The sequence below is a fragment of the Mucilaginibacter robiniae genome, from assembly GCF_012849215.1.
GTDB lineage: Bacteria > Bacteroidota > Bacteroidia > Sphingobacteriales > Sphingobacteriaceae > Mucilaginibacter > Mucilaginibacter robiniae.
Genome location: NZ_CP051682.1, coordinates 4,554,448 through 4,612,118, shown reverse-complemented (window position 1 = coordinate 4,612,118; position 57,671 = coordinate 4,554,448). Strand labels below are relative to the sequence as shown.

Below are 57,671 nucleotides of genomic sequence, written 5' to 3'. Positions count from 1 at the left end.
GGCACTACGTTGTGCATAGTGCGCCCAATAACATACCAGGAATGATAAGTTGCAATGACGTGTATTCACCATTATCAATAAGTATTAAATGAATAGGTATAATCTTGTTTATGCTGTTTTGCAGTATAAACAATGCTTAAAAATACATATTATATGATATGGTATATGTTTTTGTGAGGATGAATATGATGATTGTATCGATAAATACGAAACAACGTATAGGTACTGAGAAAGACTGGAATTATTGTAGCCAGTTCAGGTTAGTTATAAAAAAAAGCCTAAGCTGTAAATTAAACAGCTTAGGCTTACAAACGAAGGTTAATTCTTTACTCCTTGGTTGCAAATATATCGCCTTTATTCCATTCTGGGCGTTGTGGATCATTAGCAACTAAATAGCCAATTAAAAAATTAAGTTGTGCATATTTAGCTCCTGCACGAAAATCAAATATGCCATTAATATCATCCTGTGGTTTATGATAATATTTAGCTCTCCAAACGGCCACCTTTTCATTTAAGTTATTTTTTCCATCAGGTGTTTTGCTGCCATATTTAATGTGCAAAGCAGGTATACCTTGCTTTACAAAGCTATACTGGTCGCTGCGTACAAAACGGTTCTCTTTGGGTTCAGGATCTGGTTCAACGCTTAAATCCAGATACGAGGCAGCTTCATCAACCACTTTAGCTAAAGATGAATGTTCGGCACCTAAGGCGGTTACTGAAAGCAGCGGCGCAATAATGGTTGGCATATCCGTATTTACATCAGCTACCATGTTCTTAACCGGAACGGTAGGATGTGCAGCAAAATAACCAGAACCCAAATCACCTAGCTCTTCGCCGGTTACAGCCACTAACAGGATAGATCGTTTAGGTTTAACTTTCAGGTTAGCATAGATATGTGCTATCTGCAACATACTAGCCACACCTGATGCATTATCATGCGCACCATTGTAAATTGAATCGCCTTGCACAGGCACGCTTATACCTAAATGATCAAGATGGGCACTGTGTACCACATATTCTTGCTTCAATTTGGGATCAGATCCCGGTATTTTGCCGACGATATTAAATCCATCCACATCCTGATAGCTGCTTTCGTAAGTGGCATGCAACTCAGCTCGCAAATCTGCACTTTGTGTATGCCCTGACTTTAATGCTGCCAATATTTCTCTACTAGACTTTCCAGATGCTTGCAACAAACGTTGGGTGTATGAATAGCTGAGAACTGCTAACGCTTTAATCTGGTTGGAATAGTAACTGCGCGAAACGACTACACTGCCTTTATCATCCAACACACTATAAATACCTCTACTCGTATTGGCTAAACGGCCTAAACTATCCGGCGTACCCAAGATTACACCAACAGCCCCATGTGCGGCGGCCGTTTTCTGTATAGTCACCATATCCATAAAGTGCGACACTTCGGATGATGGAAAGCTTTGCGGCGCACCTCTGAACACCATTACCATTTTACCCTTTACATCAATGCCGCTATAATCATCGTAATGCTGCTCAGGGTTGGTGATACCAAAGCCGGCAAATACAATGTCACCGCTAACACTTTCATGCGGAGTTACAGGATCAGGGTATATAACCGCATCACGGCCACTAGCCAGTTGTTCGTTAGCAGAACTATTACCTTTTAGTGTTAAACTCACCTGTGCATTTTTGATAAAAGCTTTGCGTAGCCTAACTTGTTGTGTCCAGCTGCCGTTTTCGCCGGCAGGTTGTACACCATATTTCTTCATTTGCTCAATTACATAGTCGGCTGCTATTTTAAAGCCTTCCGTACCGGGTAGCCGGCCTTTTAGCTTATCATCAGCCAAGTAAGTAATGTCTGCTTTAATCTGGCTGGAATCGGCACTCTGCATAGCCTGCGCCACTTTGCTATCCACCGTAGCCTTTTGCGCGTACGATACTGCAGGACTAGCTAAACCTGCTAAGGCAAGCCAAGATAATGTCAGGTAATTTCTTGTAAGCATAATTGTAATGGTACGAAATCTAAAGTAAACTTTTATAATACCTATTTTTAACCCTTTATGACCCGCTGAATTTCATCCAGCTTCATTAAGGCTTCTACCGGAGTCAGAGTGTTCACATCCAGGTTGTTTAACATGTCGCGTATTTTAACCAATACCGGATCATCAATGGAAAACATCTGTAGTTGCAATGCTTGTTTTTGTACTTTTTTAATGCTTTCCTTGATGTTTTCACCACCCGTACGCTCGGCTTCCAGCTTTTTTAAAATCTCGTTGGCTCTGGATAGTACCTTTGGCGGCATACCCGCCAGTTTAGCTACGTGAATACCAAAGCTATGCTCACTACCACCTGGCACTAGTTTACGCAAAAAGATAATTTGATGCCCAACTTCTTTTACCGTTACATTGTAGTTTTTAATACGCGAGAAAGTATTGCTCAACTCATTTAACTCATGGTAGTGCGTAGCAAACAAAGTTTTCGCTTTAGCTGCTGGGTGATTATGCAAATACTCGGCAATAGCCCAAGCAATGGAAATACCATCGTAAGTAGAAGTACCACGGCCAATCTCATCCAACAAAATCAGACTGCGGTTGCTTAAGTTATTCAAGATGCTGGCCGTTTCATTCATCTCCACCATAAAGGTTGATTCGCCTGATGATAAGTTATCTGACGCTCCTACTCGTGTAAAAATCTTGTCTACCAACCCGATGGTGGCCTGCTTCGCCGGTACAAAACATCCCATTTGCGCCATCAATACAATCAAGCCGGTTTGCCTCAGGATGGCCGATTTACCCGCCATGTTAGGCCCTGTGATGATGATGATCTGCTGCCCTTCCGAATCCAGGTATACATCGTTGGTAATGTACTCCTCGCCCATCGGCAGGTTCTTTTCTATTACTGGGTGACGGCCACCTTTAATATCAATCAGCAAGCCATCATCCATTTGTGGCTTTACGTAATAGTTCTTAATAGATACCGTAGCAAAGTTGAGCAGCACATCCAGCCGGGCTATCAGTTGTGCATTCAGCTGAATAGGTTTAATGTACTCGGTAAGTGCATAAAGCAAATCATTATATAATTGGGTTTCCAGCGCCAGTATCTTTTCTTCAGCCCCCAATATTTGTTCTTCGTATTCTTTAAGCTCTGGCGTAATATAGCGTTCGGCATTTACCAGGGTTTGCTTGCGGATCCAATCGGTAGGTACTTTATCACGATGCGCGTGGGTAACTTCCAGGTAATAACCGAATACGTTATTGAAAGCTACTTTAAGCGATGGGATGCCGGTATGCTCGGCTTCGCGCTTTTGTATTTCCAGCAGGTAGCCTTTGCCGCCAAAAGCAATTTTGCGCAGACGATCTAATTCTTCGTGTATGCCTTCGGCCATCACGCCGCCTTTTACAATTTGTATGGGCGGTTCAGCATTCAGCTCTCGGCCAATCTTTTCACATATATAATCGCAAGGATTGAGCTGATGACTGATAGCCAGCAGGGCTTCCGTACCTGCTTCGGCACACATTTTTTTGACGCTGCTGATAGCTTTTAAGGCCTTACGTAACTGACATACCTCACGCGGGTTGGCTTTTTGCAGACCAATTTTGCTAATCAATCTTTCCAGATCACCTACCTGACGAATACAGGCTTGCAGCTCATTCCGCAAGTCATCATGAGTGATAAGATGCTCTACCACATTCAGGCGATCTTGAATAGGTTTAAGTTCCTTGAGTGGCATCACAATCCAGCGCCGCAGCAGGCGGGCGCCCATAGGCGAACAGGTATGGTCGAGCACATCCACCAGGGTGGCAGCATTTTCGTTAGCCGAGCCTACCAGCTCCAGGTTACGGATGCTGAAACGATCCAGCCACAGGTAGCGGTCCTCTTCAATGCGGCTAATGCCACTGATATGTTGCAGGTTGCGGTGCTCAGTTTCATTCAGGTAATGCAAGGATACACCAGCAGCTACAATGCCGAGGTTTAACTTTTCAATACCGAACCCTTTTAATGATTTTACCCCGAAGTGTTTCAGCAAGGTTTCCTGGGCATAATCGCCACTGTACGGCCATTCATCCAGTGTATAGGTGTAGTAGCGGTCGCCAAACTTTTCGGCAAAATCGTTTTTGCAGCTTTTCGGATAGATGACCTCGCTGGGGCTGAATGACTGTAAAAGCTTGTCGATGTAATCGGCATTACCCTGAGCAGTCAGGAACTCGCCGGTTGAGATATCAATTAAAGCAATGCCTACGCTGTTTTTCTCAAAATATAGCGAAGCCAGGTAGTTATTACTTTTTTGTTGCAGTATGTTATCGTTAACGGCTACGCCGGGGGTTACCAGTTCGGTTACGCCGCGGCGCACAATAGTTTTGGTGGTTTTGGGGTCTTCCAACTGATCGCAAATGGCAACCCGCTGACCGGCACGTACCAGCTTGGGCAGGTAAGTTTCGAGCGAGTGGTGCGGAAAACCTGCCAACTCGATATGCGTAGCTGCGCCGTTGGCACGCTTGGTAAGCACAATGCCCAGTATGCCGGCAGTTTTAACGGCGTCTTCGCCAAAGGTTTCGTAAAAATCACCCACACGGAACAACAGCAAGGCGCCAGGATACTTGGCCTTAATCTGGTTGTACTGCTGCATCAATGGCGTTTCTTTGGTATCGGATTTGCCCAAGCGTTTACGTTTTTAAGTAAGGCGTAAATTTAACGCGTTTGGCGGTATTTAGCACAGCGTGTGGAAAAAAGACCGCTGTTTTGTAAGGAAAGAAAAGATGAAAATTGTCGTCTTCCAAAATTGTCTATCTACCTCGATAGGTCAAATTCAATTGCTCTTTGCATGTAAGAACTTAAAGGAACTAAACTTATTTTCAAAAAATACTTGCTGACAAAATCCTGTCAGTGTTACAAGGTGTTACACCCTGTAACATGTAACACTTGCATACCTTACCTAAATTTTGTTATTTGAACCCGCTTCACTTACATTGGTGATATTGTTTTCTAATCTAACTTTAGGCTCTTTATGTCTCATTACCGACATCTACATAAATACATTGTACTATTTTCCATCATCTGCTTAAGCATAGCATGTCATCGCCGTATGCCGGCACCTCCGCCTCTACCACCTAAGCCGGAGCTTTTGATATCGTTTAAGTCAATTGAAGGAAAAGAATATACCGAGGTGAAGCGGGTATTTAATACCGGGTATGTTTTTGATTCGGGTGGTTATGAGCTGGTGCCCTTATGGAAAATTACTTTTCTACCCGATGATTCGGTACGTATTTACAGCCCGAAGTTGCAAAAATATGTAATCTGTCCAGTTACTATCGATCATGGTTCGGTAGCCAGTATTGCCTGGTCGTGGGTACGGGTACTAAAACAAACGCCCGATAGTCTGCTGTTCCGGGTACTGAACGTATCCAGTCAGCACGTGCACGAAACCAAGCCCTATGTGCTCATGACTTTATACCGCAACGATTATATCAAAAATACGCTGCACACCACGGCCGAAAAGCTGATGCGCCATCGCAGCAAAGACAGTGTGTTTGTACAAAACCTTGTTAAGCAAGCCAATGCCGACTATAAACAAATATTTGGCGCTACCGAGCCGGCGGTGTTTACCAGCATTAGCCCTAACCTGCAGGTAAAGCGCATACATGCTAAGGTTGACCGCCTAAACGGCGTTTTTGAGGAAGACGATTACCTGTCGCCCAATTACGAGATTACCATACATAAGGCTTATGCAGATTTTGACTATTACATGCTGGTGATGGTGGATGAAAAAGGCAAGCTGCACTTCATGAAATCTATCAACAATTTATTCGCCGATGTAGAGTATAAGCTAAAGGCTATGAAAAGCATTACCGAAGATGGCTATCTGTCCTTCTACATGAAAGCTGCCCCCGGCAAAACCTGGGGAATGCCACATGCTAGTCCGGTCATGATTCGGGTAAAGGGTGTTAAGGGGTAATACAAATAAGCCGGGATGCTGAAACAAGTTCAACATGATTTTTCAAAAATTTCCCCGGCTACTCAGCTAGCTTTGCCTTTATTTTCCCAAAAGTCTTTTACTATAGTACCATCAGGTGCCTGCTGAATGGTTCGGCCAAAACGCTCACCTTTAATTTGTCCGCGTTCATCTTTCTTACCCATAAACAACAAATAAGGTCTGCCCTGCTCGTCAGTTTTAAAAGCCAGATCATACCGCTTAAAAGGCATCTCTACTAGGGTGTCTGGCTCGTAAGTTTTCTTTAATACTTTTGATAGTTCGTCACCAATCTTCATACTCATAATAGTTGTAACGGCTGGCAAATAGTTAAAGTTTTTAATTAAAGTTCATTTAATGCAAACAAAAACAGTACGTTGCGGTTAAACACGAAACTTTAATCCTATCGATATGGCTAAGGCTAAAAAAGAAACTGAAACTCCAGGGGAAATCACTGCTTACTCTGTAAAACTGAAAAAGAAAAATGTACCGATGGTAGATCCGGTTATTGATTGCAAATCTGGCCGTTACATTGCTACAGGTAAAGATAGCGACGGCAACAAAATGGCTGCTATTATGAGCAAAGCCACTGCCGAAGAGCATATTAAAAATGGCAACGCTAAAAAAGGTACTGGTTGGGAATAATTAGTACTCCTTTTAGTAATCCATTTTACATGTTTTTCCTTTTAAGTACAATACAACCTTAAAACAAGGTTGTTGTGCTACCAGATTTACTGTGCTTGTTGACATGGGTACAGTAAATCTATTTAACTATAAATTAAACAAGGTTTTATCCGAGGTGTTATATCTGCATACATATAAAACACTATCATGGAAAAACCAATCAGTAGGCCGCAACACGGCTTCACCGACTACTCTTATATTCCGCTTACGGCCTTTGCGCCCGAGCTGGTAGGCTTTGCCGATGAAGAAAACGCAGCTAAGCTAAGCCGTATATTAAGCGGCGCTATATTAACCTCCAGCCTATTTACCCGCGCTGAATGGGGTTTGTTTCGCACGATGTCTTTCAAGAGACATCTGATACTGGATGTAGCTAACGGTGTGTTTGCTTTAAGCGCTCCCTGGCTATTTGGCTTTGCCAAAAACAAGAAAGCATTGGCTGCCTTCACCGTTTTCGGCCTGATCGGCATATTGGCTGGTACGCTGTCTAAACCAGAGGAAATGTAACTCTAACATCAAAACATCATGAAAAAACCAATTTCAAGGCAAGCCCATGGCGCTGCCGATTATAGTTATGCAGCTGTGGTAAGTGTATTACCCGAACTGCTGAAATTTCAGGATAATAAAAAAGCAACTACACTATGCCGCTTACTAGGTGGAGGTGCCCTGGCCTATTCACTGCTCACTCAAGCCGAATGGGGTTTGTGGCGCGTATTGCCCTTTAAAAAACACTTAATGATTGATTTATCAGTAAGCCTATTTGCTTTAGGCGCACCCTGGTTACTCAAGTTTGCTGATGATGTTAAAGCCCGTAATGCGGTTATAGCAACAGGTTTAACCGGCTTTACCGTAGGCGCTTTAACCGAACAGGAAAACATGTAGATACAAATTTCAGCATCTACCAAATTATGAGATTAAGCTGATAGAGCAACTTAAACATTGATAAGCAATGTATTGTTGCCTTTACTCAATAACCACTAAAACTATGGCTAACAACATTTCATTCGAAAAAACATTTATACTGGGTGGCGATTTACCTATTAACCGTCTAGGTTATGGCGCTATGCGCATTACAGGCGAAGGCATTTGGGGCCCGCCAAAAGATCATGAGGAATCTATACGTGTGCTAAAACGTTTGGTTGAACTCGGCGTAACTTTTATTGATACTGCCGATAGTTACGGCCCTAACGTATCAGAAGAACTGATTGCGGAAGCTTTATATCCATATCCTGCCGGTTTGGTAATTGGCACCAAAGGCGGTCTGCTACGTACCGGACCTAACCAATGGCCTGTTGATGCCTCGCCCAAACACTTGGAAGAAGCTTTGGAGGGCAGCTTAAAACGCTTGAAACTGGAGCGGATTGATTTGTACCAGTTGCACCGCATCGACCCGAATGTGCCTGCTGAAGAAACCTTCGCCTTTTTACAGAAAGCCCAATTGGAAGGTAAAATCAAACACATTGGTCTTTCGGAAGTAACGGTAGAGGATATTCAGAAAGCACAGGAATACTTCGAAGTAGTGTCTGTACAAAACATGTACAGTGTAGATAACCGTAAATGGGAATCTGTTCTGCAATACTGCAAAGAGCACAATATTGCTTTTATACCATGGTACCCACTGAGTGGCGGTAACGTAAAAGGTCAGGAAGTATTAAAACGTGTGGCCGATAAACATCAGGCTACTCCACACCAAATTGCTTTAAGCTGGCTGCTACACCATGCGGATAACATTCTGCTTATTCCGGGCACTTCCAGTGTAGCGCACTTGGAAGAAAACCTGAAAGCCGGCAGTATTGAGCTGACCGAACAGGATATAGAAGAACTGAACAATATCCCACAAGCTTAAACAAACAAAATCAGCATACCGTCAGTATGAAAACTAAGCAGTGCCAATAATGGTACTATTAGTTTTCATACTGACGTTTGCATTTATAAACTATCATCATCACTCATGGAACTTTCACATAATACGATACTCATTACTGGCGGTACTTCGGGCATTGGCCTGGCTTTGGCTCAGGAATTTAAAAAGCGCGATAATACCGTGATTATTTGCGGCCGTCGTGCCGACCGGTTAGACGAGATAACCTTGCATCACCCCGGCATTATTACCCGCGTGTGCGATGTGGCCGATACGGCACAGCGTGAAGAACTGGTGCAATGGCTGGTAACTAATTATCCCGGTACTAACGTATTGATTAACAATGCAGGCATCCAGTTACTTACTGATCTGACAAATCCTTGTAACTTGGACCGTGTTCGATCTGAAATTGAAACAAATTTGGTAGCGCCTGTACATTTGGCTTCACTGCTGGTACCACATTTACGCAATCAGGAAGATGCTGCAATTATCAATATTTCATCAGGACTAGCTTTTGCGCCTCTGTCTTTTATGCCAATATATTGCGCTACTAAGGCGGCTGTACATTCGGTAAGCTTATCTTTGAGGCATCAGCTAAAAGATACGCCGATAAAAGTCTATGAAATTGCTCCACCTGCTGTAGATACCGAGCTAGGCCATGATCGCCGCGATGATAAAACACAATCGCACGGTGGTATGCCGGTAGATGAGTTTGTGAAAGAAGCTGTAGAAGCTTTGCAGAACAACGTATATGAAGTCGCTGTTGGTCAGGCTGAAAACCTGCGGGCTAAACGCGAACAAATGTTTACTGTGATGAACCCGTAATCGGTAGTAAGGTTTATAAACAAAAAAGTCATGCAGCCTACCTGCCTGACTTTTTTGTTTATGGCTTTGTATTATACTACAGCCTGTTTAAAAGGTTTCACATCAATGGTTTCCCAAACTTTTTGTAGCACATAAGGGTCGTTATTTTTCCAAGCTTCTAAAGCTTCATCACTTTCAAACTGCACCATCATCACTGAACCGATCATTTTACCATCGGCATTTAGTATGGCGCCGCCAGCTATGAAGTTGCCGTTTTCCTTCAATTCTTTTACTTTATCTAAATGATGCGGACGCACATCTATACGGCGCTGCAAAGCTTCAGTATCGGTGTAGTCGTAAGCTGTAATTACGTATTGGTTCATAAGAAGATAATTTAGTCAATTAATTCTAACAACAAGCAACCATGCAGGCTGTTTTAAAAGGTAGCAAACCTACTAAAACAGCTATGAAGTCTTTCATTATAACCCTGCTTATTTTTATTTTTGTCACTTCAGCAACACAGGCACAAAAAGCTGCCGACAGCACCATGCTTACCATTTTCCTGAAACACCAGGAAGATAAAAACTTGAAAGAAATTAATGCCAAGCTGGATGCTAACCAGTTTCACGAGATGTTCCCGCCCAAGTTCGCGCGGGTAGTATCATGGTACGTAATGATGGGCATTGGTCAGGTAGTTACCCTGAAGTTTCCGGCGGACAAACTGCGCGAACTGAACCTGACGTTGGAGAACGGTGCATGGGGTGCTTTCAATACTTCCTTCTATCCTACTTACGACTATATGCCGGTCTGGAAAGCGCAGCAGCAAACCAAAAAACCTTAGCATTTTATATCTTTGCCGTAATTGATTCCTTATTTCGTGAGGAAAACTTAAAGCTATGCGCAAACTTAAATTAGATGAACTGAACCGAGCATCGGTTGAAGAATTTAAACAGCAGGATAAATTGCCGGTGGCTGTGGTGTTAGATAATGTGCGTAGCATGCACAATGTAGGTTCTATATTTCGTACCAGCGATGGTTTTGCTGTAGAGCAGGTGTGTCTGTGCGGTATTACCGGGCAGCCTCCACATCGGGAAATTGAAAAAACAGCATTGGGTGCAACTCAATCTGTAAATTGGACCTACTATGCTGATACCCTGCAAGCTGTTGAAGATTTGCGCAGTTCCGGTTACCAAATTATAGCTATAGAGCAGGCTGAACAAAGCGTAATGCTTAATAACTTCACCCCTGAAGCTAACCAGAAATATGCGCTGATTTTTGGAAATGAAGTGAACGGTGTAGCCGACGGAGTTATGGCTCAAATTGATACCTGTTTGGAAATACCTCAGTTTGGCACCAAGCACTCTTTTAACATTGTAGTATCTGCCGGCATTGTACTATGGGACTTTTTTGCTAAGCTGAATTTAAGCTAGTTTTAAGTTTCAGCCAACAACAGTTGATGCAATTAGATCAGCATTAGTGAGTACTGCGCTCACCAAAAAATAATATTCGGTTAGCATCTGAACGAACCTTTTACAATCATAAATGTTAATCAGCTATGGCAAAATTTATTGAACTTTTAGACAAAAACAATCGCAACACGCTGATTAATTTAGATCATATTATTTCATTGGTTATTTACATGACTCCCGAAGAGGAAGTACGTGTATATCTTACCGGAGATAATGAATCGTATATTACCGTTACCGAATCCTATGAACAATTACGTAACCGTTTATCACAGGTTAGCGAAATTATTGATATGAAATAGGTTTGGTTATTCAATTATTAGGTGTCAGATTATCAGAAGTACAATTGTTTAAAAATCTGACACCTAATAACTACAATTTAGTAACTAAATGCACTCACCGCATCTTTGCTTTCTAAAGATGAATGCCCCATCAGGAACTCATCCACCTTACGGGCAGTTTCACGGCCTTCGGAGATAGCCCATACTACTAGAGATTGTCCCCGACGTGCATCGCCGCAGGCAAATACTTTGCTTACATTAGTACGATATATACCTTCTTTCGCTTTAATATTTTTGCGTTCATCTAACTCTGCGCCTAATTGCTGCAATAAGCCTTCATGCTGCGGGTGAGAAAAGCCCATAGCCAAAAACACTTGCGTACAAGGTATTTCACGTCCAGAACCTTCAATCTCCTGAAATTTAACCCTACGACCGAAATCATCCAGTTCCCAGCTAATGTCAGTTACTTTCAGAGCACGTAAGTTTCCTTGCTCGTCTCCTAAAAAGGCTTTAGTGCTAATGCCCCATACCCGCTCACAACCTTCTTCGTGCGAGCTAGTATCACGCAAAATAGTCGGATAACTAGGCCAAGGCATGTGCTGTGTACGTTGGCTCGGCGGTTGAAACATTAAGCCAAACTGCTTAACTGATTTAGCTCCTTGACGGTTGGCCGTACCAATACAGTCTGAACCTGTATCGCCACTGCCAATTACAATTACATCATGGCCGGTGGCTAATATATCTTTAACTTCAACTGGGCTGTTACCAAGCCGCTTATTTTGCTGAACCAGATAATCCATAGCATAATAAATACCTTTCAGGCTTCGCCCTTCTATAGGCAAATCGCGCGGTATAGTTGAACCTGTAGCCAACACTACGGCATCGTAGTTACGAACCAATTCTTCGGCGGTAATATCTTTGCCTATTTCGGTATTACAGATGAAAGTTACGTCACTTTCTTCCATCAGTTGAATACGGCGATCAATAACCCATTTTTCCAATTTAAAATCTGGAATACCATAGCGTAATAAACCACCTGGACGATCATCACGTTCATACACGGTTACCAAATGGCCTGCTTTGCTCAATTGCGCGGCAGCAGCCATACCAGCAGGGCCCGAACCTACAACAGCAATCTTTTTACCAGTTTTGACTAGTGGAGCAGCCGGTTTAACCAAGTTACGTTCAAAAGCAATTTCAATAATGTGCTTCTCAATTTCTTCAATGGTTACCGGCGGTTTATTGATACCCAAAACACAGGAAGACTCACACGGAGCCGGGCAGATACGACCAGTAAACTCCGGAAAATTATTGGTAGATGATAATATCTCGTAAGCTTCTTCCCAGTCTTTACGATATACCGCATCATTAAACTCCGGAATGATATTACCCAACGGACAGCCAGCATGGCAAAAAGGCACACCGCAGTTCATGCACCGGGCAGATTGATGATTCAATTCTTCATCACTATATAAACCCACAAACTCATTGTAATTCTTTACCCGGTCTGCAGGTGCTGCCTTATGTGGCAATTCCCTATTATATTCTTTAAATGCAGTTTCTTTTCCCATTTGTTTCAGCTGTTGCAAGCACGCAATATAATGTCGATTAAATAAGGCTTATTAGCCAATAGCCTGTTTTTGTCTTTGTTGTAATACTCTCTTGTACTCTTTCGGAAATACCTTAACAAAATGCACGGATGCTTCTTTCCAGTCATTTAATAAATGCTGCGCCAAGCGGCTGCCAGTTAGCTGTACATGCTTACGCAATAAGGTAATAATCTGCTCCTCATCGGCAAACTCCAGCGGGTCTAAATCAACCATCTCGGTGTTGCAGTTATGAACAAATTCACCATCAGGGTTGTACACCCAAGCTATACCGCCGCTCATGCCAGCTGCAAAGTTTCGCCCGGTTTGACCTAGTATGAGCACCCGGCCACCTGTCATGTACTCGCAACCATGGTCGCCTATACCTTCTGTTACCGCAATTGCGCCAGAGTTACGAACGGCAAAACGCTCACCTGCTTTACCTCCTATATAAGCCTCACCAGATGTAGCACCATATAAGGCCACATTCCCTACAATAATATTTGAGGAAGGCTCGAACGTTGAGGTTAACGAAGGATAAATAGCCAACTGCGCACCTGATAAGCCTTTGCCTACATAATCATTAGCTTCACCTTCCAGCTCAAAAGAGATACCTTTCGTAGTGAAAGCGCCAAAGCTTTGACCTGCCGAACCGGTAAACTTGTAGTTAATGGTATTATCAGGCAACCCTGCTGCACCATATTTTTTGGTAATTTCATTAGATAACAAAGTGCCTGCTGTACGATCAATATTTTTGATAGTATATGAACCATAAACCGGTACCTGTTCAGCTAATGCATGCTGTGCATCTTGAAGTAATTGCCAATCTATAATATTAGCTAAACCATGATCCTGCTCTTCGCTTTTGTACAGGGTAAGCCCTTTTGCATTATTTACTGGGTGTAAAATACCTGATAAATCAATGGTATTAGCTTTCCAGTGTTTAACACCCTCTTTCACTTTCAGGAACTGTACACGACCTATCATTTCATTTACGGTACGGAAACCTAGTTCAGCCATAATTTCACGTAGTTCTTCAGCCAAAAAGTAGAATAGATTTACTATATGCTCCGGTTTGCCGGTAAACAGCTTGCGTAATTCAGGATCTTGAGTGGCTACGCCTACAGGGCAGGTATTTAAATGGCATTTACGCATCATGATACAACCACCAGCTACTAGCGCGGCCGTAGCTACTCCCCATTCTTCAGCACCCATTAAAGCAGCAATAGCCAAATCTCGTCCGGTTTTTAACTGGCCGTCCGTTTGTAATACTACGCGGCTGCGTAGTTTGTTGCGTACTAAGGTTTGGTGCGCTTCTGCTAAGCCTAACTCCCAAGGCAAACCTGCATGCTTAACTGAACTGATAGGCGAAGCGCCTGTTCCCCCATCATAACCTGATACCAAAATAGCATCAGCATGAGCTTTGGCTACACCAGCAGCAATAGTACCTACGCCTGCTTTTGATACCAGTTTTACATTGATACGGGCTTGGCGATTAGCATTTTTCAAATCAAAAATCAGCTGCGCTAAATCTTCAATCGAGTAAATATCATGGTGTGGTGGTGGCGAAATTAAACCTACCCCTGGTGTAGAGTGGCGTGTTTTGGCAATCCATTCATCCACTTTATGGCCAGGCAACTGTCCGCCTTCACCAGGCTTAGCGCCCTGAGCCATTTTAATTTGTAATTCATCAGCATTGGTCAGGTAGCTGGCGGTTACACCAAAACGGGCTGAGGCAATCTGCTTGATAGCAGAGCGCATAGAATCGCCGTTTTCCATTACTTCATATCTCAACTCATCTTCACCTCCTTCGCCGGTATTGCTACGGCCACCTATGCGGTTCATGGCAATTGCCAAAGTACTGTGTGCTTCGTGTGATATAGAGCCGAATGACATAGCACCAGTTGAAAATCTTTTCAAGATTTTTTCAATAGGTTCTACCTCGTCAACACTAATAGCTTCACGGTGGTGTGCAAAGTCCAGCAAACCACGTATAGTAAAATGCTTTTCTGATTGTTCGTTCACCAGAGCTGCATAGCGTTTGTACAAATCGTAATTTTTAGTACGGGTAGCATGTTGCAGTAGGTGTATAGTATCTGGGTTAAACAAATGCACTTCCCCACGGCGTTTCCATTGGTAAATACCGCCGTCTGGCAGTATCCTGCCAGCAGTTTTATTGTTAGTGAAGCCAACCTCGTGTTTACACAAAGCCTCACGGGCAATTTCATCCAGACCTAAGCCGCCAATACGGGTTACTGCACCGGTAAAATACCGGTTAACTACTGAACTATTGATACCTAATATTTCAAACACCTGCGAACCATGATAAGACTGCAGGGTGGAAATACCCATTTTGGAAAAGATTTTGAGCAAACCATCACAAACTGCTTTTACATAGTTTTTTGACAATGCTTTATAATCCAGTTCTGTTTCCAGACTACCATTATTCTTGATGGTTTCAATGGTAGATAGTGCCAAATATGGGTTAACAGCCGTAGCACCAAAGGCTAGCAAGCAGGCAAAATGGTGTACTTCCCAAACGTCGCCAGCTTCCACCACTAAACCTACAGCTCCGCGGCAGCCTTTCTTAATTAGGTGGTGATGTACAGCTGATACTGCCAGCAATGATGGTATAGGTGCGTGTTCTGAATCCAGAGCGCGGTCTGATAAAATCAATACTTCAAACCCATCCTCTACGGCATCTTCTGCATAACGGCATAAACGGGCAATACCTTTTTCCAATGATCCTGGTTGTCCATCCGCTTTAAAGTAAGTTTGCAGCGTTTTGGCATGGAACAAGCCTGTATCAATACTGCGCAATTTTTCTAGCTGATGATTGCGCAATATGGGATGCTTCAGCATAACACAATGGCAATGCATTTTATCTTCATCCAGCAAGTTGCCGTTGTTGCCGATAAAAGTAGCCAAGCTCATTACCAATCGCTCTCTTATAGGATCAATCGGTGGATTAGTTACTTGCGCAAAAAACTGTTTGAAGTAGCTAGATAAATGCTGGGGGTTGTCAGACAAGATAGCCAATGGCACATCAGTACCCATTGAACCTATAGGCTCTTTAGCATCCAATGCCATAGGTCTGATGATAGTGTCTATATCCTCGCGGGTGTAGCCAAACACCTGCTGGTAACGGAACACTGAATCGGGCGACAAGCTGGCAAACGCCAAGCGTGGTTCGGCCAGTTCGCTTAATCTTATTTTATAATTTTCCAGCCAGCGGCCATAAGGCTGCTGTGCGGCTATTTGCTGTTTAATTTCTTCGTCGGTAATAATTTTGCCCTGTACTGTATCAATCAACAGCATTTTGCCTGGTTGCAAACGACCTTTGCGCAAAACGGTAGATTGATCAATTTCCAGCACCCCGGTTTCTGAAGCGGCTATAATGCGGCCATCATTAGTTAGGGTGTAACGCATAGGGCGCAAACCATTACGGTCAAGCAATGCACCAACTACTTTACCATCAGTAAAGGTGATAGCGGCCGGTCCATCCCAAGGCTCCATAAGGGTAGCGTGGTACTCGTAGAAAGCTTTTTTAAGCGGATCCATTTGTTCGTTACCATCCCAGGCCTCCGGTATCAGCATCATCATGACATGAGGTAATGAACGGCCGGAATGCAGCAGAATTTCAACAATGTTATCTAAACAGGCAGAGTCAGACTGGTTGTTATCAATAACCGGTAACAACATTTCCATCTCATCCTGGCTGAAATACGAAGAAGCCAATGATTTCACACCGGAGTAGAACCAATTTAGGTTGCCTGTAAGGGTGTTGATTTCACCGTTGTGCGCTATTAAACGGAATGGCTGCGCCAGCTTCCAGGATGGGAATGTATTCGTTGAGAACCGTGAATGAATCATGGCAAAGCCAGAAGCCATACGCGGATCAGATAAATCCTGATAATATTGCCTTAACTGGAACGTGGTAACTTGTCCTTTATAAACAATAGTTTTGCAGCTAAACGAAGTAAAGTAAAAGAAATCGCCTGCTGCCGGGTAAGTATCATTAACCGTTTTATTGATATAACGACGTAACACATATAGTTTACGCTCGAAATCTTCCGTGTTATTAATGTATGATGGCCTCAGCACAAATACCTGCTCCACATCTGGCTCAACCTGGCGGGCTGTTTCTCCAATAACTTGGCTGTTAACCGGCAGTTTACGAAAGCCTAGGATAGTTAAACCCAGTTTTTCTATAGCCGATTGGATAATATTACGACAGGCTTTCTTTAAAGCGGAATCTTTCGGGAAGAAAATCATACCTACGCCGTATTCGCCGGGTTCGGGCAAGCTCACTTCCATTTCCGAACATTCTTCCATCAAAAACTCATGCGGCAACTGTATCAGAATACCAGCACCATCACCCGATTCCGGGTCACAACCACAAGCGCCCCTATGTTCCATATTTTCTAACATAGTGAGGGCATCATGAATAATTTGATTGGCCTTGTGGCCATTAATGTTCGCTATAAATCCGGTCCCGCAGGAATCATGCTCAAATTCGGATCTGTAAAGACCCTGCTGCTCACATTCAGTTTGATTCATCTCTCTTAGCTTACTAATTCAGTTAGGTGTGTAATTACGAATATAATGCTTTGTAATTATTTGCAGAATATAAATTGCTTTTTTATGAATATGCAAAATTTTGTAGGGTTTAACATTCCGAAATTTACATTTTCACAATTTACAGGAATACTACTGCATTCAGCAGCAACTATAAAGCACAGCTTTAGCTAACAATATGAATAGTTTATCTTTGCTGGCTATATTATTTTTATGGACACAGCTAAGAACAAAGCCGTATTTTTAGATCGTGACGGCGTTTTAAATAAAGAATTAGGCGATTATGTATGCCGACTAGAAGATTTTCAAGTATTAGAGCATAATTTTGAAGCTTTGAAAGAACTGCAAAACCGAGGTTACTTACTAATTGTGGCAACCAACCAAGGTGGTTTAGCCAAAGGCTGGTACACCGAAGAGCAATTAGCAACTATGCACCAGCATTTGAAAAATCTGTATGCTGAACATGGCGTTACCTTTACTGATATTTACTACTGCCCGCATCATCCCAACTTTACCGGTGATTGTGATTGTCGCAAACCTAAGCCAGGTTTGTTATTAAGAGGTATTGAACAGTATAATATAGACCCGGCACAATCTTACTTTATTGGCGACCGTGAACGTGATGTTGAAGCGGGTACTGCAGCTGGTGTAACAGGTATTCTTATTAATAGCGACCAGCCTATTAGCGAAATGTTAGATTTAATTAAGTAACAATATCGTTAAGAATAGGATGGTTATGTGTACGGGAATAAAACATTTGCGGCTTTGTGCTGTAGTTTGCCAAGAATGTTCTTGTACGTTAGAATTCTATGTTCTTGACGGTAAACAAATAACTTCTATATTTGCGGCACTTCATTCATATATTATAACTATATAAAATGATCGGTTTTCAGTTACATCATCTTCATCTGCACCATCGCCCCTTGTGGCGATAATGATGATGTATGTTTCTACGTGAAATAACAAACCCCGATTTATTTATAGTTTAATTTATTCCAATCCCTGTGAAACCATTAAAAATAGCCATCCAAAAGTCAGGAAGGCTCAATGAAAAATCTGTAGAGCTGCTTAAGAACTGCGGCCTGAATTTTGAAAATTATAAAAGTTCGTTGATCTCTCCAGTATCAAACTTCCCGCTCGAAATCTTATTTCTGCGTGATGATGATATTCCGGAATATGTACAAGATGGCATAGCCGACTTAGGTATAGTTGGTGAAAACGTAATTCAGGAAACTGAGGTTGAAGTAACCTATTTGCAAAAACTTGGCTTCGGCAAATGCTCATTGAAAATTGCTGTACAGAACAACAGTTCTATTGAAAGCTTAGCTGAGTTAGATGGCAAATCTATCGCAACCACTTACCCGGTTATTTTAGATAAATTCCTTAAAAGTAATAACATTCAAGCAGATATAAGAACAATATCTGGCTCTGTAGAAATATCACCAGGCTTAGGTTTGAGCGATGCCATCTGCGATTTAGTATCAACCGGCGGCACCTTAAAAAGCAACGGTCTGAAACCTTTTGCTGATGTAATGTCGTCAGAAGCGGTATTGATTGGCCGCAAAGGTTCAGAAAATGAAGACTTAGTTCAGGAGCTTATTCAACGTGTGCAATCAGTTTTACGAGCTAAGGAAACCAAGTATGTCGTACTAAATGTAAGCCGTCATAATCTGGATACCGTTTTGCAATTACTGCCTGGTGTAAAAAGCCCATCAGTAGTGCCTCTGGCTGAAGAAGACTGGGTTGCTGTACATACGGTAATTCCGGAACGCGATTTTTGGGATCGTATCAGCCAGCTGAAACAAGCTGGTGCTCAAGGAATTGTAGTAATGCCAATTGAAAAAATAATTCTCTAACATCTATCCCTTATAAAGGGAGTAATTATGAATGATTGAAATGCTAAAAGTTTATAATTATGCTGATTTAAGCACTGCACAATTACAGGAACTGGTACAACGTAATGTAGATCCGGCAAATGATATCCGTAACATCGTAGAAGACATACTGACGAACGTACAGCAATTTGGTGATCGGGCCTTATTTGATTACGCTCGACGGTTTGATGGCGTTGCATTAGAAAAGCTTTTTCTAGACAAAGCTGAGTTGGCCGAAATTGCAACTGCTTTATTGCCGGAGCAAAAAGAAGCATTAGAACTGGCTTACCGGAACATTTATAAATTTCATGAAAGTCAGCTAAAAGCTGAAGCGCAAATTGAAACTATGCCTGGCGTAACCTGCTGGCGCGAACTACGACCTATTGAAAAGGTAGGCTTGTATATTCCGGGAGGTACGGCAGTTTTACCAAGCACCTTTTTAATGCTGGGTATACCAGCTCGTATAGCGGGTTGCCATGAAATAGTAGTATGCTCACCACCGCAAAAGAATGGTAAAGTAAACGCCTTTATAGCGTATGTGGCTCAACTATTGAACATAGATCGCATTTATCTATCCGGCGGTGCACAGGCCATTGCTGCTATGGCTTACGGAACTGAAAGTATCACTAAAGTTGATAAGATATTTGGTCCTGGAAACCAATTTGTTACTAAAGCAAAAACCATTATTCAATCTACTACTGTTACTGCTATTGACATGCCGGCAGGTCCATCAGAAGTTTTGGTCATTGCTGATGAGACATCAACTCCAACCTACTTAGCAGCTGATTTGTTAGCTCAGGCAGAACATGGCGTTGATAGTCAAAGCGTTTTAGTAGCTACATCTCAAGTAATAGTTGAACAAACTACAGCAGAGCTGGAACGACAATTGGCAATTTTGCCTCGCGCTGAAATTGCCAGTAAAGCTATAGCTAACTCTTATGTAATTGTGGTAAATAGTTTAGATGAGGCCATGCAGTTCAGCAACCAATACGCGCCTGAGCATTTGATATTAGCTACTGAACAATGGTCGAGCATTACAGATAAAATTATTAATGCTGGTTCAGTGTTCTTGGGTAATCAAACCCCAGAAAGTGTTGGCGATTATGCATCAGGTACCAACCATACATTACCTACCAGCGCGTATGCTAAGGCCTATTCTGGCGTTTCGGTAGATTCATTTGTGAAAAAGATTACCTTTCAGCATTTAACATCCGCTGGTATACAGAACATTGGTCCTCATGTGGAAGTTTTGGCTGATTTAGAAGGTTTGCATGCACATAGAAACGCGGTAAGCGTTCGCTTACAACACTAATTGCAGGTGCATTATCAATCAGATTTTTTACAACCATCAACTTTCAAAACCTATGTTCGATATTAATAATATACTTAGAGAAAATATAAAGAACCTTAAACCGTATTCGTCCGCACGTGATGAGTTTCAGGGTGAAGCCAGCGTGTATTTAGACGCTAATGAAAATGCTTTTGGCTCACCATTGGAACAACAATACAACCGTTACCCTGACCCGTTGCAAATGGAAGTTAAAAAACGGTTAAGCGATATAAAAGGTGTACCAACAAGCAATATATTTTTAGGTAATGGCAGCGATGAAGCTATTGATATATTATTCCGCAGCTTCTGTAATCCAGGCATAGACAATGTCATACTCGTACCGCCAACGTATGGCATGTATGAAGTATCAGCCAATATTAACAACATTGCTATCCAGCGCATGCCATTGACAACTGATTACCAGTTGAATGTTGATGGTATCCTTAATGCTATTAATGAACATACTAAGCTTATTTTCGTATGTTCGCCTAATAACCCAACCGGTAATTCCATCAATCGTAATGATATTGAAACACTGCTAACTAGCTTCAACGGCTTAGTTATAGTAGATGAAGCTTACATTAACTTCAGCAGCCAGCAAAGCTTTATAGAGAATTTAACTCAATACCAGAATCTGGTAGTACTGCAAACTTTATCAAAAGCTTGGGGTTTAGCAGGCTTACGTGTAGGTATGGCATTTGCCAGTAACGAGGTAATTGATGTAATGAATAAAGTTAAGCCTCCTTACAATATTAATGAAGCATCGCAGCAACTAGCTTTGCAGGCTCTGCAAAACACAGAGCAGGTAAATAGCTGGATACAAGAAGTTTTACAAGAACGAGATAAATTAATAATACAGCTTCAAAGTTTAGATTTTGTACTTAACATTTATCCATCTGATGCTAACTTTATCTTGGTAAAAACAACCGATGCCCGTGGTATATACAACTTTTTAGTGCAGCATGGGATTATTGTACGCGACCGCTCAAAGGTTGAGCTTTGTGAAGGTGCTTTGCGCATCACTATTGGTAAACCTGAAGAGAACAGCAAACTCATAGAAACCTTAAAAAACTTTAAATGAGTAGTCCGAAAAAAGTATTGTTTATTGACCGGGATGGTACCCTGATTAAAGAACCGGCCGACCAGCAGATTGATTCTTTCCACAAACTGGAGTTTTATCCTGGTGCTATCATTTATTTATCACGCATAGCTAAAGAACTGGATTACGAATTAGTAATGGTGAGTAATCAAGATGGCCTGGGTACCCTTTCGCACCCTGATGAAAACTTTTGGCCCGTACATGAACTGATTGTACGCACTTTTGCTAATGAAGGCGTTGTTTTTTCGGCCACACATATAGATCGCACCTTTGCAGCCGACCATACGCCTACTCGTAAACCAGGTACGGGTATGCTTACCAGCTACTTCAATATCGAGGAGTATGATTTACCCAACTCTTATGTAATTGGCGATCGCATGAATGATGTGCTACTAGCAAAGAACTTAGGTGCTAAAGCTTTATGGCTGAACAACCATTCAGGTTTAGGCGCACAGGAGTTTACTGAAGATGAAGCATCAGCCATTAAAAATACAGTTGCGCTGGAAACTACAGATTGGCAGCAAATATATGAATACCTAAAACTGGGTGAACGTGTTGTAGAACATCGTCGTACCACTAAGGAAACAGACATATATATCAAAATCAATTTGGACGGTACAGGTGAAGCCAATGTTAATACCGGCTTGCACTTTTTTGATCACATGCTAGACCAAATTGCCCGACATGGTAGTATGGATTTGGATATAACGGCTAAAGGTGACTTGCATATTGATGAACACCATACTATTGAAGATACCGGAATTGCGTTAGGCGAGGCTTTTGCTACCGCTTTGGGCAATAAAAAAGGGATTGAGCGTTATGGTTTCTGCCTACCAATGGATGATTGTCTGGCTCAGGCCGCTATTGATTTTGGCGGACGTAACTGGTTGATGTGGGAAGCTGAATTTAAGCGAGAAAAAGTTGGCGATATGCCCACCGAAATGTTCTACCATTTTTTCAAGTCATTTTCAGATGCAGCAAAATGCAACCTGAACATCAAAGCAGAAGGCTATAACGAACATCATAAAATAGAGGCTATATTTAAAGTTTTTGCCAAAGCCATTAAAATGGCTGTAAAACGCGATGCAGAAAAAATGGTACTACCTAGCACTAAAGGAGTTTTGTAAAAACTCTTATGATTAGCAATGAATCCAAGTAACTATGGAAATTGAAGAAAAGAATGATTCAGAAATAACAGCCTCATCTCCTGTAAATGGAGCTGCTAATATCGGAATTGTACGTTACGGTGCCGGAAATATATTTTCGCTTACATGCGCTCTGGACCGGCTAGGCGTAAGCTATGGCATGATTCATACCGAGGCTGATTTTGATAAGTTCGACCGTTACATCATACCTGGCGTGGGCCATGCCGGGGCAGCCATGAGTAAACTGGAGCATACCGGTCTGGTACCTTCTATTAAAACTTTGCAAAAGCCAACGCTGGGTATTTGTGTGGGTATGCAACTCATGACAGCCTACTCTGAAGAAGGCAATGCTGACCTATTGAACATTTTTCCGAACAAAACACTTAGATTTAAAAACAGTGAAGCCTACAAAGTTCCTCATACAGGCTGGAACCAGGTTTACCAGAATAAGCAAAATCCACTATTTGCAGGTATTCCGTCGGGGGCGCATTTCTATTTTGTCCACTCCTACTATATCGAGTATAGTAATGATTATACTTTAGCATCAACTGATTATAGTTTAAAGTACTCGGCATCAATTTGGCATAACAATTTTTACGGCGTGCAATTTCATCCAGAAAAATCGGGTGTGTACGGCGAAACTATACTTTCTAATTTTTCAAAAATATAGACAAACATGTACATTATTCCGGCTATTGATATTCTGAACAAGAAAGTGGTACGTCTTCGCGAAGGCGATTACCAACAGGTTACGCAATATGACGTGAGCCTGGAAGAAATGATTGAGCGCTACCAATCTAATGGTACTAACTTTATCCATATCATTGACCTGAATGGTGCTAAAAACGATTTTAGCAACCAACAATATCTGTTTGATGTGATTAAAAAAACAGATATGAAAATTCAATATGGTGGTGGTATCCGCAGTATTGATAAGGTGAAGGAGTTAACCGATGCTGGTATAGCCCGCGTTATTGTAGGTACCCAAGCTATAACTAATCCGTCTTTTTTAGATGAACTGAGCAAAGCCATGTGCGGCTCTGCTAAATGCGCCGAGAAAATTGTTGTAGCTATTGATGTTCTAGATGAGGTAATCAAATACTCCGGTTGGATGGAAAGTTCCCCTATCAAGCTGATGGATTATATTGACCGATGCCTGCATTTAGGTTTTTACCGATTCTTATGTACCGACATTGATAAGGACGGCAAATTAGGGGGTGCCGGTGTTGAACTATATAAAAAACTATTGAACTACTCACCTATCATCAAGCTAATTGCTTCAGGTGGTGTAAGCTCGATGAAAGATATAGAACAACTAAGCAAAATCAAGGTGGAAAGCTGCGTTGTAGGTAAAGCTATTTACGAACAACGAATTACCATTGAAGATGTAAAAAACTGGAACTTAAAATCACTGATTAGTATCTAACTCTTTGCAGGAAGGCATTGATAAATTAAGATTTTACAAAAGTACCATTTACTATTCGTTTTGAAAGATATTGAACAACATGTAAGCTCCGCCATTGGTGGAAGTGGTGGCTTAGCTAAACGAATTATCCCCTGCCTTGATGTAAAAGATGGGCGTACTGTTAAAGGCGTAAATTTTGTGGACTTGCGCGATGCCGGTGATCCGGTAGAACTGGCTTGGAATTACTCACAGCAAGGTGCCGACGAACTGGTGTTTCTGGATATCACAGCTACGCACGAACGCCGTAAAACGATAGTGGAATTGGTAAAAGCCGTAGCCCGGCAGATTAATATTCCATTCACCATTGGCGGTGGCATAAACGAGATTGCGGATGCCGATGCATTGCTGAATGCCGGAGCCGATAAGATATCCATCAACTCGGCAGCTGTACGTAATCCGGCTTTAATTGATGAACTGGCCAAAGCCTTTGGCGTACAATTTGTAATTGTAGCCGTTGATACCCGACACGTAGCCAATACTAATATTGTACACCTGAACGGCGGGCGCATAGCTACCGATAAAGAAACATTAGGTTGGATAAAGGAAGCAGAAAGTCGTGGTGCGGGTGAAATATTACTAACCTCAATGGATCATGATGGCACCAAAGCAGGCTTTGATAATACCTTTTTAAAGGTGGTAAATGATGCGGTACGCATTCCGGTTATAGCTTCCGGAGGTGCGGGCAATGTACAGCATTTTGTAGATGTATTCGAACAAACCAATGTAGATGCCGCTTTGGCTGCATCGGTATTCCACTATGGTGAAATATTAATACCCGATTTAAAAACTCTTTTACGCGAGCATCACATAGAAGTGAGATAGGTTTAGCCGTAAATTGATAACAACTTTATTCAGAAAGAATAAACATGCAAATAGACTTTTCAAAATCGCCGGATGGGTTAGTGCCGGTGGTTATTCAGGATGCACAAACACTGGAAGTGCTGATGCTGGGGTACATGAACCAGGAAGCTTATGATAAAACGGTACAGGAAAAAGTAGTTACTTTCTACTCCCGTTCCAAAAACCGTTTGTGGACCAAAGGTGAAACCAGCAGCAACTTTTTGCATGTGCAAAGCATGCATATAGATTGTGATAATGACACCATCTTGATTAAAGCTAAAGCTGATGGCCCCACCTGCCACACCGGCGCACGTAGTTGTTTTAAAACATCGTACAACCAAAACTTTATTCTAGAACTGGAAAGTATCATTCGCGGCCGCTACGAGAATCCACAAGAAGGATCGTACGTAGATAAATTGCGTCGTAAAGGCTTGAAGAAAATAGCTCAGAAGGTAGGTGAAGAAGGTGTTGAAACGGTGATTGCTGCACTGGCCGAAACAGAGACAGACTTCATCAACGAAGCTTCTGACTTGGCTTTTCATCTTCTAGTATTGCTGCGAGAGAAAGGCGTAAGCTTAGAAACTATCGCCCAAAACCTGGAAGTAAGGCATACTAATCCTCAACCACCACGTGGGGAAGCATTGAAATTGCAGTAAGAGCATTTTTCTGATTATCAATTCTTTTAAAAACAGGCACAGTATGAAAGCAGAAAAATCATTTGAACTTACCGGGCATAGCAATCCTATCTTTTCACTGGAGCTTTCGCAAAAGCCAAACATTTTGTTTAGCGGCGGTAATGATAAAGGTTTGGTAGAATGGAGCCTGAGCAAACAAACTTTCATTAAAGTGATGTTTCCGGTACAGGCATCTATTTATGCTATACACTGTCCTGCTGGCTTCCCGTTAATGTTTGCCGGGTTACGTAGCGGCGATGTGTTGGTATTTGATTTCTTGCAGCAAAAAATTGTAGCTACACTCAAATGCCATAGCAAACCTATCTTTGACATCCAATCGGTAAGCAGCAAGCAAGAATTGCTGGTAGCTTCTGAAGATGGTCGGGTGAGTGTTTGGAACTTGAATACCTTACAATTACTCCATACCATTCAAGTTTCTGATGATACCGTTCGTAGCATTGGTATTTCACCTAATAATACTCAGGTTGCTTTCGCTTGTCGTGATAGCACGATAAAGGTGTACCATTTGGAGGATTACGCTTTTATCTCTGCATTGCAAGGTCACACTTTGGCTGTGTTCAGCGTGCAGTATACCCCAGATAACCGCTACTTGATTTCAGGCTCCCGTGATGCGCAGATCAAACTGTGGAATGTACAAACGTTAGAATTGGCTCAAAACATTCCGGCACACATGTTTGCCGTTAATCATGTTCTGGCTCACCCTACCCAGCCCTACTTTGCTTCAGCTAGTATGGATAAAAGCATTAAAATATGGGGGCTGAATGATTTTAAACTATACAAAATCATTAGTCGCGAAAAAGGTTATGATAGTCATGCCTTATCTGTAAACAAACTGGCTTGGAATGGTAATCAACTCCTTTCAACCAGTGATGACAAGCGGATTATGGCTTGGGAAATAGAGTTCTAACCCTTATTCTTTATAAGTTAATTTAACAATACCGCTTAATAATTCTTAATTGATGCGTATGGCGTTGCTGATCTTCAGCATAAATGCCTTGCGTATCCATTTTGTCAATGCGCACCCTGCCTGAGGCATGAATAATTTGTTCGTTGTTGAGCATTAAACCAACATGTACTATACGCCCCTCGGCATTGTCGAAAAAGGCTAAATCGCCGGGCTGAGCCTCTTGCAGAAAATCTACCGCACTACCCTGCTCTGCTTGCTGACTCGCATCACGCTTTAAAAATAAACCATATTGTTTAAAAACAGTCTGCACAAACCCTGAGCAATCTATACCGAAATGTGTTCGTCCGCCCCATAAGTAAGGACTATTCAGATAAGTTTTCGCTGAAGCTAATAAATCAATGAGTTTATTAATTGGAGTAGTTAAGTGGTAAACTTCCTTGTTAATTTGACAGGTATTACCTTCATGAAAAGGTAACGTGCATCCGGCTGGCAAAAGCAAGGCACTATTGTCAGACGTTTTAATAACTACGCTAACGTGCTGAATAGTTAATACTGATGGTGCTGATTGTAAGTTTAAATAATCTTCGTAGTTCAGCGTAGTAACTTGATTGCGGCTTATCCATCCTTCGTATTCATCATAAGCCGTTACAATCTTCACCCATTTTTCCTGCCATTCGATAATCTGGTACGTTTCACCAAATAGCAATTGTGAAACCATCTCGCTTCGTTCCGAAGGTTCGGCCCGCATTGGAATAATGGCCAACTGACTAATTCCGTAATCCATAATGCTAAAATAGTTTTTCGTTTCGTACCAACAAAAAAGGGATGCTTAATGCACCCCTTTGTATATTTTCTACCTTAATATTAACCTTCCATGTGCAGCCAATCTTTTTTGGCCAGCAGTTCTTCTTTAGATTCGCGAATGTCTTCATCATCCACGCAACAATCAACCGGGCAAACGGCTGCACATTGTGGCTCATCATGAAAACCAACGCACTCAGTACATTTATCAGGTACAATATAATAGATGTCGTCCGACAAGGCAGCTTGCGCTTGTTCGGCATTCAGGGTATTACCATCGCCAAAATCAATTACCCCTTTTAAATCAGTACCGTCTGAAAATCGCCAAGCAGCGCCCGCATCATAAATGGCATTATTAGGGCATTCCGGCTCACAAGCACCGCAATTAATACATTCATCAGTGATTTTAATCGCCATATCTTAATATCTTATATTCTGGTTAACTTTGCCTGCGTTTGCAGTGCTTGCAAATATAACAAAAATTCATGCAGGGAGTTTAATTTTCCTCATCGTTACTATGTCAAATCCAAGTAAATCAAATTTAATAAATGCAGTAGCCGAATTGGGTAAGCAATTAAGTTCCCCCGATGCAACGCTGAGCCAATTGATACAAACAGAAAGCAATCATAATGCCTGGTTTACCCCCGAAAGTGTACAACAGGCTGTGATAGCTAGCGGCCTGCAGTTAACTATAGAAAACCTTACTAAATGGTTAAACCGCTATACCTTACAAAACCATACACCTCAAAAGGTTGGCCTGATACTGGCTGGCAATATACCACTTGTTGGCTTTCATGATGTTTTGTGTGTATTGTTAACCGGCAACATTGCTTTAATCAAAGCATCCTCGCAAGATGCACGCTTGATTAAGTATGTTTTACAGCTGTTGGTTGATATAGATAACAACTTTGCCGGGCAATATAAATTTGTAGAGCGTTTGGAAGGCTTTGATGCTATTATTGCTACTGGTAGTAATAATACCTCACGCTATTTTGAATACTATTTTAGTAATGTACCACATATTATTCGTAAAAACCGAAATAGTATTGCTTTACTTACCGGTCGGGAAACGGAAGAACAATTACGAAATTTGGGTAATGATATTTTTGCCTATTATGGTTTAGGTTGCCGCAACGTGTCCAAATTACTGGTACCACAAGGGTATGATTTTATTCCGTTTTTTGAGGCTATTGAAAGTTGCAGTAACGTTATTCAGCATCACAAGTACCACAACAACTATGATTACAACAAAGCCATTTACTTGGTGAACAGAGACAAACATCTGGATAATGGCTTTTTATTATTAAAGCAGGATGAACGGTTAGCCTCCCCTTTGGCGGTGTTGTTTTATGAGGAATATGCATATCTGGATGCTGCGCAGACTTTGCTGGCACAACAAAGCGATCAAATTCAATGTGTGGTTACCAGAGCTGAATTAAACATTAATAATCAAGTAGTTGATTTTGGAGAAAGCCAGCAGCCAGCTTTATGGGATTATGCTGACGGAATAGATACGATACAATTTTTGTCTAATCTTTAAAATAAAGCTATTTTTGGACGGCATGTATATCATTAAAGTAAAAGGCGTGGCCAAAATACCTGACTATGTACAATTGCGTGATGAGCAGTTTACCTTACTGGCGTATTTTCGGGTAGATCGTCCCGATAAATCGCTGGATAAAGTGGGGTTGGGTGATAAAGCTGATTACATAATGAATTTAATAAAAGACCTGCCTTTTGGCCAGATTTTAAAACTGGAGTTATAACCGCCATGATTGGAAATTCTATTATAAAGCTGCAAAACGTTGATATATTTCAGCAAAAGCATTTGGTATTATCAGATGTAAACCTGCACATTGATAAAGGCGATTTTATTTGGCTGATTGGCCAAACCGGGTCGGGCAAAAGCAGTTTGTTAAAAGTACTTTATGGCGATTTAACAATAACTACTGGCGAAGGTCATGCTGGCGGGTATGATTTAAGGAAACTGCCCAGCCGTGATATTCCCTACCTGCGTCGTAAGTTGGGTATTGTATTTCAGGATTTTCAACTATTAACCGATCGTAGTATAGAACAAAACCTGCATTTTGTGCTTAGAGCTACGGGCTGGAAAGACAAGAAACTGATTGCCGAACGTATTCGTGATGTGCTGGAAAAAGTAGGTTTACGCTCCAAAATTAAAAAGATGCCGCACGAGCTTTCGGGTGGCGAGCAGCAGCGTGTGGTTATTGCCCGGGCTTTGCTGAACGAACCGGAAATTATTTTGGCGGATGAACCTACAGGTAACTTAGACCCGGATACTTCTGAAGAAATTGTAATGTTGTTAAAGCAAATCAGCCTATCGGGTACTGCCGTGCTGATTGCTACACACGATTATCATATTATTCGTACTTTCCCGTCACGTATTATCAAATGTGAATCGGGTAAAGTACTAGAAGATGTACAGATTGCTTAATTCAAGAAAGCAGCGGCAGAAAAATTAATATTAAATCAGTAGTATTTATTGTTCTGCCACTGCTACGCAATACTGCCACTTCGCCATCTGTCATAACAAGACAAATCTACCATAAAATTTAAAACGCACTGACAGCCTGACTGCTTTGCAGCTATGGCAGGGAACTTGATTTGTACTACCATCATGAACTTTAAAGACATGTTTAATAAAAAAGATAAGCAGGAAACACCATCAACTGATAACATGGAAGACGTGAACAATGCATTTGACAGCACTGAGGAAAACGAAAACCCATTAGCCGACGAGTTGAACGCCAATGAGCCGGTTGAAGCTTCAGCCGAAAGTAAATTAAAAGATGAACTAGCGCAGGCCAATGATAAATATTTGCGCTTATATGCTGAGTTTGATAATTTTAGAAGAAGGACAAACAAGGAACGTGCTGAAGAAAGACAAACTGCAGGTAAAGACACCATAGTGGCTTTGCTGCCTGTGGTAGATGATTTTGACCGCGCCTTGAAAGCCATGGAATCTACTACTGATATAAATGCGGTTAAAGAAGGTGTTAGTTTAGTTTTTAACAAGCTAAAAAACATGCTGGCACAAAAAGGCTTGAAGCCAATGGATGCCAAAGGCACCGAGTTTGACGCTGATTTACATGAGGCCATTACCAACGTACCTGCACCAACTGAAGACTTGAAAGGCAAAGTGGTTGATGAACTGGAAAAAGGTTATTACCTGAATGATAAAGTAGTACGCTTTGCTAAAGTTGTAGTAGGCAGTTAAGTAGTTAGTAAGTTGATTAAGTTATTTAGTTATTAGGCTTATAACCTGATAACATAATAACCACAAAATATTATGTCAAAAAGAGATTATTACGACGTACTGGGAGTATCCCGTAGCGCCAGTGAGGATGAGATTAAGAAGGCTTACCGCAAAATGGCAATTAAGTATCACCCGGACAAAAACCCGGGCGATAAAGCTGCCGAAGAATCATTTAAAGAAGCGGCAGAAGCTTACGAGGTACTAAGCAAACCTGATAAGCGTCAGCGTTACGACCAATTTGGCCATGCAGCCAACGCACAATCGGCCAATGGTGGCTATGGTGGCGGTGGCATGAATATGGATGATATATTCAGCCAATTTGGTGATATTTTTGGTGGCGGAAGTCCGTTTGAAGGCTTCTTTGGTGGTGGCGGTGGCCGTCAGCAAGGCGGAGGCCGTCGTGTAGCCCGTGGCAGCAATTTGCGCATTAAAGTACGCTTAACGCTGGAAGAAATTGCTAACGGTGCCGAAAAGAAAATTAAAGTTAACAAGCAGGTTTTATGTAAAACTTGTGATGGTACAGGTGCAAAAGATAAATCATCATTTCAAACTTGTAAAACTTGTGGTGGCTCGGGTGCTGTACGCCGGGTAACCAACACTATATTAGGTCAGATGCAAACGACCAGCACCTGCCCTACTTGTAACGGTGAAGGTTCAACTATTACTTCTAAATGTAATGTTTGCCATGGCGACGGTGTGGTACGTGGCGAAGAAACCATCAGCATTAATATCCCTGCCGGCGTAAGTGAAGGCATGCAGCTAAGCATGAGCGGCAAAGGTAACGCAGCTCCTCGTGGCGGTGTACCAGGCGATCTGATTATTTTGATTGAGGAAGTTCCGCACGAAACGTTAAAACGTGATGGCAACAATGTAATTTACGATTTGCACATCAACTTTGTGGATGCCGCTTTAGGCACCAGCATTGAAGTACCAACCATTGATGGCAAAGCTAAAATCAAGATTGAGCCAGGCACCCAGGGGGGTAAGATACTTCGTTTGAAAGGCAAAGGTGTGCCAGAGGTAAACTCCTACCATCGTGGCGATCAATTGGTTCATATCAACATCTGGACTCCTAAAGCTTTAAGCCGCGAAGAACGCGATGCTTTAGAGAAATTACAAAATTCACCAAACTTTAAACCTAATCCGGGCAAAAACGAAAAAAGCTTTTTTGAGCGGATGAAGGAATATTTTGAGTAAACCTGTTGAGTATAAATTTGATAAAGCCTGAAGTTGATAAAGCTTCAGGCTTTTTTTGTACCAATTACTTTTTGAATACTGTAACATAATTGATTAGTCTGTATCTAAATACCAATCACAACTTAAAACATTTAAACTACTCCTCTCAATCTCATGCTAAGTATTCGCAACATTGTGAAACAGTATGCCGGCCATACGGCACTGAACAACGTGAGCCTGGAAGTAAACGGTGGCAAAATATTTGGCCTTTTAGGCCCAAATGGCGCTGGTAAAACTTCTCTCATTCGTATTATCAACCAAATTACCGCACCCGATTCCGGCGAGATCTATTTTGGTGGCGAACGCCTTAACCAATCGCACATTGAACGTATTGGCTATATGCCCGAAGAACGTGGCTTGTACAAGAAAATGGAGATTGGCGAACAGATCGTTTACCTGGCCCGCTTAAAAGGTTTAAGCAAGGCAGAAGCAACCAAGCGTATCAAATACTGGTTTGAAAAGCTGGAAATACAAGATTGGTGGCATAAGAAGGTGGAAGAGCTATCGAAGGGAATGCAACAAAAAGCCCAGTTTGTGGCTACCGTGTTGCATGAACCTGATCTGATTATTCTGGATGAGCCTTTCAGCGGTTTTGACCCGGTTAATGCTGAAGTAATTAAGGAAGAAATATTGGAGCTGAACCGAAAAGGAGCTACTATCCTATTTTCTACTCACCGTATGGAATCGGTTGAGGAACTATGTGATTCTATTGCGCTCATCCATAAATCACACAAAATACTGGATGGCCGGATAAAAGATATTCGTAATTCATACCGTAGTAATACCTATTTGGTTGAATATAATGGCACTAAGCTCGACTTAAATGGTAAGCAGCCTTTTACTCTACTTGATGAAGTAGCTTCAGAAGACGGATATACCATCCGGTTAAAACTCAATGATGGCACTACCTCTAACGATGTACTTCAATATTTAATTCCGCAGGTTAGAATTAATCGCTTACAAGAAGTGATACCCAGCGTAAATGAAATTTTTATTCAGAAAGTTAATCAAACCGCCTAAACCATGAACAAAGTTTTACTTATCATACAACGAGAATATTTATCACGCGTACGCAAAAAAGCATTCATTGTTACTGCTTTTTTGGTACCACTACTAGTACTGGCTATGTACGCCATTGTATATCTCATTTACAAAAACAGTAGCGAGTTTACAACCATACGCACGGTTAAAGTGCTTGATGAAAGCGGCAGCTTTGCGGGCAAATTACACAATGGCAGCAACTTACAATTTGTTGCTACCCATCAAAACTTATTTGAAGCTAAAAAAGATTTAAAGAAGCATGAAGATGATTTACTTCTGTACATTCCGAAAATTTTTGATGTACCGAAAGCTGTGCAGGTATTATCAGAAAAGAAGCCGAACATTACTGTAGCTGCAGCTATTGAGCGCCAAATGAATGAGGTAGCTACCAATAACAACATGATTGCCAACGGTATTGATACTTCAAAAATCCGTAACATACGCAGCCACATTGATATTAGCGCCCGCCAGGTTACGGATACAGGTGTTAAGGATTCTAACATATCCGCATTATTTGCTTTGGGTGTAGCAGGTGCCATTATTATTTACATATCGCTTTTCATTTACGGAGCACAAGTAATGCGCGGGGTAATTGAAGAAAAAACCAATCGTATTATTGAAGTCATTGTATCATCCGTAAAGCCTTTTCAGCTTATGCTGGGCAAAATTATTGGTGTGGCACTGGTGAGCTTAACTCAATTTACACTTTGGATTGTATTATCCATTGCAGTAAGTTACCTGGCTAACAAATATTTTAGTACTCCACAGAGCCAAAGCCCACTGCTCACCGTATTAGCGGCTACCAAAAACATTCCGTTTGGTTATATACTTAGCTGCTTTTTATTTTATTTTTTGAGTGGCTTCTTGTTATACAGTGCATTGTTTGCCGCTGTAGGTTCCGCAGTTGATAGTGAAACAGAAACCCAACAGTTTATGTTCCCGATAACCATGCCGTTATTTTTCACTTACCTATTATCAGTAAGCTTTTTGGCACAAGCCCCTGATAGCAGCTTGGCCTTCTGGTTATCCATCATTCCATTTACAGCCCCGGTTGCCATGATGGTACGTTTGCCTTTTGATGTGCCGGCATGGCAATTAGGCTTATCTATGGGGCTCATGATTGCAGGTTTTATTTTTACTACCTGGATAGCCGCACGCATTTACCGGGTAGGAATATTAATGTACGGTAAAAAAGCCAGCTACGGCGAAATAGCCAAATGGTTTTTTTATAAAGAATAATAGCTAACCTAATCTTTATCACTATCCCTGCAAAAAAATAAAACTTTTGCAGGGATTTTTTATTTTAGAGGAATGACTAACCGTGTTGCCGTTATAGATCTCGGTACTAACACCTTTCATTTACTCATAGCAGAACCTGGCCAGTCTTATTTCTTTACAGAACTACTGCATAAGTCTGAAGCTGTAAAACTGGGTGAAGGTGGAATCAACGATGGTGTTATCCGGCCTGATGCCTATCAGCGGGGTATTGCTGCAATGAATAAATTTCAACAATATATATTGCAATACAATGTACAGCAAGTTAAAGCATTGGCTACTTCGGCTATGCGTAGCGCTACAAACGGACAGCAATTTATAGATGAAGTAAAAGCACAAACGGGTATTCAGATTGGAATTATTTTAGGTGACACTGAAGCTCAGTACATTTACCAGGGCGTAAAAGCATCTAATTGTCTGCAAGCAGATAACAGTTTAATTGTAGATATTGGAGGTGGCAGTGTAGAGTTAATTATCGGCAATAACGAACATATTACTTACAAGCAAAGCTTTGAAATTGGTGCTGCTCGCTTAATGGCACTGTTTCATCAAACCGACCCTATACCGCCAAGCAGCATTCAAGATTTATACGCTCATTTAGATAACCACTTGCAACCTATGCTTGCAGCTGTTGCACGTAATTCTGTAATCAATCTAATTGGCTCATCCGGCGCTTTCGAGACTTTTGCTGAATTAGCAGAGCGCGATAAGGGTTATGATTTTGAATTAAAACAAAATCAGGTTTATACGTTCAATGAGCAAGACTTCTTGAAGATTACCAATCGTCTTATTCAGTCATCGCATGATGAACGGCTAAGTATGAAAGGAATTATACCTGTACGGATTGATATGATTGTAGTAGCCTCTTTAATTACCTGCTATTTATTAGAAAAGTTGCAGATTAAAGAGGTAGTGATGACGGCGTATTCGCTAAAGGAAGGTGTATTAGCCAGTATGCTGAACCAGCAAGTGTTAAATAAGCTTTAGTAGCTGCTGGTACACCTTTTCGGTAGGTAAGCCAACGACATTGGTATATGAGCCATTAATGCGTTCAATGCCGGTAAGGCCTACCCATTCTTGTATGCCATAAGCACCGGCTTTATCCATCGGTTTATACTTATTCACATATGCTGTTATCTCTTCATCTGTCAGCTTACGGAAAAACACTTCCGATACATCGTAAAACAAGTTGTACTGATGCTTGTACAAAATGCAAACGCCTGTAATTACCCGATGTACTCTGCCCGATAAGCGTTGCAGCATCTCAATAGCATGTGCAGGCGTTTCAGGCTTGCACAATATCAAATCGTCAATGCACACAATGGTATCGGCAGTAAGTACAACTTCATCAGCAATGGTTTCATCGTAGGCTTTGGCTTTCTTTTCAGCTATGTAAACTGCTACTTCTTCAGGCTTCAGATGATCTGGATAACTTTCATCTACCTCTTTCAGCACAATACGGAAATCCACATCCATTAGCCGTAACAGTTCCTGTCGACGTGGTGACTTAGATGCAAGAATAATTTTAGGTAGTTGATGAATCATAGTTTACAGCAAATAGTTGAAGGTTGGCAAGTAAATGTATATCACAAAAGGTATAAAGAGATTACCAGCTATAAGCCTCTGCTCCCATCCATTTGCCCTGAATTTTTAATACTTTTTCAACCACATCACGCGCACAGCCTTTCCCGCCAGAGATGTGCGATATATATTGGCTTACTTCCTTGATTTCTTCGGCTGCATCTGCCGGGCAAACGGGCATACCTACCAGTTTCATGACGCCCAGATCAGGAATATCATCACCCATATACATCACATTCATGGGGCTGATACCCCGCTCATTAATGTACACTTTAAAAGTTTCTGTTTTGTTACTACAGCCTAGGTACACATCTTTTATACCTAAGCTATTCAGGCGATGCATGGCAATTTTTGAGCGACTGCCCGATATAGCACATACATTGTATCCGCATTTAACAGCCAATTGCAAGGCATAACCATCTTTAATATTGAAGGCACGGGTTTGTTCACCTATATCATTTACGTAAACACTTCCGTCGGTTAATACCCCGTCAACATCAAAGATGAAGGTGGTAATATCTCTAAATTTATTTAACAAGATTTTGTAAAGTTTATAACAAATTGAGCAATACTACGAAATTCGTTTATGAATACCTATAACAAACTATTGGTTATCACGCCACTCATATACCCAGGCAGATTGTATCTGTTCCAAATGCCCTTCATTAGCCTCATCACGCTTGCCGGTAAAATGTGGTAAGGTAAGTACCCATTCTAATAAATCAGTAAAGCGAATGCGGTATATTTTTGATTCGTCAAAGCTATCGCCAAACTTTTCATAAAGTCCCATAGCAATATCTTCATAGTCATTCCAGTGTATAGGTAAAGCAAATTTATCGTTGTTGCTCATAAATAATTACGTGATTGTGTAGTGATTAAACTTTTAAATTTCAGATGAATTTTGTCTACTATCTTACAGGCCAATAGGCTTATGCAGTAAATTAGTGACCTAAAAACTGTGACTGATCGGGCAAGGTAACTTCAATATCGCCATCAATAATTACACATTGGCAGCCCAAACGTGAGTTAATACGCGGGTTAACTGCACGATCAATAAAGTCTTCCTCTTTATCTGATATTTCCTGGATATTATCCATTCCCTTGGTTACATAAACATGGCAAGTACTGCACCCGCATACGCCGCCGCAGTTATGTTGTAATTCTATGCCGTTTTCGAGGCAAACATCTAATACCGATTCTCCTTCGGCAATAGGTAGTTCTACCGGACTATGCCCTGCTTCCTCAAAGCTGATTTTTACTTTAAAAATGTCCATTCCGACAAAAATAACAATTTTACGATACTAGGTGTTTGTGCTCTCCCATTTTGATGATTGCCTGACTTAACAACTGATATAAATGCTGCACATCAGGCTGAGCGTTTAATAAAGCTATGTGAGCGTCCATTGTTTTTTCATCTTTTCTGACAGCCGGACCAGTTTGTACATCAGCCGGAAATTGCTGCTGCACCTTTTCGGCTGTTTCTAATATAAGGGGACGTAATAAATCAAAGCTTAATTGCTGTTGGGCCAGTAACTGTTGAGCTATGTAATACAAATAGTTGGGGAAATTACAGGCAAATACCGCAGATAAGTGTAATATTTTCCTTTGTTCTGAACTAACCAGATAAACGTTTTGGGTAATGCTTTGCGCTAATTGCTGTAGCAAAGCAGTAATTTCTTCATTAGCTCCTTCAACACACATAGGCACTTGACTAAAATCTATTGCCTTGCTTTTACTAAACGTTTGTAATGGATAAAACACGCCTGCCTGTTGGATGTAGGTCGTTAATATTTGCAGGGTTGTAGCTCCTGATGTATGTACAATTAATTTTTGATGATGAGCTAAAGCTGCTACAATCTCCTCTATCACATCATCTTTTACGCTAATCAGGTACATGTCGGTGCTGGTACTTACATCATTTAAGTTACCAATGGCTTCTGCCTGTACCTGTTTAGCAAGCAGCCTTGCATTTTGAGGGGTACGACTATACACCTGTACAATGATATGCCCGGCGCTAAATAAAGCAGCAGCCATGTGCGTTGCTACGTTACCTGCGCCCAATATGGTTATTTTCATAAGTACTATTTTGTATAACAGAGCACATAAGGCATATTCATTTTTTTTATACCTTTCGTGCCTCATTCAAGACAGTACAAAACAAATGAAATTTGTCAGAATTTTCCTTACCATCTTAGCTTATATATTTGTTATTGCAGGAATTATATTAACAGGATTGTACCGGTGGAATAATAAGGAAAAGAAAGATTTAACTGATGCCGATCGTAAGCAAGCAGGTGGTCAGTACATTAAACTTAGTCAGGGTATTACTCACTATCAACTAGGCGGCCCAGCTACCGGCAAAGTAGTTGTGCTGATACATGGCTTTAGTGTACCCTACTACATTTGGGATGGTACTTATGAATACTTAACAGCCCAAGGCTTCCGGGTATTACGTTATGATGAATACGGTCGCGGGTTTTCTGACCGACCAGATATCACCTACAACCACCAGGTATATATGCAGCAACTCAATGAACTACTTACCAATCTTCATCTGCAAGCACCAGTTAATTTAGTTGGTGTATCATTTGGTGGCAAAGTTGCTCGTGACTTCACCTGCCAGTACCCGCAACTGGTTAATAAGGTAGTATTGATTGATCCGGCCTATTCAAAGATGAAGCCTAATACACCGGAACTAATAACTGATTACCAGTTCACCATCCATTCAGATAAAAGAGCCGAAAGCCAGGTAGAAGACTTTAAATATCCTAATCGGCATCCTGATTGGGTTAGTAAATACAAAACTCAAATGCAGTACAAGGGCTTTACACATGCCTTAGTATCTACTTTGTATAACTATCCTAGTGAAGGTAAAGCTGAAAGCATTTGCTTGAACAATACCCACAAACCAACGCTACTAATTTGGGGAAAAGAAGACCATACTGTGCCTTTCCAGTACAGCGATTCGGTACGTAGCGTGCTTAAAGCAACGTTTTTACCTGTAGATGATGCCGGGCACTTACCTTACCTTGAACAAGCGGCAACAGTTAACCCCAAAATTGCAGCTTTTCTAAAAGATTGAATTAGTCAGTAGCTGCTTTCTAGCTCTGACCATTGTAAGCCATCTGGCAAAAGCGCTTTGCTAAACTCTATATGTATCACCCGCCTGCGCCGGTTACTGGTGGTTCTATTAGAAGCATGTAATAGTAATGGACGCATAATCATGATACCACCTCTAGGTACTGGGCAAATTACTTCTTGCTCTGCATCCCAGTTTATATTTTCCGGTCGGTAGATACCTTTATGATGAGATTTGGGAATTACCTTGAGTGCGCCATTACCTTCATCCGTATCATCTAAATGAATACGAACCGTAAAATTATCTTTCAGAATTGCTAAGGGAGGTTGTACGGCAAATTGATTTTGCTTGATTGTCCAAGGCCCAAAATCTGGTAAATCTACTTTTCTATCTACCGATATGGTTAAATCCTGATGGTAAGCTACAAACCAGTTTGATTTTTGGGGTTTATCAAAATAAATAGATTTTACCACAAAATAATTGAAACTGAATAAAGCATCCAAAATCTGACGAAGCATATCTGTAAAAATCAATGTTTTAATTTCAGGAACTTGTTTTAGAAACTGACGAATAGCAAATAAATCATCTGTTTTACGAAAGGTCAAATCAGATGTATCAGCCTGCTCAATTAGGCTAACCATTTCGTTAACCTCATGGTCTCTAAACACATCAGGGATAACGGTAAACCCGTTATCCCTGATGTTATGTGTATGATTGGTTAATACCATATCAGCTTACTTTTAATTCGCTATTCCTTCTAAAAATCGACATCAGGAAACCAATTACCATGATGATGGTACCGGCCCAGAAGAAGTTGATGTATGGAAAATCAATAGCCCGCATTACGATGTAAGATTTCATTCTTTCCGGCTGTTGATAAACAGTGATTTCAAACTTATTTTCCGCAGGTATAACTTTTGAAAAACGCAGCTTCAAACCCGCATCATCAACCTTACGTGGAAAGTCGAAAGTATTATTGTCTTTAATCATGAAGATCGGCTCAGCTTGGTATGTATGCCCATGTGCTACTACTTCCAATTCAGCACCTATAGCTACATCATTAGTGCCAAGCGGGATGTTTTGAATTTTAGGTTGCTTGTTTAAATTTCGTAATACAATATAGCCTTCACGATAACGGATCGTATCGCCAATGCGAACTTCATGAGTTACCGGAGGTTCATAGTTCTTGTCCTCATCACCACCGCCATGCTCGGCCGAAGTAGAGCCGGCAGTCAGGTTCTCTTCTTCCTTAATCGGTGCTGCTGAAACGTGGGTATATAAATCATGAAACAGGTAATGCTTGGTATCTGGCGATGAAACCAGTCCCATTTTCATATTAGCTTGAGAGTTAGGCTTCAATACGAACTGTTCCTGTACTTTACCATTAACATCCAGTTTCTGGTACAATACTTTAAAATAATGGTTAGGAGCTACTAATGAATCGCCTACATAAGTTACTTTGTAGTTACCCATATTAACCGGCTCGTTTTTGTACAGCATAATATTTTCGCGTACATCAGCAACCTTATCGAAGCCTTTTACTTCAATCATGCCTTTATCATTCTGCGAAACTATTTTGCTGGTACCCGCTGCAATTAAGGCACCTATCAGCAGCAACGAGAAGCCAATATGAGCTACAGCCGATCCGGCTAACTTGATCTTACCTTTTAATGCAGCAGCTAATATCTTCGCATTTGCCATTACGCCATAAACAGCTCCCAGCATTACTAAAATAAATACGAACTTCAGTTTATATACGCCGCTTACCCACACAATTACGGCAGTAATTAATGCTGCAAAAGCTAAGTAAACTAACGTTGTAATAAAGAAGCGAGTAGTATCTGTTTTCTTGTATTTTAAGAATTGTGTAAAGCCTAAAAACAAGGTAACGATGAATGCAAAACCTGCCTGGAATACATTGTATAAGGATACCGGATTAGCTGGCGGTGCAATATGCGTTTTAAACATCGCATTCCAAACCGGAATAGAAGTTACTATAACTAATTGCAGGCAAGAAAGACCTAAAAATGCTGAACCTACAAACATCCAGAACTCACGCGAATAGGTTTCTTCTTCCTTTCGTGAAATAGGTAATTCTTTCCAGCGCCAAACTAATACTCCGATGGTAATACCTAAGAAAATTACAACATCCAGTACCAAGTGCCAGAACATTCCTAAATCAGTAAAAGCATGTACAGAAGTTTCACCCAGAATACCACTACGGGTTAGGAACGAGGCATATAGCACTAACACAAAGCTCAGCAATGTTAAGAATGTAGCGGTAAAATATGAATGACCTGAGTTTTTGTAAACAATAAGCACGTGCAAAGCAGCAACCAGTACTAACCAGGGTATTAAAGAGGCATTCTCAACCGGATCCCAAGCCCAGAAACCACCAAAATTCAGTGATTCGTAAGCCCAAAAAGAGCCCATAATAATACCAGTACCCAGCACCATTACTGCAAACAAGCTGTAGCTGATAGCGGGATTAATCCATTCTTTATAGCGCTTTTGCCATAAGCCAGCTACTGCATATGCAAACGGAACTATCATTGAAGCAAAGCCCAAAAACAAAGTTGGCGGATGTATTACCATCCAGTAGTTCTGCAACAAGGGATTTAAGCCGTTACCGTCTTTAATAAAATCCAAGTAATTAGGTTGGCTGAATATGGGTCCGGGTACTGCATCACGCAATAATATGAATGGCGAACTACCCACGCGAGTACCAAAAAGCTCAACACCAATTAACATAGAAGCCAACAGCGTTTGCGAAAGGCCAACAACAGTCATTACGGGCTTTTCCCATGATTTGGCTTTCCACATTAAGATATTACCTAACATCGCCTGCCAGAAAGTCCATAACCAGAAACTACCTTCCTGCCCTTCCCAGTAGCTGGAAATGATGTAATACACGGGCAATGTGCGCGATGAGTGCGCCCACGCATAATGGTATTCGAAAAGGTTATTGTAAATAATGTAGAACAAGCAGCAGCCTATGGCTACTACCGATACGGTGTTGATATAAAAACTTAAACGGGCCAGCCTGAACCAGGAAAGGTCAAGCTTGTTGGTTTGTGTAGTAGCGAAGTAGTAACTAATGGTAGCTAATAATGCCGAGCCGAAGGAAAGTACAATAAAAAACTGTCCCAGGTGCCCCGGCAGAAGGTGCTCCCCTTTAAAATCTATGTTCATGAAGTGCTGTTAGCGATTATATGCTGGCTTGCTTGGTTGGCGTAGCAGCACCGGAAATTTCGACCTTATCTTGGGTATATTTGGATGGGCATTTCATTAAAATTTTATTGGCATGAAATTCACTACCCTGCATTTGGCCGGTTAACACAATTTGTTCTGAACGTTCAAAATCTTGCGGTTTAGTACCGGTGAAAACTACTTTACATTCTTCACCTTTGTTATCTTTCATGTAAAATGAAAAGTAATTGGCATCTTTAGTAGCATCATAATACAATGGTTTTTCTTTGTTTAGATGCCCTACAATATGCAACTCACTTTTAGTTTGTTCTGCATCTTTAAATGAACCGTAAGTACTTGAATTAGAATAGGTACTAATAATTACCGCAATAGCTACAGCAATAACAATTATACCTAGTATAGCGCTTTTTTTCATGATGTTTTAACTGCTGAAAATCGATATACAAAAATACAAAACGTATAGCTAATTAACTTTATTACAACAGATATATATTATTTAGAATCTATCTTAACAAAGTTATATAATCTGTCCGTTTAATCGGCGCTTTGGAGTAGCTATCATAACCATCAAACACCCAGTAATATACACCTACAGGCAATTCCTTACCAGCGTAAGTTCCATCCCAGTAATCTGCAATCGTTCTGCTGGAAAATACTAGCTGTCCTTCCCTATTGTAAATTCTGAGATTGCCGAAAGTTACGTAGCCTTCAAAGTTGAGAGAAAAACGTTCATTTCTACCATCACCATTTGGTGTAAATGTATTAGGCGCTTTAATAATGTATGGCGGTGGCGGATTAATCGTTACATTGACCGGAGCTATAATGTAGCAGTTATTACCTGTAGTTGCTTTAATGTAATAAGTACCACTTTTATTAATCGACCAGTAATTCTCTACCGCTTTGCTTGCAGTTGCATCACTATAGTAAGTGTAAGTATAGCCGGCTCGATGAGTATAGGTTCTACTTAAATCAATGGTATTGGGGTACGTAGTGGAATTATCATTGTTTACTTTAATTTGGGGCGTATCAATAACTACTTGTATGGGCATAATACTTTCGCAGCCTTCGGTATTCTGACCTTTGATATAATACGTTCCGGGTGTGGTAATCTCGTTAGGCCGATACAAAAAGCTCGTTTCATTGAAATCATTGTAATAGCTGAATATTGTTCCGAGACTACTACCCGCAGTTACTTCAGGTGCGGTTAAATCAACAGCAGAACCCGGACATCCATATATTTTTTCAGGTACATTTAACTTAAATGTTGTAGTAATACGATGTACTGTAGTATACAAAGTATCTTGACAGCCTACACCAGCAAAGGGATCGATTTTAACAGCATAGGTACTTAAATCGGGAGGTGGCGGAGATAGGGTTAAAGTTTGCCCTTGTCCTAATTGCTTGGATTTATTACCGTTGTACCATGTATAATTACTAAAACCAGCTGGTGCACGCAATGTGACTGCACTTTGCCCAAGACAATAGGTGTTGCCTGTTATGGCAGAACCACAGTTTTCATCCAAATCTAAATAAGCATATCCAAAGTGTTGGCCTCTAGTACAATCATTTACGGTGAACTCTAACTGAATGGTTTTACCTGCATACCCCACCAAATTGATGGTAGTGGCCGACCAATCTTTATAATACACTGAAGAATTTGTTTGACCTGCTGAACTGGTACTAGACAATTTGAACCCAGGTATACTTGAGCTTTGACTAAAATTAAATGACGGACAATTCACGTACGTACTATCTGTTACATCATAAACTTTAGCAGTAAACCTGGGTTGCTCTAAATCGCCATGATTAGATGGGTTTTGCAGAACAACTGCATAATAAAAAAGTAAAGTATAGGAACTGCCAGGCGGAATGGTGTAAGTATAAGTAATTCTATCTGCTTTTCTGCTAGGAATTTCATTACCCAATTTAACGGAATGCTGACTCCCGTTAGGGCAAACTACCGGAAACAAGCCGTAAGGATCAAGCTGTGTGGATGTTTTGTCGATTATGGTGTGGCGGTCAGGCGTGGGTGCGGTTGGAGAAACAGCTATATTGAGTTGCCGCGTATCTTGACTTACTGTACCTGAGTAACACTGCCAACCAACATATGAACCTTTTTCAAACCCGATATTAGGCGGACATTGTGCTTTTACTGATAGACTGAGCAGTAAAAGTAAAAACGAGCAGATTGTGATAAACCTCATTCCAATTAGTTTTTAAAAGTAGCTAATTGAAATGAGGTTGCCAATAGTTTATGGCCAGATACCTAAATTCATGTAACTCACCGCAATTTTATTGATAGCTCCAACAAAAGCAGCGGTACGCAAAGTGTCAATTTTAGGATTATTAACAAACGTTTCCCGAATTTCGTGATAAGAACGAATCATGGTATCTTCTAAACCAGAATTTACCAACTCCAGCTCAGATGCACCTTTGATGATGGTAGAACGCTGCATTGGTGTTAAAGCTACCCCAGTAATCCCTTCTACCATATTCACCAAGTTTAAGTTTGAGTTTTCTTCAAACCGGCGGTTCATACGACCAAAAGATACGTGCGATAAGTTTTTCAACCACTCAAAATAAGATACCGTTACCCCACCAGCGTTGGCATACATATCAGGAATGATAATACCACCGTTTTCATAAAAGATGGCTTCTGCCTCTGGTGTAGTTGGGCCGTTAGCACCTTCTGCTATAATCTTCGCCTGAATGTTACGTACATTGTCGGCAGTAATCTGGTTTTCTAACGCAGCAGGCACTAAAATATCACATGGTTGCTCTAAACCTTCTTTTGAATTTTTGAACTCCTGGGCAGCACCTGGATAACCTAAAATAGATCCGGTTTCTTTACGATGCTGGAATACAGCTTCTACATCCAAACCATCAGCATTGTAGATAGCACCTTCGTACTCACATAAGCCTACAATGATGCCACCGAACTCAGCTAAAAACTTAGCTGAATGGTAACCCACATTACCTAAGCCTTGTACAATAATGCGTTTGCCGCTGATACCTGGCATTAAACCGATGCGTTGCATGTCTTCTCCTACATTCACGCATTCACGTACAGCAATAGCCACGCCGCGGCCAGTTGCTTCACGACGACCGGCAATACCATGCAAGGCAATAGGCTTACCCGTTACACAGCCTAAGGCATCACCCTGGCCAGGGTTCATGGTAGCATAGGTATCGGCAATCCAGCTCATTTCACGCTCGCCTGAACCATAATCAGGAGCAGGTACATCAATGCTGGGACCTAAAAAGTTTTTTTTGGTTAACTCTACCGTGTAGCGGCGGGTGATGTTTTCTAGCTCTTGTATGGTGTAGTTCTTCGGATTGATTTTAATCCCGCCCTTAGCACCGCCAAAAGGCACATTTACAATAGCACACTTGTAGGTCATCAAAGCTGCTAAAGCCATCACCTCATCCTCGTTCACCATTTCGCTGTAGCGAATACCACCTTTAGTGGGCGATTGATGATGTGAGTGTTCTACACGCCAAGCATCAATCACTTCAAAACCGTTGCCTTTACGTATTGGAAAACGAAAACGATAAACACTGTTGCATGATTTGATCTGATCTAATAATCCGGCATCATGCTTGGTAAATTGCGCTGCATAATCAAAGTTATTACACACATCATTAAAGAAGTGTGTTTCCTGATTATCAGCTATTAAAATATTAGCCATAATGATAATATTGTGTAAATAATTGGTTAACTATAAGTAGACTTCGATTCGATAGATCAAAAAGTATTTACGTTTATAAAAGTTGTTTAATACTTATTGTTTTCAATCTTTCTCAATCGCTTGTCTATAACAAATAAATAAATAGCCAGTCCGGCAAATACAATCGCTATGGTACCAATTACCACATAAATTTTGCCCGAACTGCGCATTGCATCAGCCATTTCAACCGGCTGTGCAAAAGCACTTATAAAACTTAATACTGCAACTAACAAACAAACCAGCTTTTTCATGATAAGCTTTTATAAGGTATTTATTTTATTTTCTATTAAACGAATTCGGTAACGTAAGGTTGCTATCCATATAGCTAAAAATATCCACCCTATACAGGCCGGATAAAAAACCATACGCATGGTGTTATCCATATCGTACTTGCCGAAGGCTGGGTTACCACCATTACCTGGATGCAAAGAGTCGGTCATGCGGGGTAAAATGAACAGCAGCACAATCATAATCGGAAAAGCAAAAATGTTGTATATGGCTGAAATTCGGGCCCGCTTTTGCTCTTCATCAATTGAGTTGCGAAGAACCAGATAGGCACAATACAACAGAAAGGCAATGGCTGCACTGTTTTGTTTAGGGTCATTGCTCCAATACTCTCCCCAAGCATATTTAGCCCATAACATGCCGCTAAGCAAACCCAGTATATAAAATACAATACCGGTATTTACCGCCTCAATAGCTACCAAATCGTGCTCCTCTTTTCCAGAGCTTAAATACTTAATACTGTAAACTACTGAAATGCCGAAAACAACAAACATGGCCATCCACATAGGCACATGGAAATACACATTGCGTATAGTTTCATGCAATATGGGCAATTTGGGTACAGGGAGCAGAAAGCCGGCTATGATGGTGTAAAATAACAGTACCACAGCCATAATTTTCCACCAAGACTGATAGATAAATTTCATAAAATTTCAACGTGCAAAGGTATAACAAATTACAACAAGTGCTATGCTTACATAGTATTTATTGTACTTGGAGGAGTTATGTTACTTCTTCATCTCGCCGGGAGAATAATCTACGGGTAGTAGTTCGGCTATCTTACTCTTTGACCAAGTACCCTCATACAATGTGCTTTGTGAAGATACCACTACCCCATTCAGATCGAACAAAGCATAGGGTTTATAAAGCGTGATTACACTGGTTTCGTAGTTATCCCAATCTAAAGGGCGGTAAATATCTTTAAAATCAACAGTCTCCCGCTTTTTGGTATAAACTACGTATAAGCAGCCTGGAAATGTAAGTGCATAAATACCCGACTGTTCTGTTTTCCGAATGACCTGCTCGGGCAACAATGGTGTTCTGCTCAGGTTATCATCATAGCGGTTCAGGTTTTCTTTATTGACCCAATAGTTCATAGAATCACGATTCACCTCTCTGAATTGATCTAGCTTTTTCTGGATAATTTCTTCTTTAGGCCGTTGAGGATTAGGCCGGCGGTACAAAGTGCGAATCACAAAGCCATCCTGATTGAAATGGTCGCTCACCAATGATCGGAAAAAGTGCATGCTGGAGCCATAATAAATCTCCTGTCGCCGCTTTTCCCACAATGCCTTTTGACTAGCACTTCCCGGTAATTCTTCATATAACACCTTACCCTGCCATGAAATGGTATTGTTATAATTATCAACTTTAAATTCGTTAATCAGAAACTTGACTTTGTAACCAATAGCACGATTTTCAATATTGATAAAATCGTAAGATGAAGCTTCAAGCGTTCTTTTAGATTTATGATAAATGAGGTTGATATCATGTGGGTTCAGTATTCTGCATTTATGGGCATCATCTGATACGCCTAAGAACTCTTTAACGAACATCTCGTAATTAGCTTTCCAGTTTCCTCCACTGGTAATAATTACATCATGCAGTTCCAGAACACGTGGCAGCAATTCTGCATTTACGGTAACTGGCTCCGGTCCTACTAAAACTGATTGTGTAAATTCTTCAAGCCCAACAGATGTAATTACCAGTTCATACTGGCCGGGCTTCACGCCAATCAATCTAAACGTACCATCATCGGCAGTAGTAGTACCAAAGGTGGCGTTACTCAAGAAAACACTAGCACCAGATACCGGCTTTTTAGTATCCATGCGTAATACTTTACCCGTAATTACGCCGGTTTGTGCTTTTGCTGTGAATGATATAATAATGCCGATTAGGAAAGCCCAATAGAAGCGCATGGTATAATCAAATAGTTATGACAGCTTGTTTAACGTTAGCGATTGAAAAAAATTTCAGCTCAAATATATAGCATCATGTTATAACATGATGCGGCACAAGCTGGGTTAGAGCTTATATCTCAAAGGTGTTACGCTCACATTAAAGAGCTCTAATCTCTCCACAAGTACGGGAACAAAATAAGCGATATAGCCAGTACAATAGCGTTGATAGCTGCTAATACACCAAAGTTACCGTAAGTAAAGCTACGGTCAACCCCATCCATGGCGCTTTTACTGAGTTTAACAACAATCAGAATTACGGGTATAATAACGGGAAAACCCAATATGGCCATTAGCGTACCATTATTGCTGGCCTTTGCAGCTATTGCTGATACCATGGTAAACACGGTAGCAAAAGTAAAACTACCTGTTAATACAGCTAGTAGGTATATAACCATATCACCTACGGTATTGCTAAAAAACAAGGTATAAACAACTAATGCTAATATGCTCAGTAGCATCATTAACAAGGCATTGTATATGATTTTAGATAGAATTACCGCCTGCGGACTGGCAATTATATAATAATATAGCATACGGCTTCGGCTTTCTTGCAAGAAGCTTTTTGCGATAGCATTTACAGAGGCAAACAAGATAATAATCCAAAAAAGTACGTTCCACACCAAAGGATACCCCTCATTATCTTTAAACCCAGGGTTTAGGTTGAACGCTATATAGCACACAAAAACAGTAGAAACGATGTAAAGTAAAATACCATTAAATGCATATTTAGATCGCCATTCCAGCAAAATTTCTTTTTTAAGCAGATGTACAGTTTGGCGCAACAATTCCATAGCAGCAAATATATCAATTATAATTGGCTGCCCTTTTACTGGCTAACATCTGAAATTTATAGCTTTGTGTACACCTGCATACAAAATTCATGGCCGACTATTATCACCCTACTCCGCTGGGTACAGCTTGCATTACAGAACATGATGGATTGATTACAGCCATACGCGTTTGTGACGATACAGCAATGGAAAATAACCAGGAATTAACTGATGCTACCCAAATTACCATAAAACAGTTAGACGAATATTTTGCAGGAAAACGGCAAATATTTGATTTACCACTTAAACAACAAGGCACTAATTTTCAGCAGCAAGTATGGCAATATTTGCAACAAATACCCTTTGGAGAAACAATAAGCTATATGCAGTTATCGCAACGAATGCAGAACCCATTAGCTATCAGGGCCATTGCGGCAGCCAATGGTAAAAACAATTTGTGGATTGTTGTTCCCTGCCATCGTGTAATTGGAACTGATGGCAGCCTTACAGGTTATGCCGGCGGACTTTGGCGCAAACAGTGGCTTTTACGTCACGAAGTGCAAGTGGCAGGATATGGTCAGTTGCAAATGCAACTATGATAAAAGCACACTACTTACTTAGCTACTAAAAAGCTTTTTAGTTTTTCATGCAGTTGGTAGGCTTGAAATGGTTTTGCCAATACATCATCCATACCAGATGATAAGGCTTGCTGCTGTTCATGATCGAATGAAGCTGCCGATAAGGAGATAATAGGAATATTACGTTTGGGCTCAACAAAGTTAACCCGTATGTGCTTAGCCGCTTGGTAGCCATTCATTTCTGGCATATGGGTATCCATTAGTATCAAATCATAATCCTGGGTTTGAAGCTTATCTAACACCTTACGGCCATTATCTACCATATCAAACTCCACATTCCAATCTTTCAGCATTTTTGATAACATAAACTGGTTAACCAGATTATCTTCAGCCACCAATATATGCACTGACTCAAATGGATCCAGTTTTTTCCTACTGAGACTACTTTGTTGCGTATTTACCGATTCATTTTCAGCTATAGTGTACCAGTTGGTAAAGTTGAAAACACTGCCCTTACCTATCTGACTGCTTACTGTTAACTCGCCTCCTTTTAGTTCAATGAGTCGTTTAACAATAGCTAAGCCCAAGCCTGTACCTCCATATTTAACCAGTGTATCTTGTTCAGCTTGCTCAAATGAATCAAAAATTTTAGATAATCTATCGGCTGCAATGCCTATACCTTCATCAGCTACACTAATCTGCAGCTTAACTTTTTCATTCAGCTTCTGCAAAACGCCAATTTCCAGTTTCACCAACCCCACATCTGTAAACTTTATAGCATTGCTAAGTAAGTTCATCAATATCTGGTTTAACCGTAATGAATCATACAATAAAGCTTCAGGTACCTGTTCATCAATGTGCAATTGGAAATTCAGCTTTTTCTCGTCGGCCTTGTACTTTAGCAAATCAAATACGGCATTAACGGTTTTGCGTAAATTATTGTTGGTTCTGTATATAGAAAACTTACCGGCTTCAATTTTAGAAATGTCTAATACATCATTAATTACCCCTAAAAGAGATTGTGAAGAAACTTCTAATAAGTCAACAACATCCGTTTGCTGCGCATCTAATTCTGTATTACGCAGTATATGGGTTAAACCCATAATGCCATTAACAGGTGTACGTAACTCATGGCTCATGTTTGCCAGAAAGTTTTCTTTGGCTTTTTTGGCTTGTTCGGCCGCTTCTTTTGATTTAATAAGTTGATGCTCGTAGCTCTTTTGCGGAGAAACATCACTGATGTTTAGAAACACCATCTTGTTGCGGTAGGTAATTCGACACTCTACCCACAACATATGCTTCTCAAAGGTTTCAAATTGATATTCAGCTACGGCAAAACTTAAGTTATTATTAATAACATCTGAAAGCTTTTTACGAAAGTTAGGCTGATCATCAATAGCAGCTAAATCAATAACGCTTTTTTGCAAAACTTCATCCATCTGGTACCCTAACAACTTTTGAACTGCCGGGTTGATAGATTTGATGCGAAGAGATTGTGCATCTACTGTTGCAATAATATCAGCAGAATTTTTAACCATGATGGCATAGTTCTGCAACTCTTCATTTTTAACTTTAATTTCTTTTTGGTTCCGTGCTAATTGTATAAACGAATCAACCTTAGCTGAGGTAATATACGGATCAAGAGGTTTGTATAAATAGTCAACAGCACCGCTTACCAAACCTTTTACTACATACTTTGATTCTTTAGATATAGCTGTTACAAAAATGATCAGGATATCTTTAGTACGCGGATTTGACTTCAACATTTCAACCAGTTCAAAGCCATCAATTTGAGGCATTTGAACATCTACCAATGCAATACTAATGGTATTTTCCCATGCTATACGCAACGCTTCATTAGGCGACGTGGTTGATAGAATAGTAATATCATCACGCTTCAGCAATGCTTCCAGCGCAACAATATTTTCTTCTTTATCATCAACTATCAATATATTAACAGGGTCCATAAATGAAAGGCAAAGTTGGTTGTATAGTGTAAGATTAAAGTTGTAATAATTTAAAAATATCCTCAGCAGTTAATATATAATCAGCTGCTTTTAAATGAATAGCTGCGTTAGGCATATCAGCCATCTCAGCATCACTCGGATCTTGCACAATCGTTAACGAACCTTTTTTACGAAGCTTTAATAATCCTTCCGCCCCATCCTGGTTAGCTCCGGAAAGTAAAATGGCTGTACAACGGTTGCCAAAGGCTTCGGCTGCCGTATCAAAGGTAACATCTATAGAAGGCTTGGAATACCATACAGATTCTGAAACGTCTAAACTGAATTGTTTTTCGTTTTCTATGAGGGTATGATAGTTGGCTGGCGCTATATAGATGGTGTTTTTTTTGATTACGTCTTTATCACATATTTCACGTAGGTACATACGACTGTGTTGACCAAAAAGTTTCTCAATCTCACTGAAATAATTCTTTTTACGGTGAATAATGATGATAACCGTTTTGCCCAAATTAGCTGCTAAACTTTTAACCGTTCGGAAAAGCAACTTAAATGATCCGGCCGAACCACCCAGCAGCAGCACATCCGATTGATGCCATCGTTCAACTATGTCTGTACTAAGCTCCAATTTTCTGATATATATTTTCTTTGGAATTTACAGTTTTAAAGCGTTTACGAAAGCTATCAGACCGTATAGCTTCTTTGCTGCCCAAACATAAAAACCCTAAAGGGCACAAGCTGCGATAAAACAAGTCCAAAATTTTTTCCTGAAGTTCCGAATCAAAATAAATAAACACATTACGGCAGGTGATTAACTGAAACTCATTGAAAACCTGATCAGATATTAAATTATGCACAGAAAACAAAGTGTTCTGCTTCAACTCGGCATGTATAGTAGCAGCATCATACAATATGGTAAAATGATCAGTAAGCGTTCCGGGTAGGCCCGAGTACTGGTAATTTTCTATGTATGATTTGATTTTACGCAAGCTATATATACCTTTTTTCGCTTCTTTTAAAACCTGCGTATTGACATCCGTGCCATAAATGAATGACTTTTTTCGTAAACCAGCCTCCTGCAGCAAAATAGCTAATGAATATACCTCTTCACCGGTTGAACAACCTGCACTCCAAATTTTTATATGCTGGAAGGTTGACAAATATGGAAGCACCTGTGCATTCAAAGCTTTATAGTATAACGGATCACGGAACATTTCGGTTACATTAACAGTAACCTCCTCTAAAAAATACTGGAAGAAATCATGATCATTAATCAGCAAATGCTTCAAATCATAAAACTCCAGCTTTTTCAACTGCATAATACGTACTAAACGCCTTTTAAACGAGGCTTTAGAGTAGCCTGAAAAATCAAATCCGTGTATTTTCTTAACGAGGTTTATGAGTTCACTTAAGTGTATTGATGTTAACCCGTCTGCCTCTATACTTTGCTTCATCATTATTAGTTGTCTAACCACAACTGCAATAAAGAAATTAATCGGTCCATATCAATTGGCTTAGTGATATAATCATTAGCACCTGCTGCTATGCACTTTTCCCGATCTTCTTTCATCGCTTTAGCTGTTAAAGCAATTACAGGCAATTTAGCCCATTTGTTTTGCTTACGTATTTGCCGAGTAGCTTCGTATCCGTCCATTTTAGGCATCATGATATCCATTAACACAATATCAATGCCTTCTGTAGTCTCTAACTTTTCTAGTGCTTCATCTCCGTCATTAGCAATTTCAACCTGCAAATCATACGTTTGCAAAGCACTGCTTAATGCGAAAATATTCCGCATATCATCATCAACAATAAGTACCTTTTTACCTTTCAAAACTTCTTTCCCCTTATTTACTGTAGTAAGAAGCGTTTTTTGCGCAGAAGGTTTTTCCGTTGTTTGCGGATTGGCGCTAATTTTATGTAAAAACAAGTTTACTTCGTCAATTAACCTATCGGCCGACTTGTTGCTTTTCATCACCATGGCATTGGCATATTGCATCAGTCGGTTTACTGATGTTTTATCCAATTCCATAGCGGTATTCACAACTACCGGCAGTTCAGTAAAGCGATCAATAGCTTTAACTTTGTCCAGTAAATCTAAGCCTGAAATATCTGGCAGATTCAAATCCAAAATAACGCATTGGTAATCGTTTTCATTCAACATCGTGAATGCCTGCTCGCCTGTAAAAGCTTGGTCAACAGTAATGCCTTGTTTCTGCATGAGTTCTTTGAGCGCCTGGCTCTGCGCTTCATGATCTTCCACCAGCAAAATCTGCTTGAAGCGCACACCACTCTGGCTCATCATATCAGCAAATAGCTTATCCAGTGTTTCGGTATTGATAGGCTTCTTCATAAAACTGATAGCCCCTTCCCGACGCACTTTATTAGCAGCAGCCTCACCTGCAGACATCAGGTGAACAGGTATATCTTTTAGTGCATCATCCTGTTTTAGTTCTTTTAATATCTGCCAGCCATCTTTGCCAGGCAGCATAATATCCAGAACTACCGCATCAGGCATGTTTTCTTTTATAATTTCAACAACGTGGGTACCTTCATTTACCATGATAGATTGGTAGCCATGCTCTTTCGCATAATCATGCAGAATATCAGCAAAGTTCTTATCGTCTTCTACAATAACTACCAATGGCTCCGGACGGCCTTGTTGAGTTTGCACCTGCTCAGCCGGCTGTAAAAAATTACTTTTAGCATTAAAGCTTTCAATAGATGGTAACTGTGGCTCTTCCACAACCGGAGTTACTTGCGTGGCTTCAAAAGGTATGTTTAAAATAAACTCACTGCCTTGCCCCAGTTCGCTCTTCAAGCTAATAGCGCCACCTAGTAAATTAGCCAACTCACGACTGATGGATAAGCCTAAGCCAGTACCACCGTATTTACGGCTGGTTGAACCATCAGCTTGCTGGAAGGCTTCGAATATTACTTTTTGCTTATCTGCTGCAATACCAATACCGGAATCTTTTATTATGAAATCGATAGTGTTCGGCTTTTTGCCAGATACTGCATTAATAGCAATTGAACCACCTTCAGGCGTAAACTTGAAGGCATTTGATAACAGATTTTTAAGCACCTGCTCTACCCGAACTTTGTCGGTAAAGATAGATTCAGGCAGATTGGTAATGCTATGAGTAAAGTTTATTTTTTTGTTGCGTGCTACTTCTGTAAATAGCATATCCATATCACGAACAATCTCAATAACCTTCACATCATCATTCTGCATATCCATTTTACCGGATTCAATTTTTGAGAGGTCAAGGATATCGTTGATGAGCGTCAGCAAATCATTACCGGCATTGAAAATTACGCTGGCATATTTAATCTGATCTTCAGACAGGTTATCTGTTTTGTTATCTTTTAAAATACGTGCTAACACCAGAATACTATTGAGTGGCGTACGCAACTCATGACTCATATTGGCCAAAAACTCCGACTTGTACTTACCGGTTGTTTCCAGCTCGGTTACCTTTTGATTAATGGCATGGCGGGCTTCTTCAATAGCTTGGTTCTTCTCTTCCAGCAAGCTGGCTTTCTCCTCCAACTCGGCATTAATGGTACGTAACTCTTCCTGCTGCACACGCAACTCTTCTTCCGATGCCTGCAGCATTTCGGTTTTGTTGAGTAACTCTTCATTGGTAACACGCATTTCTTCTTGCTGTGCTTCCAACTCTTCGGCTTGTTGTTGAGTTTCCTCGAACAAATCGTGCATAATGGTTCGAGCCTGTGCAGTGTTAATGGCAATGCCAATATCATCGGCCGCAGCCATTATATAATCGCGGTCATTATCTTTAAGCTGGCTTTGGAATGCTACTTCCATTACACCCTTCAGTTTTTTATCAAAGAAGAAAGGAACAATCAGTATTTCGGCTAGTTCCTGACTGATGATAGAGGTCTCCAGTTGCAGCTTGTCATTCAAATGACCTTTAATGGTAGCCGGTTTCTGATCGGTAGCAACCTGCCCCAACCAACCCTCTGATAGTTTGATTTTCTTCTTAACTACACTTAAATCATGAAAAGCGAAGTAAGAATAAAGCTCCAGTGCTTCATCATCTTCACTAAAAAGATAAAATGTACCGGTAAGCGCATTAGTGTATTGGCAAACCTCTGTTAAGATATTAGCAGCCAACTCCTTTTCACTTTGCTGCCCTTGCATCTTTTCGTTCAAATTACCGATGCCCGTTAGCAGCCAGTTTTTAGATTCGTTTTCACCCAAAACCTGCTCTAAAGCCGTGTTGGTTTCTTTGACTTCGGCTTCAATCTTCTTCTGCTGCTCAAAAGTTTTTTGTATGTAAATGAATAAGACAACAATAATTATCAAAAATATCAAAGAGCCTACTACAATAATTATAGTAGTGTTATTAGCGGCTTCAGCTGTGCGAGCTTTGCCAGCCAACAATGATTTGCTCTCCACTTTGTTGATATTGTCAATTAATCCCCTGATCCTGTCCATGACTGCCTTACCGTTCAGTAGCATATCATGTTGAACCATGTAATCCAACCCTAGCGCTTCACGCTTATCAACGTTGGTTTTTAATAAGGTTAATTGCTCTTCAGTTAATTGAGTTAAATCAGTTATATTCTTTTGCTGATCAGGATCTTGTTCAGTTAACGTTTGTAAACGATTCAAATCATGCGATATACGCGGTAAAGCAGCATTGTAGGGATCCAAGAATCGCACTTTATTGGTAGCCACATAACCACGCATACCTGTTTCAGCATCAATCAGGTATTGCAATATGTTGTGCGATGTATTTACAACCTGCTGGCTATGTTCAACTTCAGTTTGATTATCCTGCAGTTTTCTAATGCTATAAAATGATAACAAACCAACAATGAAAACTAGAATAATAGATACGCCAAAACCAATTAAGACTTGTTGCCGAAAAGAAAATCTGAACATATATTGAGTGGAAATGCTTAGTTAATGTTTGTAAAGGTAAACGGACCAAAAATAATAATTAATACAACATAAATGGTACACTACCTGTACTAGCTTTTGTGGTTGAAATGGTTATACGCTTTTAATGAGCTTAAAGGTTACTTATCACTTTTTAAATATAATGAACACAGCCGCAACAATAAAACTGAACCCAACTAAATGGTTCCAGCCCAGCTTTTCTGTCTTGAAAAATACTAATGTAAAAATCATAAACACAGTTAGAGAAACGGCTTCCTGAATAGTTTTGAGTTGTACCAAATTGAAAAGACCACCATTATCCTTAAAGCCGCTTTGATTGGCCGGCACTTGAAAGAGATATTCAAAAAATGCCATACCCCAACTAATTACAATGATAGCAAACAAACCTAAATGTTTACCCCAAGAGTAATCTTTAAACTTTAGGTGCCCGTACCAGGCAAACGTCATGAAGGTATTTGATATAATTAGGAACAAAATTGTTTTCCAACCGCGCATATTTGATTATTATATCTAATAAATGTACGGGTGTAACACAAATTATGGTATTGAGTTTTTAGATAACGGTATGATTGATAATAAGGCTCCGGCAAACAATAAAAACCAGCCCCATTTAAAATGGATTTGCCGCGTTAACACTCCGGCCATTCCTTTAAATGGAATAAAACTAAAGGAAGATTTAACTTTTAATACGGCTGCAATATAAACTAAAATAACCAGCGCTAAAGCCATCCACCCGGCTATACGTTTTACAGAATATTGCTTCAACAATATACTGGCAATACCCACTACGGCTACCAGCAGCACTACTATACCATAAGGTTTATTTAAATCGTATAAATCCCAGTTAATCAACCCAAAAGGCCGTAACAATGGACAGTAAGTAGCTACTAATAACAATGTAAAACCTAAGAAAGAAAAGAAGGCTTTAGGCTGCATACAAATTATTGTTGGGTTAGTTCCATTTTATCAGCAAAGTGGGCACAGTAATCACGTAAATCTTCTACTATATTCTTTTCGCCGGTAGCACGCAAAAAGCTATCACCCATAGTTTGAAGAGTTTCATAGAAGAAGCGTTTCATCTCATCAACCGGCATATCTTTAGTCCATAAATCAATACGAAGGGTATTTTTGTAGTTATGATCCCATAATGCCAACATCATGCCTTTTACAGGTAACGCTTCCTTATCTTGGGAATCAGTAGATTCCCACATAATATTTTCAGGAACGTTGTTATCATCTAAATCAATCGTCAATTTTATTTCGGCTCTTTTCATTTTATCAATTTTGGTTATCTAACCATTAAATATATTCCAACTGTTAATACAATAAAACTAAGCTCAATAGCCCAGATTACTTTTAGCTTTAAAAAGAAGTTGCGGAAAATCATATCTAAAAAAGCAAC

General features: G+C 40.6%; 59 protein-coding genes (1 of these 59 running past the window's edge). 29 read left to right on the top strand and 30 right to left on the bottom strand.

Translation table 11 applies throughout. The features are described from left to right. Positions 1 to 326: 326 nt before the first annotated feature. Positions 327 to 1,979 carry a M28 family peptidase gene (locus HH214_RS20200; RefSeq protein WP_169610724.1) on the bottom strand — a complete coding sequence of 551 codons (1,653 nt, stop codon included), beginning with the start codon at positions 1,977 to 1,979 and terminating at the stop codon, positions 327 to 329. A gap of 47 nt (positions 1,980 to 2,026) precedes the next feature. Next, positions 2,027 to 4,603: a DNA mismatch repair protein MutS gene (mutS, locus tag HH214_RS20195; protein ID WP_211166414.1), complete on the bottom strand. Its 2,577-nt coding sequence runs from the start codon at positions 4,601 to 4,603 to the stop codon at positions 2,027 to 2,029. 378 nt (positions 4,604 to 4,981) lie between these two features. Here mutS and HH214_RS20190 point away from each other — a divergent pair, with 378 nt between their 5' ends. After that, positions 4,982 to 5,929 (top strand): hypothetical protein, encoded by a 948-nt coding sequence (locus tag HH214_RS20190; RefSeq protein WP_169610720.1) that lies wholly within the window; start codon positions 4,982 to 4,984, stop codon positions 5,927 to 5,929. Positions 5,930 to 5,991: 62 nt separating this feature from the next. On the opposite strand, the gene HH214_RS20185 is transcribed toward HH214_RS20190, so the two are convergent. Beyond that, positions 5,992 to 6,249, bottom strand: a complete 258-nt coding sequence (locus HH214_RS20185) for a hypothetical protein (RefSeq protein WP_248282159.1) — start codon at positions 6,247 to 6,249, stop codon at positions 5,992 to 5,994. Between the two features lie 106 nt (positions 6,250 to 6,355). Between HH214_RS20185 and HH214_RS20180 the strand changes: the two genes are divergently transcribed. The 5 genes from HH214_RS20180 (at position 6,356) to HH214_RS20160 (ending at position 9,311) form a co-directional block, all read left to right on the top strand. Further along, a complete protein-coding gene (locus tag HH214_RS20180; protein WP_169610718.1) occupies positions 6,356 to 6,589 on the top strand; it encodes a hypothetical protein in 234 nt (77 codons plus the stop codon). Between the two features lie 186 nt (positions 6,590 to 6,775). Continuing rightward, positions 6,776 to 7,132, top strand: a complete 357-nt coding sequence (locus HH214_RS20175) for an SPW repeat domain-containing protein (protein WP_169610716.1) — start codon at positions 6,776 to 6,778, stop codon at positions 7,130 to 7,132. A gap of 18 nt (positions 7,133 to 7,150) precedes the next feature. Further along, complete coding sequence (locus HH214_RS20170) at positions 7,151 to 7,507, top strand: hypothetical protein (RefSeq protein WP_169610714.1); 357 nt, start codon at positions 7,151 to 7,153, stop codon at positions 7,505 to 7,507. A 103-nt stretch (positions 7,508 to 7,610) separates the two neighbouring features. Beyond that, entirely contained in the window at positions 7,611 to 8,471 is an 861-nt protein-coding gene (locus HH214_RS20165) for an aldo/keto reductase (protein WP_169610713.1), read from the top strand. A gap of 105 nt (positions 8,472 to 8,576) precedes the next feature. Continuing rightward, positions 8,577 to 9,311 (top strand): SDR family oxidoreductase, encoded by a 735-nt coding sequence (locus HH214_RS20160; RefSeq protein ID WP_169610711.1) that lies wholly within the window; start codon positions 8,577 to 8,579, stop codon positions 9,309 to 9,311. A 71-nt stretch (positions 9,312 to 9,382) separates the two neighbouring features. Here the strand turns inward: HH214_RS20160 and HH214_RS20155 are convergent, their stop codons facing one another. Further along, on the bottom strand, positions 9,383 to 9,673 hold the full coding sequence (locus HH214_RS20155) for a YciI family protein (RefSeq protein ID WP_169610709.1): 291 nt from the start codon (positions 9,671 to 9,673) through the stop codon (positions 9,383 to 9,385). A 41-nt stretch (positions 9,674 to 9,714) separates the two neighbouring features. Here HH214_RS20155 and HH214_RS20150 point away from each other — a divergent pair, with 41 nt between their 5' ends. The 3 genes from HH214_RS20150 to HH214_RS20140 all read left to right on the top strand — a co-directional run bounded on the left by HH214_RS20150 (position 9,715) and on the right by HH214_RS20140 (position 11,058). Beyond that, the gene (locus HH214_RS20150) at positions 9,715 to 10,131 is read left to right on the top strand and encodes a hypothetical protein (RefSeq protein WP_211166268.1); all 417 of its coding nucleotides are present in this window, start codon (positions 9,715 to 9,717) and stop codon (positions 10,129 to 10,131) included. 55 nt (positions 10,132 to 10,186) lie between these two features. Next, positions 10,187 to 10,720 (top strand): RNA methyltransferase, encoded by a 534-nt coding sequence (locus HH214_RS20145; protein ID WP_169610707.1) that lies wholly within the window; start codon positions 10,187 to 10,189, stop codon positions 10,718 to 10,720. A gap of 125 nt (positions 10,721 to 10,845) precedes the next feature. Then, positions 10,846 to 11,058 (top strand): hypothetical protein, encoded by a 213-nt coding sequence (locus tag HH214_RS20140; protein WP_169610705.1) that lies wholly within the window; start codon positions 10,846 to 10,848, stop codon positions 11,056 to 11,058. Positions 11,059 to 11,135: 77 nt separating this feature from the next. Here HH214_RS20140 and HH214_RS20135 read toward each other — a convergent pair whose 3' ends face one another. Together HH214_RS20135 and gltB are read right to left on the bottom strand one after the other, a co-directional pair. Continuing rightward, positions 11,136 to 12,608, bottom strand: coding sequence for a glutamate synthase subunit beta (locus HH214_RS20135; protein ID WP_169610703.1), 1,473 nt, complete (start codon positions 12,606 to 12,608; stop codon positions 11,136 to 11,138). 51 nt (positions 12,609 to 12,659) lie between these two features. Next, positions 12,660 to 17,183 (bottom strand): glutamate synthase large subunit, encoded by a 4,524-nt coding sequence (gene gltB / locus HH214_RS20130; RefSeq protein WP_169610701.1) that lies wholly within the window; start codon positions 17,181 to 17,183, stop codon positions 12,660 to 12,662. Between the two features lie 231 nt (positions 17,184 to 17,414). Between gltB and HH214_RS20125 the strand changes: the two genes are divergently transcribed. The 10 genes from HH214_RS20125 to HH214_RS20080 all read left to right on the top strand — a co-directional run bounded on the left by HH214_RS20125 (position 17,415) and on the right by HH214_RS20080 (position 26,556). Continuing rightward, positions 17,415 to 17,912, top strand: a complete 498-nt coding sequence (locus HH214_RS20125) for a D-glycero-alpha-D-manno-heptose-1,7-bisphosphate 7-phosphatase (protein ID WP_169610699.1) — start codon at positions 17,415 to 17,417, stop codon at positions 17,910 to 17,912. Between the two features lie 293 nt (positions 17,913 to 18,205). Beyond that, a complete protein-coding gene (hisG, locus tag HH214_RS20120) occupies positions 18,206 to 19,057 on the top strand; it encodes an ATP phosphoribosyltransferase (protein WP_169610698.1) in 852 nt (283 codons plus the stop codon). A 40-nt stretch (positions 19,058 to 19,097) separates the two neighbouring features. Further along, a complete protein-coding gene (gene hisD / locus HH214_RS20115) occupies positions 19,098 to 20,387 on the top strand; it encodes a histidinol dehydrogenase (RefSeq protein WP_169611230.1) in 1,290 nt (429 codons plus the stop codon). Positions 20,388 to 20,439: 52 nt separating this feature from the next. After that, entirely contained in the window at positions 20,440 to 21,486 is a 1,047-nt protein-coding gene (hisC, locus tag HH214_RS20110) for a histidinol-phosphate transaminase (RefSeq protein WP_169610696.1), read from the top strand. After that, positions 21,483 to 22,631: a bifunctional histidinol-phosphatase/imidazoleglycerol-phosphate dehydratase HisB gene (gene hisB / locus HH214_RS20105; protein WP_169610694.1), complete on the top strand. Its 1,149-nt coding sequence runs from the start codon at positions 21,483 to 21,485 to the stop codon at positions 22,629 to 22,631. The genes hisC and hisB overlap by 4 nt, the downstream gene beginning before the upstream one ends. A 34-nt stretch (positions 22,632 to 22,665) precedes the next feature. Beyond that, on the top strand, positions 22,666 to 23,319 hold the full coding sequence (gene hisH, locus HH214_RS20100; protein ID WP_169610692.1) for an imidazole glycerol phosphate synthase subunit HisH: 654 nt from the start codon (positions 22,666 to 22,668) through the stop codon (positions 23,317 to 23,319). A 6-nt stretch (positions 23,320 to 23,325) separates the two neighbouring features. Further along, entirely contained in the window at positions 23,326 to 24,075 is a 750-nt protein-coding gene (locus HH214_RS20095) for a 1-(5-phosphoribosyl)-5-[(5-phosphoribosylamino)methylideneamino]imidazole-4-carboxamide isomerase (RefSeq protein WP_169610689.1), read from the top strand. A gap of 60 nt (positions 24,076 to 24,135) precedes the next feature. Then, positions 24,136 to 24,936 (top strand): imidazole glycerol phosphate synthase subunit HisF, encoded by an 801-nt coding sequence (hisF, locus tag HH214_RS20090; protein ID WP_315853179.1) that lies wholly within the window; start codon positions 24,136 to 24,138, stop codon positions 24,934 to 24,936. A gap of 44 nt (positions 24,937 to 24,980) precedes the next feature. After that, complete coding sequence (hisIE, locus tag HH214_RS20085) at positions 24,981 to 25,610, top strand: bifunctional phosphoribosyl-AMP cyclohydrolase/phosphoribosyl-ATP diphosphatase HisIE (protein WP_169610687.1); 630 nt, start codon at positions 24,981 to 24,983, stop codon at positions 25,608 to 25,610. 43 nt (positions 25,611 to 25,653) lie between these two features. After that, complete coding sequence (locus tag HH214_RS20080; protein ID WP_169610686.1) at positions 25,654 to 26,556, top strand: WD40 repeat domain-containing protein; 903 nt, start codon at positions 25,654 to 25,656, stop codon at positions 26,554 to 26,556. 22 nt (positions 26,557 to 26,578) lie between these two features. Here HH214_RS20080 and HH214_RS20075 read toward each other — a convergent pair whose 3' ends face one another. Both HH214_RS20075 and HH214_RS20070 read right to left on the bottom strand, forming a co-directional pair. Next, positions 26,579 to 27,340: a C40 family peptidase gene (locus HH214_RS20075; protein ID WP_169610685.1), complete on the bottom strand. Its 762-nt coding sequence runs from the start codon at positions 27,338 to 27,340 to the stop codon at positions 26,579 to 26,581. A gap of 80 nt (positions 27,341 to 27,420) precedes the next feature. Further along, the gene (locus HH214_RS20070) at positions 27,421 to 27,774 is read right to left on the bottom strand and encodes a 4Fe-4S dicluster domain-containing protein (protein WP_169610684.1); all 354 of its coding nucleotides are present in this window, start codon (positions 27,772 to 27,774) and stop codon (positions 27,421 to 27,423) included. Between the two features lie 100 nt (positions 27,775 to 27,874). On the opposite strand from HH214_RS20070, the gene HH214_RS20065 reads away from it, so the two are divergent. The 8 genes from HH214_RS20065 (at position 27,875) to HH214_RS20030 (ending at position 35,173) form a co-directional block, all read left to right on the top strand. Then, complete coding sequence (locus HH214_RS20065) at positions 27,875 to 28,897, top strand: acyl-CoA reductase (RefSeq protein ID WP_169610683.1); 1,023 nt, start codon at positions 27,875 to 27,877, stop codon at positions 28,895 to 28,897. A 22-nt stretch (positions 28,898 to 28,919) separates the two neighbouring features. Continuing rightward, entirely contained in the window at positions 28,920 to 29,123 is a 204-nt protein-coding gene (locus HH214_RS20060) for a fructose-6-phosphate aldolase (protein ID WP_169610682.1), read from the top strand. 5 nt (positions 29,124 to 29,128) lie between these two features. After that, on the top strand, positions 29,129 to 29,812 hold the full coding sequence (locus HH214_RS20055) for a cell division ATP-binding protein FtsE (protein ID WP_169610681.1): 684 nt from the start codon (positions 29,129 to 29,131) through the stop codon (positions 29,810 to 29,812). A 153-nt stretch (positions 29,813 to 29,965) separates the two neighbouring features. Beyond that, entirely contained in the window at positions 29,966 to 30,595 is a 630-nt protein-coding gene (locus HH214_RS20050; RefSeq protein ID WP_248282158.1) for a nucleotide exchange factor GrpE, read from the top strand. A gap of 72 nt (positions 30,596 to 30,667) precedes the next feature. Beyond that, positions 30,668 to 31,831, top strand: coding sequence for a molecular chaperone DnaJ (dnaJ, locus tag HH214_RS20045; RefSeq protein ID WP_169610679.1), 1,164 nt, complete (start codon positions 30,668 to 30,670; stop codon positions 31,829 to 31,831). Positions 31,832 to 31,984: 153 nt separating this feature from the next. Continuing rightward, a complete protein-coding gene (locus HH214_RS20040) occupies positions 31,985 to 32,890 on the top strand; it encodes an ABC transporter ATP-binding protein (RefSeq protein WP_169610678.1) in 906 nt (301 codons plus the stop codon). 3 nt (positions 32,891 to 32,893) lie between these two features. Next, complete coding sequence (locus tag HH214_RS20035) at positions 32,894 to 34,150, top strand: ABC transporter permease (RefSeq protein ID WP_169610676.1); 1,257 nt, start codon at positions 32,894 to 32,896, stop codon at positions 34,148 to 34,150. Positions 34,151 to 34,222: 72 nt separating this feature from the next. Continuing rightward, complete coding sequence (locus tag HH214_RS20030; protein ID WP_169610674.1) at positions 34,223 to 35,173, top strand: Ppx/GppA phosphatase family protein; 951 nt, start codon at positions 34,223 to 34,225, stop codon at positions 35,171 to 35,173. Here HH214_RS20030 and HH214_RS20025 read toward each other — a convergent pair. The 5 genes from HH214_RS20025 to HH214_RS20005 all read right to left on the bottom strand — a co-directional run bounded on the left by HH214_RS20025 (position 35,159) and on the right by HH214_RS20005 (position 37,843). Continuing rightward, complete coding sequence (locus HH214_RS20025) at positions 35,159 to 35,731, bottom strand: Maf family nucleotide pyrophosphatase (protein WP_169610672.1); 573 nt, start codon at positions 35,729 to 35,731, stop codon at positions 35,159 to 35,161. The two genes, HH214_RS20030 and HH214_RS20025, sit on opposite strands and share 15 nt — an antisense overlap. A 61-nt stretch (positions 35,732 to 35,792) precedes the next feature. Further along, positions 35,793 to 36,305 (bottom strand): KdsC family phosphatase, encoded by a 513-nt coding sequence (locus HH214_RS20020; RefSeq protein WP_169610671.1) that lies wholly within the window; start codon positions 36,303 to 36,305, stop codon positions 35,793 to 35,795. A gap of 66 nt (positions 36,306 to 36,371) precedes the next feature. After that, positions 36,372 to 36,617, bottom strand: coding sequence for a Fe-S cluster assembly protein IscX (iscX, locus tag HH214_RS20015; RefSeq protein ID WP_169610670.1), 246 nt, complete (start codon positions 36,615 to 36,617; stop codon positions 36,372 to 36,374). Between the two features lie 91 nt (positions 36,618 to 36,708). Beyond that, positions 36,709 to 37,041 carry a 2Fe-2S iron-sulfur cluster-binding protein gene (locus HH214_RS20010; RefSeq protein WP_169610669.1) on the bottom strand — a complete coding sequence of 111 codons (333 nt, stop codon included), beginning with the start codon at positions 37,039 to 37,041 and terminating at the stop codon, positions 36,709 to 36,711. A gap of 19 nt (positions 37,042 to 37,060) precedes the next feature. After that, positions 37,061 to 37,843, bottom strand: a complete 783-nt coding sequence (locus HH214_RS20005) for a Rossmann-like and DUF2520 domain-containing protein (RefSeq protein WP_169610668.1) — start codon at positions 37,841 to 37,843, stop codon at positions 37,061 to 37,063. 85 nt (positions 37,844 to 37,928) lie between these two features. On the opposite strand from HH214_RS20005, the gene HH214_RS20000 reads away from it, so the two are divergent. Beyond that, complete coding sequence (locus HH214_RS20000) at positions 37,929 to 38,849, top strand: alpha/beta fold hydrolase (RefSeq protein WP_169610667.1); 921 nt, start codon at positions 37,929 to 37,931, stop codon at positions 38,847 to 38,849. A 5-nt stretch (positions 38,850 to 38,854) separates the two neighbouring features. On the opposite strand, the gene HH214_RS19995 is transcribed toward HH214_RS20000, so the two are convergent. The 9 genes from HH214_RS19995 to HH214_RS19955 all read right to left on the bottom strand — a co-directional run bounded on the left by HH214_RS19995 (position 38,855) and on the right by HH214_RS19955 (position 48,821). Then, positions 38,855 to 39,574, bottom strand: coding sequence for a phytanoyl-CoA dioxygenase family protein (locus tag HH214_RS19995; protein WP_169610665.1), 720 nt, complete (start codon positions 39,572 to 39,574; stop codon positions 38,855 to 38,857). A 1-nt stretch (position 39,575) separates the two neighbouring features. Continuing rightward, positions 39,576 to 42,038, bottom strand: a complete 2,463-nt coding sequence (ccsA, locus tag HH214_RS19990) for a cytochrome c biogenesis protein CcsA (RefSeq protein WP_169610663.1) — start codon at positions 42,036 to 42,038, stop codon at positions 39,576 to 39,578. 16 nt (positions 42,039 to 42,054) lie between these two features. Further along, the gene (locus HH214_RS19985) at positions 42,055 to 42,471 is read right to left on the bottom strand and encodes a cytochrome c maturation protein CcmE domain-containing protein (RefSeq protein ID WP_169610661.1); all 417 of its coding nucleotides are present in this window, start codon (positions 42,469 to 42,471) and stop codon (positions 42,055 to 42,057) included. 88 nt (positions 42,472 to 42,559) lie between these two features. Further along, positions 42,560 to 44,260: a T9SS type B sorting domain-containing protein gene (locus tag HH214_RS19980; RefSeq protein WP_169610660.1), complete on the bottom strand. Its 1,701-nt coding sequence runs from the start codon at positions 44,258 to 44,260 to the stop codon at positions 42,560 to 42,562. Between the two features lie 48 nt (positions 44,261 to 44,308). Next, positions 44,309 to 45,745 carry a Glu/Leu/Phe/Val family dehydrogenase gene (locus tag HH214_RS19975; protein WP_169610658.1) on the bottom strand — a complete coding sequence of 479 codons (1,437 nt, stop codon included), beginning with the start codon at positions 45,743 to 45,745 and terminating at the stop codon, positions 44,309 to 44,311. Positions 45,746 to 45,831: 86 nt separating this feature from the next. Then, a complete protein-coding gene (locus HH214_RS19970) occupies positions 45,832 to 46,035 on the bottom strand; it encodes a CcmD family protein (protein ID WP_169610656.1) in 204 nt (67 codons plus the stop codon). Positions 46,036 to 46,044: 9 nt separating this feature from the next. Beyond that, the gene (gene ccsA / locus HH214_RS19965; RefSeq protein WP_390622367.1) at positions 46,045 to 46,716 is read right to left on the bottom strand and encodes a cytochrome c biogenesis protein CcsA; all 672 of its coding nucleotides are present in this window, start codon (positions 46,714 to 46,716) and stop codon (positions 46,045 to 46,047) included. 81 nt (positions 46,717 to 46,797) lie between these two features. Then, on the bottom strand, positions 46,798 to 47,988 hold the full coding sequence (locus HH214_RS19960; protein ID WP_169610654.1) for a carboxypeptidase-like regulatory domain-containing protein: 1,191 nt from the start codon (positions 47,986 to 47,988) through the stop codon (positions 46,798 to 46,800). A gap of 149 nt (positions 47,989 to 48,137) precedes the next feature. Then, positions 48,138 to 48,821, bottom strand: a complete 684-nt coding sequence (locus tag HH214_RS19955; RefSeq protein ID WP_169610652.1) for a heme exporter protein CcmB — start codon at positions 48,819 to 48,821, stop codon at positions 48,138 to 48,140. Positions 48,822 to 48,910: 89 nt separating this feature from the next. Between HH214_RS19955 and HH214_RS19950 the strand changes: the two genes are divergently transcribed. Beyond that, positions 48,911 to 49,399, top strand: coding sequence for a methylated-DNA--[protein]-cysteine S-methyltransferase (locus HH214_RS19950; protein WP_169610651.1), 489 nt, complete (start codon positions 48,911 to 48,913; stop codon positions 49,397 to 49,399). Between the two features lie 14 nt (positions 49,400 to 49,413). On the opposite strand, the gene HH214_RS19945 is transcribed toward HH214_RS19950, so the two are convergent. The 8 genes from HH214_RS19945 to HH214_RS19910 all read right to left on the bottom strand — a co-directional run. Then, positions 49,414 to 51,345 carry a response regulator gene (locus HH214_RS19945; protein WP_169610649.1) on the bottom strand — a complete coding sequence of 644 codons (1,932 nt, stop codon included), beginning with the start codon at positions 51,343 to 51,345 and terminating at the stop codon, positions 49,414 to 49,416. Between the two features lie 34 nt (positions 51,346 to 51,379). Then, positions 51,380 to 51,967, bottom strand: coding sequence for a chemotaxis protein CheB (locus tag HH214_RS19940; RefSeq protein WP_169610648.1), 588 nt, complete (start codon positions 51,965 to 51,967; stop codon positions 51,380 to 51,382). After that, the gene (locus tag HH214_RS19935; protein ID WP_248282157.1) at positions 51,957 to 52,796 is read right to left on the bottom strand and encodes a CheR family methyltransferase; all 840 of its coding nucleotides are present in this window, start codon (positions 52,794 to 52,796) and stop codon (positions 51,957 to 51,959) included. The genes HH214_RS19940 and HH214_RS19935 overlap by 11 nt, the downstream gene beginning before the upstream one ends. Before the next feature lie 2 nt (positions 52,797 to 52,798). Next, a complete protein-coding gene (locus tag HH214_RS19930) occupies positions 52,799 to 56,251 on the bottom strand; it encodes a response regulator (RefSeq protein WP_169610646.1) in 3,453 nt (1,150 codons plus the stop codon). Between the two features lie 144 nt (positions 56,252 to 56,395). Further along, positions 56,396 to 56,716 (bottom strand): DMT family protein, encoded by a 321-nt coding sequence (locus tag HH214_RS19925; protein ID WP_248282156.1) that lies wholly within the window; start codon positions 56,714 to 56,716, stop codon positions 56,396 to 56,398. 90 nt (positions 56,717 to 56,806) lie between these two features. Then, entirely contained in the window at positions 56,807 to 57,205 is a 399-nt protein-coding gene (locus tag HH214_RS19920; RefSeq protein ID WP_169610642.1) for a hypothetical protein, read from the bottom strand. A gap of 5 nt (positions 57,206 to 57,210) precedes the next feature. Next, positions 57,211 to 57,543 carry a gliding motility protein GldC gene (gene gldC, locus HH214_RS19915; RefSeq protein WP_169610640.1) on the bottom strand — a complete coding sequence of 111 codons (333 nt, stop codon included), beginning with the start codon at positions 57,541 to 57,543 and terminating at the stop codon, positions 57,211 to 57,213. Positions 57,544 to 57,557: 14 nt separating this feature from the next. Next, a protein-coding gene (locus HH214_RS19910; protein WP_169610638.1) for a hypothetical protein crosses the window boundary here: on the bottom strand, positions 57,558 to 57,671 show its 3' portion. Its footprint extends 156 nt past the window's final position; the window shows 114 of its 270 coding nt (coding positions 157-270); the start codon falls outside the window, past its right edge; it ends in the stop codon at positions 57,558 to 57,560.

Coding starts and splice junctions, on each gene's coding strand:
- HH214_RS20050 (WP_248282158.1), top strand. CDS start 29,966: ATGGCAGGGAACTTGATTTGTACTACCATCATGAACTTTAAAGACATG.
- HH214_RS20060 (WP_169610682.1), top strand. CDS start 28,920: ATGTATATCATTAAAGTAAAAGGCGTGGCCAAAATACCTGACTATGTA.
- HH214_RS19980 (WP_169610660.1), bottom strand. CDS start 44,260: ATGAGGTTTATCACAATCTGCTCGTTTTTACTTTTACTGCTCAGTCTA.
- HH214_RS20095 (WP_169610689.1), top strand. CDS start 23,326: ATGTACATTATTCCGGCTATTGATATTCTGAACAAGAAAGTGGTACGT.
- mutS (WP_211166414.1), bottom strand. CDS start 4,603: ATGCAGCAGTACAACCAGATTAAGGCCAAGTATCCTGGCGCCTTGCTG.
- HH214_RS19985 (WP_169610661.1), bottom strand. CDS start 42,471: ATGAAAAAAAGCGCTATACTAGGTATAATTGTTATTGCTGTAGCTATT.
- HH214_RS20005 (WP_169610668.1), bottom strand. CDS start 37,843: ATGAAAATAACCATATTGGGCGCAGGTAACGTAGCAACGCACATGGCT.
- HH214_RS19970 (WP_169610656.1), bottom strand. CDS start 46,035: ATGAAAAAGCTGGTTTGTTTGTTAGTTGCAGTATTAAGTTTTATAAGT.
- HH214_RS20180 (WP_169610718.1), top strand. CDS start 6,356: ATGGCTAAGGCTAAAAAAGAAACTGAAACTCCAGGGGAAATCACTGCT.
- HH214_RS19945 (WP_169610649.1), bottom strand. CDS start 51,345: ATGGACCCTGTTAATATATTGATAGTTGATGATAAAGAAGAAAATATT.
- HH214_RS19975 (WP_169610658.1), bottom strand. CDS start 45,745: ATGGCTAATATTTTAATAGCTGATAATCAGGAAACACACTTCTTTAAT.
- HH214_RS20175 (WP_169610716.1), top strand. CDS start 6,776: ATGGAAAAACCAATCAGTAGGCCGCAACACGGCTTCACCGACTACTCT.
- HH214_RS20070 (WP_169610684.1), bottom strand. CDS start 27,774: ATGGCGATTAAAATCACTGATGAATGTATTAATTGCGGTGCTTGTGAG.
- HH214_RS20165 (WP_169610713.1), top strand. CDS start 7,611: ATGGCTAACAACATTTCATTCGAAAAAACATTTATACTGGGTGGCGAT.
- HH214_RS20150 (WP_211166268.1), top strand. CDS start 9,715: ATGCAGGCTGTTTTAAAAGGTAGCAAACCTACTAAAACAGCTATGAAG.
- HH214_RS20200 (WP_169610724.1), bottom strand. CDS start 1,979: ATGCTTACAAGAAATTACCTGACATTATCTTGGCTTGCCTTAGCAGGT.
- HH214_RS20140 (WP_169610705.1), top strand. CDS start 10,846: ATGGCAAAATTTATTGAACTTTTAGACAAAAACAATCGCAACACGCTG.
- HH214_RS19950 (WP_169610651.1), top strand. CDS start 48,911: ATGGCCGACTATTATCACCCTACTCCGCTGGGTACAGCTTGCATTACA.
- HH214_RS19930 (WP_169610646.1), bottom strand. CDS start 56,251: ATGTTCAGATTTTCTTTTCGGCAACAAGTCTTAATTGGTTTTGGCGTA.
- HH214_RS20000 (WP_169610667.1), top strand. CDS start 37,929: ATGAAATTTGTCAGAATTTTCCTTACCATCTTAGCTTATATATTTGTT.
- HH214_RS20190 (WP_169610720.1), top strand. CDS start 4,982: ATGTCTCATTACCGACATCTACATAAATACATTGTACTATTTTCCATC.
- HH214_RS19920 (WP_169610642.1), bottom strand. CDS start 57,205: ATGCAGCCTAAAGCCTTCTTTTCTTTCTTAGGTTTTACATTGTTATTA.
- HH214_RS20135 (WP_169610703.1), bottom strand. CDS start 12,608: ATGGGAAAAGAAACTGCATTTAAAGAATATAATAGGGAATTGCCACAT.
- hisD (WP_169611230.1), top strand. CDS start 19,098: ATGCTAAAAGTTTATAATTATGCTGATTTAAGCACTGCACAATTACAG.
- HH214_RS20185 (WP_248282159.1), bottom strand. CDS start 6,249: ATGAGTATGAAGATTGGTGACGAACTATCAAAAGTATTAAAGAAAACT.
- hisC (WP_169610696.1), top strand. CDS start 20,440: ATGTTCGATATTAATAATATACTTAGAGAAAATATAAAGAACCTTAAA.
- HH214_RS20075 (WP_169610685.1), bottom strand. CDS start 27,340: ATGGATTACGGAATTAGTCAGTTGGCCATTATTCCAATGCGGGCCGAA.
- HH214_RS20160 (WP_169610711.1), top strand. CDS start 8,577: ATGGAACTTTCACATAATACGATACTCATTACTGGCGGTACTTCGGGC.
- HH214_RS20065 (WP_169610683.1), top strand. CDS start 27,875: ATGTCAAATCCAAGTAAATCAAATTTAATAAATGCAGTAGCCGAATTG.
- HH214_RS20040 (WP_169610678.1), top strand. CDS start 31,985: ATGCTAAGTATTCGCAACATTGTGAAACAGTATGCCGGCCATACGGCA.
- ccsA (WP_390622367.1), bottom strand. CDS start 46,716: ATGAAATTTATCTATCAGTCTTGGTGGAAAATTATGGCTGTGGTACTG.
- hisH (WP_169610692.1), top strand. CDS start 22,666: ATGGAAATTGAAGAAAAGAATGATTCAGAAATAACAGCCTCATCTCCT.
- ccsA (WP_169610663.1), bottom strand. CDS start 42,038: ATGAACATAGATTTTAAAGGGGAGCACCTTCTGCCGGGGCACCTGGGA.
- HH214_RS20170 (WP_169610714.1), top strand. CDS start 7,151: ATGAAAAAACCAATTTCAAGGCAAGCCCATGGCGCTGCCGATTATAGT.
- dnaJ (WP_169610679.1), top strand. CDS start 30,668: ATGTCAAAAAGAGATTATTACGACGTACTGGGAGTATCCCGTAGCGCC.
- HH214_RS20035 (WP_169610676.1), top strand. CDS start 32,894: ATGAACAAAGTTTTACTTATCATACAACGAGAATATTTATCACGCGTA.
- HH214_RS19935 (WP_248282157.1), bottom strand. CDS start 52,796: ATGATGAAGCAAAGTATAGAGGCAGACGGGTTAACATCAATACACTTA.
- HH214_RS20145 (WP_169610707.1), top strand. CDS start 10,187: ATGCGCAAACTTAAATTAGATGAACTGAACCGAGCATCGGTTGAAGAA.
- gldC (WP_169610640.1), bottom strand. CDS start 57,543: ATGAAAAGAGCCGAAATAAAATTGACGATTGATTTAGATGATAACAAC.
- HH214_RS19955 (WP_169610652.1), bottom strand. CDS start 48,821: ATGGAATTGTTGCGCCAAACTGTACATCTGCTTAAAAAAGAAATTTTG.
- HH214_RS19995 (WP_169610665.1), bottom strand. CDS start 39,574: ATGGTATTAACCAATCATACACATAACATCAGGGATAACGGGTTTACC.
- iscX (WP_169610670.1), bottom strand. CDS start 36,617: ATGAGCAACAACGATAAATTTGCTTTACCTATACACTGGAATGACTAT.
- hisB (WP_169610694.1), top strand. CDS start 21,483: ATGAGTAGTCCGAAAAAAGTATTGTTTATTGACCGGGATGGTACCCTG.
- HH214_RS20080 (WP_169610686.1), top strand. CDS start 25,654: ATGAAAGCAGAAAAATCATTTGAACTTACCGGGCATAGCAATCCTATC.
- HH214_RS19960 (WP_169610654.1), bottom strand. CDS start 47,988: ATGCGCTTCTATTGGGCTTTCCTAATCGGCATTATTATATCATTCACA.
- hisIE (WP_169610687.1), top strand. CDS start 24,981: ATGCAAATAGACTTTTCAAAATCGCCGGATGGGTTAGTGCCGGTGGTT.
- HH214_RS20155 (WP_169610709.1), bottom strand. CDS start 9,673: ATGAACCAATACGTAATTACAGCTTACGACTACACCGATACTGAAGCT.
- HH214_RS20030 (WP_169610674.1), top strand. CDS start 34,223: ATGACTAACCGTGTTGCCGTTATAGATCTCGGTACTAACACCTTTCAT.
- gltB (WP_169610701.1), bottom strand. CDS start 17,183: ATGAATCAAACTGAATGTGAGCAGCAGGGTCTTTACAGATCCGAATTT.
- HH214_RS20055 (WP_169610681.1), top strand. CDS start 29,129: ATGATTGGAAATTCTATTATAAAGCTGCAAAACGTTGATATATTTCAG.
- HH214_RS20010 (WP_169610669.1), bottom strand. CDS start 37,041: ATGGACATTTTTAAAGTAAAAATCAGCTTTGAGGAAGCAGGGCATAGT.
- HH214_RS20025 (WP_169610672.1), bottom strand. CDS start 35,731: ATGATTCATCAACTACCTAAAATTATTCTTGCATCTAAGTCACCACGT.
- HH214_RS19925 (WP_248282156.1), bottom strand. CDS start 56,716: ATGACGTTTGCCTGGTACGGGCACCTAAAGTTTAAAGATTACTCTTGG.
- HH214_RS20125 (WP_169610699.1), top strand. CDS start 17,415: ATGGACACAGCTAAGAACAAAGCCGTATTTTTAGATCGTGACGGCGTT.